Annotated in this window: 48 protein-coding genes and 2 rRNA genes (1 of these 50 running past the window's edge); 13 read left to right on the top strand and 37 right to left on the bottom strand. The window is 73.8% G+C overall.

Annotation, left to right across the window (positions count from 1 at the left end; translation table 11 throughout):
• From ABT160_RS19735 to ABT160_RS19720, 4 genes are all read left to right on the top strand, one after another.
• Positions 1-194: the end of an endonuclease/exonuclease/phosphatase family protein gene (locus tag ABT160_RS19735; protein WP_351648949.1), read on the top strand. 922 nt of this gene lie to the left of the window's left edge; the window shows 194 of its 1,116 coding nt (coding positions 923-1,116); its start codon lies beyond the left edge, outside the window; it ends in the stop codon at positions 192-194.
• Between the two features lie 18 nt (positions 195-212).
• Entirely contained in the window at positions 213-2,207 is a 1,995-nt protein-coding gene (locus ABT160_RS19730) for an FUSC family protein (protein WP_351648948.1), read from the top strand.
• Positions 2,208-2,490: 283 nt separating this feature from the next.
• Positions 2,491-3,963 carry an APC family permease gene (locus tag ABT160_RS19725; RefSeq protein WP_351648947.1) on the top strand — a complete coding sequence of 491 codons (1,473 nt, stop codon included), beginning with the start codon at positions 2,491-2,493 and terminating at the stop codon, positions 3,961-3,963.
• Between the two features lie 136 nt (positions 3,964-4,099).
• On the top strand, positions 4,100-5,122 hold the full coding sequence (locus ABT160_RS19720; RefSeq protein ID WP_351648946.1) for a hypothetical protein: 1,023 nt from the start codon (positions 4,100-4,102) through the stop codon (positions 5,120-5,122).
• A gap of 40 nt (positions 5,123-5,162) precedes the next feature.
• Here the strand turns inward: ABT160_RS19720 and ABT160_RS19715 are convergent, their stop codons facing one another.
• Entirely contained in the window at positions 5,163-7,226 is a 2,064-nt protein-coding gene (locus ABT160_RS19715) for a PhoX family protein (RefSeq protein WP_351648945.1), read from the bottom strand.
• Positions 7,227-7,452: 226 nt separating this feature from the next.
• Between ABT160_RS19715 and ABT160_RS19710 the strand changes: the two genes are divergently transcribed.
• The gene (locus tag ABT160_RS19710) at positions 7,453-8,868 is read left to right on the top strand and encodes a VWA domain-containing protein (protein ID WP_351648944.1); all 1,416 of its coding nucleotides are present in this window, start codon (positions 7,453-7,455) and stop codon (positions 8,866-8,868) included.
• Here ABT160_RS19710 and ABT160_RS19705 read toward each other — a convergent pair.
• Positions 8,865-9,986 carry a sensor histidine kinase gene (locus tag ABT160_RS19705; RefSeq protein ID WP_351648984.1) on the bottom strand — a complete coding sequence of 374 codons (1,122 nt, stop codon included), beginning with the start codon at positions 9,984-9,986 and terminating at the stop codon, positions 8,865-8,867. The two genes, ABT160_RS19710 and ABT160_RS19705, sit on opposite strands and share 4 nt — an antisense overlap.
• Before the next feature lie 101 nt (positions 9,987-10,087).
• A complete protein-coding gene (locus ABT160_RS19700; RefSeq protein WP_351648943.1) occupies positions 10,088-10,741 on the bottom strand; it encodes a response regulator transcription factor in 654 nt (217 codons plus the stop codon).
• 154 nt (positions 10,742-10,895) lie between these two features.
• Between ABT160_RS19700 and metG the strand changes: the two genes are divergently transcribed.
• The gene (gene metG / locus ABT160_RS19695; protein WP_351648942.1) at positions 10,896-12,500 is read left to right on the top strand and encodes a methionine--tRNA ligase; all 1,605 of its coding nucleotides are present in this window, start codon (positions 10,896-10,898) and stop codon (positions 12,498-12,500) included.
• Positions 12,501-12,586: 86 nt separating this feature from the next.
• Here the strand turns inward: metG and ABT160_RS19690 are convergent, their stop codons facing one another.
• Positions 12,587-13,348 (bottom strand): hypothetical protein, encoded by a 762-nt coding sequence (locus ABT160_RS19690; protein ID WP_351648941.1) that lies wholly within the window; start codon positions 13,346-13,348, stop codon positions 12,587-12,589.
• Positions 13,349-13,544: 196 nt separating this feature from the next.
• Positions 13,545-15,311, bottom strand: coding sequence for an aspartate--tRNA ligase (gene aspS, locus ABT160_RS19685; RefSeq protein WP_351648940.1), 1,767 nt, complete (start codon positions 15,309-15,311; stop codon positions 13,545-13,547).
• 123 nt (positions 15,312-15,434) lie between these two features.
• Here aspS and ABT160_RS19680 point away from each other — a divergent pair, with 123 nt between their 5' ends.
• Positions 15,435-17,513 (top strand): ATP-binding SpoIIE family protein phosphatase, encoded by a 2,079-nt coding sequence (locus tag ABT160_RS19680; protein ID WP_351648939.1) that lies wholly within the window; start codon positions 15,435-15,437, stop codon positions 17,511-17,513.
• 52 nt (positions 17,514-17,565) lie between these two features.
• Here the strand turns inward: ABT160_RS19680 and ABT160_RS19675 are convergent, their stop codons facing one another.
• The 6 genes from ABT160_RS19675 to ABT160_RS19650 all read right to left on the bottom strand — a co-directional run bounded on the left by ABT160_RS19675 (position 17,566) and on the right by ABT160_RS19650 (position 23,694).
• Entirely contained in the window at positions 17,566-18,639 is a 1,074-nt protein-coding gene (locus ABT160_RS19675) for an AI-2E family transporter (protein WP_351648938.1), read from the bottom strand.
• Between the two features lie 428 nt (positions 18,640-19,067).
• Positions 19,068-20,519, bottom strand: coding sequence for a ribosome biogenesis GTPase Der (gene der, locus ABT160_RS19670; protein WP_351648937.1), 1,452 nt, complete (start codon positions 20,517-20,519; stop codon positions 19,068-19,070).
• A 72-nt stretch (positions 20,520-20,591) separates the two neighbouring features.
• Positions 20,592-21,281: a lysophospholipid acyltransferase family protein gene (locus tag ABT160_RS19665; protein ID WP_351648936.1), complete on the bottom strand. Its 690-nt coding sequence runs from the start codon at positions 21,279-21,281 to the stop codon at positions 20,592-20,594.
• The gene (gene cmk, locus ABT160_RS19660) at positions 21,239-21,922 is read right to left on the bottom strand and encodes a (d)CMP kinase (protein ID WP_502984265.1); all 684 of its coding nucleotides are present in this window, start codon (positions 21,920-21,922) and stop codon (positions 21,239-21,241) included. Before cmk ends, ABT160_RS19665 begins: the two co-directional genes overlap by 43 nt.
• A 111-nt stretch (positions 21,923-22,033) precedes the next feature.
• Positions 22,034-23,122 carry a prephenate dehydrogenase gene (locus tag ABT160_RS19655; RefSeq protein WP_351648934.1) on the bottom strand — a complete coding sequence of 363 codons (1,089 nt, stop codon included), beginning with the start codon at positions 23,120-23,122 and terminating at the stop codon, positions 22,034-22,036.
• A gap of 125 nt (positions 23,123-23,247) precedes the next feature.
• The gene (locus ABT160_RS19650) at positions 23,248-23,694 is read right to left on the bottom strand and encodes a YidB family protein (RefSeq protein WP_351648933.1); all 447 of its coding nucleotides are present in this window, start codon (positions 23,692-23,694) and stop codon (positions 23,248-23,250) included.
• 88 nt (positions 23,695-23,782) lie between these two features.
• On the opposite strand from ABT160_RS19650, the gene ABT160_RS19645 reads away from it, so the two are divergent.
• Entirely contained in the window at positions 23,783-24,469 is a 687-nt protein-coding gene (locus ABT160_RS19645; RefSeq protein WP_351648932.1) for a nucleotidyltransferase domain-containing protein, read from the top strand.
• A gap of 47 nt (positions 24,470-24,516) precedes the next feature.
• On the opposite strand, the gene ABT160_RS19640 is transcribed toward ABT160_RS19645, so the two are convergent.
• From ABT160_RS19640 to pyrG, 13 genes are all read right to left on the bottom strand, one after another.
• Complete coding sequence (locus ABT160_RS19640) at positions 24,517-25,545, bottom strand: ADP-ribosylglycohydrolase family protein (protein WP_351648930.1); 1,029 nt, start codon at positions 25,543-25,545, stop codon at positions 24,517-24,519.
• On the bottom strand, positions 25,542-26,300 hold the full coding sequence (locus ABT160_RS19635) for an NUDIX hydrolase (RefSeq protein ID WP_351648929.1): 759 nt from the start codon (positions 26,298-26,300) through the stop codon (positions 25,542-25,544). The genes ABT160_RS19640 and ABT160_RS19635 overlap by 4 nt, the downstream gene beginning before the upstream one ends.
• Entirely contained in the window at positions 26,297-27,376 is a 1,080-nt protein-coding gene (locus ABT160_RS19630; protein WP_351648928.1) for an AAA family ATPase, read from the bottom strand. The genes ABT160_RS19635 and ABT160_RS19630 overlap by 4 nt, the downstream gene beginning before the upstream one ends.
• Positions 27,373-28,026, bottom strand: coding sequence for a nicotinamide riboside transporter PnuC (gene pnuC / locus ABT160_RS19625; RefSeq protein WP_351648926.1), 654 nt, complete (start codon positions 28,024-28,026; stop codon positions 27,373-27,375). Before pnuC ends, ABT160_RS19630 begins: the two co-directional genes overlap by 4 nt.
• 124 nt (positions 28,027-28,150) lie before the next feature.
• Positions 28,151-29,236, bottom strand: coding sequence for a pseudouridine synthase (locus ABT160_RS19620; protein ID WP_351648925.1), 1,086 nt, complete (start codon positions 29,234-29,236; stop codon positions 28,151-28,153).
• Between the two features lie 12 nt (positions 29,237-29,248).
• Positions 29,249-29,812, bottom strand: a complete 564-nt coding sequence (gene scpB / locus ABT160_RS19615; RefSeq protein WP_351648983.1) for an SMC-Scp complex subunit ScpB — start codon at positions 29,810-29,812, stop codon at positions 29,249-29,251.
• Between the two features lie 65 nt (positions 29,813-29,877).
• Positions 29,878-30,903 (bottom strand): segregation and condensation protein A, encoded by a 1,026-nt coding sequence (locus tag ABT160_RS19610; RefSeq protein WP_351648924.1) that lies wholly within the window; start codon positions 30,901-30,903, stop codon positions 29,878-29,880.
• 16 nt (positions 30,904-30,919) lie between these two features.
• On the bottom strand, positions 30,920-31,504 hold the full coding sequence (locus tag ABT160_RS19605) for a hypothetical protein (RefSeq protein ID WP_351648923.1): 585 nt from the start codon (positions 31,502-31,504) through the stop codon (positions 30,920-30,922).
• A complete protein-coding gene (locus tag ABT160_RS19600; protein ID WP_351648922.1) occupies positions 31,489-32,625 on the bottom strand; it encodes a ParA family protein in 1,137 nt (378 codons plus the stop codon). The genes ABT160_RS19605 and ABT160_RS19600 overlap by 16 nt, the downstream gene beginning before the upstream one ends.
• 379 nt (positions 32,626-33,004) lie before the next feature.
• The gene (gene ald / locus ABT160_RS19595) at positions 33,005-34,120 is read right to left on the bottom strand and encodes an alanine dehydrogenase (protein ID WP_351648982.1); all 1,116 of its coding nucleotides are present in this window, start codon (positions 34,118-34,120) and stop codon (positions 33,005-33,007) included.
• Positions 34,121-34,262: 142 nt separating this feature from the next.
• Positions 34,263-36,245 carry a tetratricopeptide repeat protein gene (locus tag ABT160_RS19590; RefSeq protein WP_351648921.1) on the bottom strand — a complete coding sequence of 661 codons (1,983 nt, stop codon included), beginning with the start codon at positions 36,243-36,245 and terminating at the stop codon, positions 34,263-34,265.
• Between the two features lie 171 nt (positions 36,246-36,416).
• Positions 36,417-37,043, bottom strand: a complete 627-nt coding sequence (locus ABT160_RS19585) for an NUDIX domain-containing protein (protein ID WP_351648920.1) — start codon at positions 37,041-37,043, stop codon at positions 36,417-36,419.
• Positions 37,044-37,138: 95 nt separating this feature from the next.
• On the bottom strand, positions 37,139-38,788 hold the full coding sequence (gene pyrG, locus ABT160_RS19580; protein ID WP_351648919.1) for a CTP synthase: 1,650 nt from the start codon (positions 38,786-38,788) through the stop codon (positions 37,139-37,141).
• Positions 38,789-39,435: 647 nt separating this feature from the next.
• On the opposite strand from pyrG, the gene ABT160_RS19575 reads away from it, so the two are divergent.
• On the top strand, positions 39,436-41,238 hold the full coding sequence (locus ABT160_RS19575) for a glycoside hydrolase family 15 protein (protein ID WP_351648981.1): 1,803 nt from the start codon (positions 39,436-39,438) through the stop codon (positions 41,236-41,238).
• An 85-nt stretch (positions 41,239-41,323) separates the two neighbouring features.
• Positions 41,324-42,937 (top strand): PucR family transcriptional regulator, encoded by a 1,614-nt coding sequence (locus ABT160_RS19570; RefSeq protein ID WP_351648918.1) that lies wholly within the window; start codon positions 41,324-41,326, stop codon positions 42,935-42,937.
• A gap of 22 nt (positions 42,938-42,959) precedes the next feature.
• Here the strand turns inward: ABT160_RS19570 and ABT160_RS19565 are convergent, their stop codons facing one another.
• The 6 genes from ABT160_RS19565 to ABT160_RS19540 form a co-directional block, all read right to left on the bottom strand.
• A complete protein-coding gene (locus tag ABT160_RS19565; protein WP_351648917.1) occupies positions 42,960-44,039 on the bottom strand; it encodes a glycosyltransferase family 4 protein in 1,080 nt (359 codons plus the stop codon).
• Between the two features lie 90 nt (positions 44,040-44,129).
• A complete protein-coding gene (locus ABT160_RS19560) occupies positions 44,130-44,867 on the bottom strand; it encodes a hypothetical protein (protein WP_351648916.1) in 738 nt (245 codons plus the stop codon).
• Positions 44,868-44,871: 4 nt separating this feature from the next.
• Positions 44,872-46,590: a DNA repair protein RecN gene (gene recN / locus ABT160_RS19555; protein WP_351648980.1), complete on the bottom strand. Its 1,719-nt coding sequence runs from the start codon at positions 46,588-46,590 to the stop codon at positions 44,872-44,874.
• Positions 46,591-46,746: 156 nt separating this feature from the next.
• Positions 46,747-47,661, bottom strand: a complete 915-nt coding sequence (locus ABT160_RS19550; protein ID WP_351648915.1) for an NAD kinase — start codon at positions 47,659-47,661, stop codon at positions 46,747-46,749.
• Complete coding sequence (locus ABT160_RS19545) at positions 47,658-48,473, bottom strand: TlyA family RNA methyltransferase (RefSeq protein WP_351648914.1); 816 nt, start codon at positions 48,471-48,473, stop codon at positions 47,658-47,660. Before ABT160_RS19545 ends, ABT160_RS19550 begins: the two co-directional genes overlap by 4 nt.
• A gap of 7 nt (positions 48,474-48,480) precedes the next feature.
• Positions 48,481-48,849, bottom strand: coding sequence for a hypothetical protein (locus ABT160_RS19540; protein ID WP_351648913.1), 369 nt, complete (start codon positions 48,847-48,849; stop codon positions 48,481-48,483).
• Between the two features lie 42 nt (positions 48,850-48,891).
• On the opposite strand from ABT160_RS19540, the gene ABT160_RS19535 reads away from it, so the two are divergent.
• Complete coding sequence (locus tag ABT160_RS19535; RefSeq protein ID WP_351648912.1) at positions 48,892-49,239, top strand: alkyl sulfatase C-terminal domain-containing protein; 348 nt, start codon at positions 48,892-48,894, stop codon at positions 49,237-49,239.
• 21 nt (positions 49,240-49,260) lie between these two features.
• Here the strand turns inward: ABT160_RS19535 and ABT160_RS19530 are convergent, their stop codons facing one another.
• From ABT160_RS19530 to ABT160_RS19515, 4 genes are all read right to left on the bottom strand, one after another.
• Positions 49,261-50,055, bottom strand: a complete 795-nt coding sequence (locus tag ABT160_RS19530) for an ABC transporter ATP-binding protein (RefSeq protein WP_351648911.1) — start codon at positions 50,053-50,055, stop codon at positions 49,261-49,263.
• A 131-nt stretch (positions 50,056-50,186) separates the two neighbouring features.
• Positions 50,187-51,266, bottom strand: coding sequence for a FecCD family ABC transporter permease (locus ABT160_RS19525; protein ID WP_351648910.1), 1,080 nt, complete (start codon positions 51,264-51,266; stop codon positions 50,187-50,189).
• Positions 51,263-52,243: a FecCD family ABC transporter permease gene (locus ABT160_RS19520; RefSeq protein ID WP_351648909.1), complete on the bottom strand. Its 981-nt coding sequence runs from the start codon at positions 52,241-52,243 to the stop codon at positions 51,263-51,265. Before ABT160_RS19520 ends, ABT160_RS19525 begins: the two co-directional genes overlap by 4 nt.
• 290 nt (positions 52,244-52,533) lie before the next feature.
• Complete coding sequence (locus tag ABT160_RS19515; RefSeq protein WP_351648908.1) at positions 52,534-53,562, bottom strand: HAD-IIA family hydrolase; 1,029 nt, start codon at positions 53,560-53,562, stop codon at positions 52,534-52,536.
• Positions 53,563-53,634: 72 nt separating this feature from the next.
• Here ABT160_RS19515 and ABT160_RS19510 point away from each other — a divergent pair, with 72 nt between their 5' ends.
• Positions 53,635-54,915 carry a DUF1015 domain-containing protein gene (locus ABT160_RS19510; protein WP_351648907.1) on the top strand — a complete coding sequence of 427 codons (1,281 nt, stop codon included), beginning with the start codon at positions 53,635-53,637 and terminating at the stop codon, positions 54,913-54,915.
• 64 nt (positions 54,916-54,979) lie between these two features.
• Here ABT160_RS19510 and ABT160_RS19505 read toward each other — a convergent pair whose 3' ends face one another.
• Positions 54,980-55,831, bottom strand: a complete 852-nt coding sequence (locus ABT160_RS19505) for a tetratricopeptide repeat protein (protein ID WP_351648906.1) — start codon at positions 55,829-55,831, stop codon at positions 54,980-54,982.
• Between the two features lie 9 nt (positions 55,832-55,840).
• Here ABT160_RS19505 and ABT160_RS19500 point away from each other — a divergent pair, with 9 nt between their 5' ends.
• Positions 55,841-57,319 (top strand): hypothetical protein, encoded by a 1,479-nt coding sequence (locus ABT160_RS19500; protein ID WP_351648905.1) that lies wholly within the window; start codon positions 55,841-55,843, stop codon positions 57,317-57,319.
• Positions 57,320-57,348: 29 nt separating this feature from the next.
• On the opposite strand, the gene rrf is transcribed toward ABT160_RS19500, so the two are convergent.
• Positions 57,349-57,465, bottom strand: a 5S ribosomal RNA gene (rrf, locus tag ABT160_RS19495).
• Between the two features lie 112 nt (positions 57,466-57,577).
• Positions 57,578-57,671: ribosomal RNA gene (locus ABT160_RS19490) — 23S ribosomal RNA — on the bottom strand; the annotation flags it as partial.

Genomic DNA, 57,671 nt, shown 5'->3' with positions numbered 1-57,671 from the left:
ACGACAGCGCTCGGCTGGCGGGGGCCTCGCGCACGCCGTCGTGGCCGAACGAGGGCGTGCTCCCGGCGTACGTGCAGATCGACCACGTGCTCGTCAGCGACCACTTCTCGGTGCGCTCGGCCCGCTTCCTGGACCTGGCGCACACCGACCACCGCGCCCTGCTGGTCGAGCTCGACCTGCACGAGCGCGCCTGATCCCGCACGCTGGGTGCCATGGCGCAGCGATCGAGGGCCGTGTCCCCGCCCCCGTGGCTCGTGCGGGCGCTGCGTCCGCAGCCGGCGCCGGTGCCGTGGGCGGCGGTAGCGCGCGCGGCCGTGGCGATGGCGGCGCCGCTGGCGGTGGGCTTCGCGGTGGACCAGCCGGTGTACGGGGCGCTGGTGTCGATGGGCGCGCTGTCCGGGGTGATCGGTGACACGGCGGACGCGTACCGGATGCGGGTGTTCAACATCGCGGTGCCGCAGCTGTTCGGCGCGCTGGGGGTGACCCTGGGGACGCTGGTGCACGGGGACGGGTGGCTGACGGTCGCCGTGCTCACCCTGGTGGCGCTGGTGTCGGGGATGATCTCGTCGATCGGCGCGGTGGCGTCGGTGTCGGGGCTGCTCCTGCTGCTGAACGCGGTGGTGGGCGCGGGACTGCCGATGCCCGAGCCGTGGTGGAAGGCGCCGCTGCTGCTGACGCTGGGCGGGGCGGTGGTGCTGGTCCTGAGCCTGCTGGCGTGGCCGCTGCGCGGCGGGGTGCCGGAGCGGGGCGCGGTGGCGGGCACCTACCGGGCCGTGGCGGACCTGCTGGAGGCGGCGGGCACCGACGGGTACGACGAGCGCCGCCAGGCCGTCACGCGGGCCCTGGACACGGCGTACGACCTGGTGCTGGCCCGGCGCACCCGCGACCACGGGCGCAACCCGTCGCTGGTGCGGCTGCTCGCGCAGCTGAACGTGGTGATCCCGCTGGTCGAGGCGGCCCCCGCGGCCCACCGCCCGGGCCGTCCGATGCCGCCGCAGGTGCCCGCGGCGGTGCGGGAGCTGGCGGACGCGGTCGAGGAGGGCCGCACCGGCGGGGCGCTGCCGGTGCTGCCGGAGCCGGGGACGCCGTCGGAGCGGGCGGTGGACCACGCGCTGCGGCACGCGGCGGGGGTGGTGCACGAGGCGGAGCCGGACCCGTTCAACGTGGACGACCGGCTCGGGCGGCCCGCGGCGCTGCGCGTCCGGGCGCGCCGGGCGACCCGGGCGGTGCTGCTGTCGGGGGCGTCCTGGCGGTACGGGCTGCGCCTCGCCCTGTGCATCGGCCTGGCGCAGGCCCTGGTGTCGCTGGTGGAGGTGCCGCGCTCGTACTGGGTGGCGCTGACGGTGACGTTCGTGCTGAAGCCGGACTTCGGGTCGGTGTTCTCGCGCGCGGTGACGCGCGCGCTGGGCACGGCGTTCGGGCTGCTCGTCGCGGCGGCGGTGCTGTCGGAGGTGCCCCGGGGGTGGTGGGACGTGCCGGTGATGATGGTGCTCGCGGCGCTGATCCCGGCGATGTCGGTGAAGGGGTACGCGTTCCAGACGGCGGCCATCACGCCGGTGATCCTGCTGCTGTCGGACCTGCTGAACCGGCAGGGCTTCGACCTGGTGATGCCGCGGCTGTACGACTCGCTGATCGGCTGCGCGATCTCGCTGGTCGCCGGGTACCTGTTGTGGCCGGAGAGCTGGCGCACCCGGATCGGGGACCGGCTGGCGGACGCGGTGGAGGACGCGGCGGACTACCTGGCCCTGGCGTTCGGGCCGGCCGCGGACGGGGAGCAGGCACGGCGGGTGCGGGCGCGGCGGGCCCTGTTCCGGGACCTGTCGTCGGTGCGGTCGGAGTTCCAGCGGGCGCTGACCGAGCCGCCGCCGACGGGGGCGCGGGCGGCGGCGTGGTGGCCGCTGGTGGTGGCGGTGGAGCGGATCGTGGACGCGACGACGGCGGCGCGGGTGCGGGTGAACCACGGGGCGGGGGCGCCGGGGGCGGGCGAAGTGGGGGAGGTGGAGCGGGAGTTGCGGGGGTTGGCGGAGGGGTTGAGGAGGAGTGAGGACCTGGTGGGGGTGGGGGTGGTGTGGGGGGCGGTGGAAGGGGGTGTGGGTGAGGCGGGTGAGGGTGCGGGTGCGGGTGTGGGGGGCGGTGAGCCCGGGGTACTGGAGGCGGTGCGGCAGGAGGTGTGGGCGGCGCGGGCGATTGCGTCGCCGGGGCGGTAGCGGGGGCGGGGGGCGGTGCGCCGTTGGTGCGGGGGCCTTGGGGTGCGGGGCCCTGGGGTGCGGGTCTTGGGGCCTCCGGAGCCGGCGGCTCGTTGTGCGTTGTGCCCACCCGTTCCGCCCTGCGGAACGATTGCCCACAACGCAGCAGGTGGAAAATCAATCGTCCCCACCCCCCGTCTCACCGTGCGCACGGGCGGCTACGATGCGCAGCATCTGGTCCTGGTCGGCCGCAGGACGAGGAGTCTGACACTTCGCCACATCTCGTCCCACCCAAGGACATTCGATGCGCAACCATCCCGGAAGAGGGCTGCAACCGGGCGTTCTCGGCACGTTCGACACGATCGTGATGGCGGTGGCGGGCAGCGCGCCCGCGTACTCCCTGGCGGCCACCACCGCCGTACTCGTCGCCGCCGTCGGACTCGCCGCCCCCGCCGCCCTGCTGTACTGCGCGATACCCATGCTCGGGATCGTGCTCGCCTTCGGCAGGCTCGGCCGGATCGACGTGAATGCGGGCGCCGCCTACTCCTGGGTGGGCCGCACCCTCCATCCGTTCCTGGGTTTCCTGTCGGGGTGGGCGCTGGTGGTGGCCGCCACGCTGTTCATGGTGGCCGGGTCGCTGCCCGCGGGCTCGCTCACGCTGGCCCTGTTCGACCCCGCGCTCGCGGAGAACACGGCACTGTCGGCGGCGGTGGGCGCGGGCTGGTTCCTGATGATGCTGCTCGTGGTGCTGGGCGGCGCCCGGCTCACCGTACGGGCGCAGTTGCTGATGTCGGGCCTGGAGCTGCTGGTCCTGCTGCTGTTCGTGCTGGCGGCGGTGGCGCACAAGGGCTACGCGGTGGCCTTCGACTGGTCGTGGCTGGGCTTCGGGCACTTCGACGGGGTGTCGGGCTTCGCGTCGGGGGCGCTGATCGCGGCGTTCTACTACTGGGGCTGGGACGTGACGAGCAACCTCAGCGAGGAGACGCGGGACAGCCGGCGGACGGCGGGGATCGCCTCGCTGGTCGGGGTGGGGATCGTGTTCCTGCTCTTCGAGGCGTTCACGGTGATGGTGAACACCCTGCTGCCCGCGGGCCGGGTCAGGGCGGGCGGGCCGAACGTGCTGGGTGAGCTGGGCGACGTGCTGTGGCCGGGGGTGGGCGGCAAGCTGATGGTCCTGGCGGTGATGCTGTCGACGGTGGCGACGCTGGAGACGACGCTGATCCAGGTGACGCGCTCGCTGTTCGCGATGGGCCGCGACCGTACGATGCCGGCGGCGCTCGGCCGGGTGCACCGGCGCTGGAACACCCCCTGGGTGGCGATCGCGGTGGTGGGCGTGGTGGCGCTGGTGCTGCTGGCCGCGTCGACGGCGCTGGGTTCGGTGGGGGACGTGATGGCGGCGGCGGTGAGCGCGATGGGGCTGCAGATCGCGTTCTACTACGGGCTCGCGGGCATCGCGGCGGTGGTGGCCTACCGGCACCTGCTGCTGGGCTCGGTGCGGGACTTCCTGCTCGGCGGGGCGTGGCCGCTGCTCGGCTCCGCGTTCATGTTCTGGATCTTCGTGGAGTCGCTGGGCGACCTGTCGCGGGCGGCGGTGGTGATCGGGCTCGGCGGGCTCGCGGCGGGACTGGTTCCGCTGTTCCTGTACTGGCGCGGGGGCAGTTCGTACTACCGTCCCGCCAAGCTCGACGCGCTGCGCGCGCGGGAGGCCGCCGAGCCGTACGCCGTCACGCCTCGGCGCCACCCCAGCTCCGAGGAGACGCTCGCCACGGACTTCTGAGGGTGCCATGCACACCCTCGGAGCCGGAACCGGAACCGGAGCGGGAGCCGGAACCGGAACCAGCACCGGACGGGCAGGACGCTGACGCGGGCACGGACGCGGGCACGGGCACGACCAGGAGAGGGGAGGGCAGGAGATGGCACCGGACCGTCGCTCCCGCCGCCACGACCGGGGCTCGCACCGCCGCACGGCGGGCCGGCGCCCGGAGGTCTTCACCCCGGAGTTCGACCCGGACCACGGGGACCGGGCGCTGACCACGGCGCGCCAGGACATGGTGATCGGCCGCTGGCAGGGGGTGCGGGACCTGCTGCGCGAGACCGGGGAGGACTGGCCGCTGCGCACCCACCGCGTCCGGCTGCTGTCGCACGCGGCGGCCGGTTCGACGACGGTGGAGGCGTGGCGGGCGGCGGAGCCCGACGCCCCGGACGCGCTGGTGCTGCGGGCGGCGACGGAGGTCGTACGGGTCTTCAACGAGGCGATCGCGGCGGGCCGCGGCGGCGGCGTGGACCGGGCCCGGCTGGACGTGACGGTGATGGCGTGCCTGGGCGCGGCCGACGCGCACCCGGCGGACCCGCTGCCGTGGGTGTCGCTGCTGACGGTGGCGCGGCTGTACGAGGGCGGGGTGGGGCGGGCCGAACTGCGGCGCTGGTGGGACGAGTTGCGGCGGCGCGACCCGTACAACACGGAGGCGCACGTGCAGGTGCTGCGCTACTGGTCGGCCCGCTGGCACGGCACGCACGGCTCGATGTACGACTTCGCGCGGGACGCGGCGGGCATGGCGCCGCCCGGGTCGGCGCTGCCGGTGCTGGTGCAGGTGGCCCGGGTGGAGGAGTACCGCTACGTCGCGGAGGGCGCGCGCGGCCGGGCCCCGGTGCGCGGCTTCGACCAGCACTGGAAGCACGAGCTCGCGGTGCTGGAGGTGCGGCGCACCTGGGAGCGCTGGATCTGGGGGCGCACCTACGGGCCGGTGCGGCCCGAGGAGGTGGTGGAGCTGAACTACCTTGCGCACGCGGCGTGTTACGCGGGCGAGTACGACACGGCCCGGCAGCTCTTCACGCTGCTGGGCCGGCGGGCGTCGTGGGTGCCGTGGGTGTACACGGGCGACCCGGAGGAGCAGTACGTCAGATGGCGTGCGGTGACGGTTCCGGACGCCGTCTGACGTACGTGCTCGCGCTCCGGGGCGGCCGAGGGGCTACGGGTCAGACGCCGACGTCCTCGCCGTCCTTGCGCCACACCGCGACCACGGCCGGGCGGACGATCTTCCCCGGGCCGTCGGGCCAGACCGAGGCGGGCTTCTCGACGGACGCGCCGTCGACCTCGCCCGGGTGCTGCACGGCGACCAGGACGCGGCGGTCCTGCACCAGCGGGCCGCAGGTCTCGGCGCCCTTGGGGACGGTGAGGAACTGCTTCAGCTCACCGCGCCGCTCGCCCTGCACCGCGACGCCGAACAGGCCGTCGTGCGAGCCGAGCTGGTTGCCGTCCGTGGAGATCCACAGGTTGCCGTGCGGGTCGAAGGCCACGTTGTCGGGGCAGGAGATCGGCGAGACGCGGTCCTTGGGGAAGCCCGCGAAGTACGTCGCCGGGTCGTTCGGGTCGCCCGCGACCAGGAAGAGGCGCCAGGCGAAACCGTCCGCGGCCGGGTCGTCCCAGTGCTCGGCGAGCTCCAGGATCTGGCCGTGCTTGTTGAGGTTGCGCGGGTTGGCCTCGTCGGCGGGGGCCTTGCCGGGCTTGCCGCGGTCGGTGTTGTTGGTCAGCGCGACGTAGACGCGGCCGGTGCGCGGGCTGGGCTCGACGTCCTCGGGGCGGTCCATCTTGGTGGCGCCCACCTTGTCGGCGGCGAGCCGCGTGAAGACGTACACCTCCTCGGCGGTCATGCCGGGCACGTGCGAGACGTCGCCGGTCGCCAGCGGGATCCACTGGCCGCTGCCGTCGAACTGCCCGTCGGACGGGAGCTTGCCGGTGCCGTCGACCTCGGCGGCCGGAGAGTCGCCGGTGAGCCGGGCGACGTACAGGGTGCCCTCGTCGAGCAGCGTGAGGTTGTGCTCGCGGGCGGCCCGCGAACTCCCCTTCTTCATCCGCTTGCTGGAGACGAACTTGTAGAAGTAGTCGAAGCGCTCGTCGTCGCCCATGTAGACGACCGGGCGGCCGTCGGCGGTCAGGCGCGGCTGGGCGGCCTCGTGCTTGAAGCGGCCCAGCGCGGTGCGCTTGCGGGGCGTGGAGTCCGGGTCGTACGGGTCGAGTTCGACGACCCAGCCGAAGCGGTGGACCTCGTTGGGCTCCTGCTTGAGGTCGAAGCGCTTGTCGAAGCGCTCCCACTTGCGCTCGGTGGCACCGGTGCCGACGCCGTAGCGCTTGTCGGTGGCGGAGGAGCCGTTGGCGAAGTACTGGTTGAAGTTCTCCTCGCCGTGCAGCGTGGTGCCCCACGGGGTGGTGCCGCCGGCGCAGTTGTTGAGCGTGCCGAGGACCGTGCGGCCGGCGGGGTCGGCGGAGGTGCGCAGCAGCTTCGACCCGGCGGCCGGGCCGGTCACCCGGAACTCGCTGGTGGTGTGCAGACGGCGGTTGAGGTGGTGGCGGCCGACCGCGGTGAGCTTGCCGGTGCGGTGCTCCTCCTGCACCACGACGACCGAGAGGCCGTGCGCGGCCCAGGCGGTCTCGACCTGCTCGCGGGTCGGGTTCGCCGGGTCGTACGCCCTGAACATCAGGTTCTCGTCGGTGTACTCGTGATTGGCGACGAGGACCTGGCGGCCGCGCTCGCCGGGGAGCGGCAGCAGCGACAGGAAGTCGTTGTTGTAACCGAACTGGCCCGCCTGGGACTTGGCGCTCTGCCGGTCGGCGTCGAAGGCCGGGGCGCCGCGCAGGATCGGGTCGCCCCACTTGACGACCACGTTCTGCGCGTAGCCCGCGGGGACCGTCACGCGGTCCTCGGTGTTGGGCGCGACCGGGGTGAACCGCAGGCCGCGGGCGCCGTCGGGGCGCGGCGCGTGGCCGCCGTGGCCGCTTCCGTGAACGGTCGCGGCGGCCTGGGCTGCGGGTGCCCCGTCCAACACGGCGGCGCCGCCCACGGCACCGGCGACGGTGACCACGGCGGCGGCGCGCATCATCGAACGGCGGGACAGGACACCGGCGATGACGTCGCCGACGTACTCGTTGTCGCTGGTGTTGGGCACCTCGTGGAAGCAGGCGTCACCGCAGCGGTAGCGGCACGTGAGGGCCGAACGGCCGCCGTGCGAGTGGTTGGTCAGGAGCGGCAGCAGTTTGCGCACGTTCGTGGTCCTCCCCGGCGCGACCTGCGCCGACACTGTGTCGGAATCTCTACCGGCGGTGACAGTAGGTGCGCATGTGAGCACTGCGGCGGCGTGCGGATGAACGCGCGGTGAATCCGTGACGACCGGGCCGGGAGGGCCCGCGCGGGGGGCCGCTAACCTTACGTGTCCGCTGTGGCCAGTGATGCTGGGCGGACCCGACCCGACTACGCGAAAGGGCTCGCCGATGGGCATTCGGAGCATGCTGCGCAAGGTGTTTGGACGCGACCGCGCGGAGCGCAACGAGCCGGCGGCGCGGGAGGCGGCAGCGGCCCCGGCCCCCTCGGTCCCGCCCCAGACCCCGCGCGAGGAGACCACTCCCGCACCCGCACCGACGGCCGCCGCCGGGGACCCGGTGCGCTCCCCGGTGGAGCGCGCGGCCGAGGACCTGGTGGCCGCCGCGTTCGACAACCCGGCCCCCCGCAGGGACAAGCCGGTGATCCCGTCCCAGCAGGAGACGGAACGTGAGGTCCCCGCGCCCTCCCGTGGTGGGCAGGCGTTCCGCGGGGCGGAACGGGTGGGCACCACCCCGGAGACCGCTGCCGTGGTGGAGCCGCCCACCCCGGAGACCCCCAAGGCCGAGGAGCCCGAAGCCCCAGTGGCCGAGGCCCCCGAGAAGGCCGAGGACCCGGTCGTGGCCGACGAACCCGTGGTGACGGAAACCCCGGCCCCGGAGCCCGAGCCGGCAAAGGCCGAAGAGCCGGTCGCCGCCGAGGACCCGGTCGTGGCCGAGGCCCCCGAGCCGGAGCCGCAGCCCGAGCCGGAAGCGGCAACCCCGGACCCCGAGCCGGAAGCCGAGGCCCCCGAGCCGGAGGCCGAGGCCCCCGAGCCGGAGCCGGAGCCGCAGCCCGAGCCGGAAGCGGCAACCCCGGCCCCCGAGCCGGAGGCCGAGCCCCCCGTGGCAACGGACACCCCCACCGCTCCCCCGGCGAAGCCGGCCACCCCGGCCACCCCCCTCGCCGCCCTCAAGCGCACCGCCCCCCTCCTCGCCGACCCCTACAAGGCCGCCACCGCCGCCCTGAAGAAGTACGGGCTGACCGGCGCCCGCGCCACGGTCTACCTGGTGCTCGACCGTTCCGGCTCCATGCGCCCGTACTTCAAGGACGGCAGCGCCCAGCGCCTGGGCGAGCAGGCCCTCGCGCTCGCCGCGCACCTGGGCGAGGACCCCGTGGTCCAGGTGGTCTTCTTCTCCACCGAGGTCGACGGCACCGGCGAGCTGGCCCTGGACGCGGTCGAGGGCCGGATCGACGAACTGCACGCCTCGCTGGGCCGGATGGGCCGTACGAATTACCACCTGGCGATCGAGGCGGTCCTGGCGCAGCGCGAGAAGCAGGACGACCGGGGCCCGGCCCTGGTGCTGTTCCAGACGGACGGCGCCCCGGAGTCGAGGACGGCCGCGGCGCAGGCGCTCGCGGCGGCGGCCGACGAGCCGGTGTTCTGGCAGTTCGTGACGTTCGGCGACCCGGACTCCAAGGCGTTCGACTTCGTCAACCGGCTGGCGCAGGAGAGCCCCAACGCGGGCGTGACGCACGCGGGTACGGCCCCGGCCGACACCGCGCACCCGGCGTTCTTCCGCGCCCTGCTCGCCGACTGGCGCCCCTAGGTCGGCAGCCGCACGGTGACGGCCAGTCCGCCCTCGGGGCCGGGCTCGGCCGTCGCCGTGCCGCCGTGCGCGACCGCGACGGAGCGCACGATGGACAGGCCGAGCCCGGCGCCGGGCCCCATCCGGTCCCGCCCGGCGCCCCGGCGGAACGGCTCGAAGAGCCCCTCCACCTCCGAAGCGGGCACCGCCTCACCGGAGTTGACGACGCTCAGCACCACCGCACCACCCGCTCCACCCGCTCCACCCCCTCCGCCCGCTCCCCCGTCGTCGCCCGTGACCCGCACCCGTACGCTCCCGCCCGGCACGTTGTAGGCGACCGCGTTCGCCAGCAGGTTCCCCGCCAACTGGCCCAGCAGCACCCGGTTCCCGCGTACGACACAGGGGTCGGCGGCCGGCCCCGGCACCCCGTAACGGGCGCACTCCTGGGCGACCACGGCCGCCAGGTCCACGTCCTCGGCCGCGTCCAGGCCCCGCTCGCCGCGGGCCAGGGTCAGCAGTCCGTCGATGAGCCGCTCGCTGCGCCGGTTGCTGTCGAGCAGGACGCGCTTGACCGCCACGTCGTCGTCCAGTCCGATCTGGATGGCGGCCCGCTGGGTGGCCAGCGGGGTGCGCAGCTCGTGCGAGGCGTTGGCGATGAACCGCCGCTGGCTGTCGAAGGCCGCCTCCAGGCGGGCGAGCAGCGCGTCGATGGTGTCGCCGAGCTGCTTGAGCTCGTCGTCGGGCCCGGACGCGGCGATGCGCTCGTGCAGGGTGCGCTCGGAGAGCCGCCGGGCCCGGGCGGTCATGTCGTGCACCGGCCGCAGCGCCCGCCCGGCGCTCCACCAGCCGGCCACGACGGCGCACAGGGCCATCGCGAACAGCGCGAAGCCGGACCACATCAGCGACTCCTGCCAGGCCGCGTCGCGCACCTGGGCGAGCAGCCCGTGCGCCCCGCCACCGCCCTCCCACCCGCCGGTGTCGCCCCAGGGCCCGGCCCCGCGGGCGATGTCGTCGACGCGGGAGGCGGCGGAGGCGCGCGAGAGCAGGGCGGTGACGCCGAGCAGCAGGGCGCCCAGGACCAGGAAGGCGGCGCCCGAGGAGAGGGCGACGCGCATCCGGATGTGGGACCCGGCGCCCATCGACCCGGCGCCCGTCCGGACGCCCCCGCCCCCACCCGTACCGCCGTCCACGCCCCCGTCCGCCCGCACGTCGTCCGCCCGCACGTCGTCCGGCCCGGCGCTCACAGCGCGTACCCCACGCCCTGCACGGTCCGGATGGGCCCGGGTGCGCCGAGCTTGGCGCGCAGCTTGCTCATGCAGACGCGGACCGCGCCGGTGAAGGGGTCGGCGTGCGCGTCCCAGGCGCGCTCCAGGAGCTCCTCGGCGGAGACGGTCACGCCGTCGGCCTCCAAGAGGATCTGCAGCACGGTGAACTCCTTGGGCGACAGGCCCAGGTCGCGGCCGTCGCGCTCGGCGGTGCGCCGGGCGGTGTCCAGGCGCAGGCCCGCGCGGGTCAGGACGGGCGGTACGGGGCGTTCGGCGCGGCGGCGCAGGGCGCGCACCCGGGAGACCAGCTCGGGGAACTCGAAGGGCTTGGCCAGGTAGTCGTCGGCGCCCAGGTCGAGCCCGGCGACGCGGTCCTCGGTGGCGGCGGCCGCGGTGAGCATCAGGATCCGGGTGCGGGCGGCGCGGGCGACCAGGGCGCGGGCGACGTCGTCGCCGTGCACGCCGGGCAGGTCGCGGTCGAGCACGACGACGTCGTAGTCGTACAGGCCGAGCCGGTCCAGGGCGGTGTCGCCGCGGTGCACGGCGTCGACGGCGAACCCGGCCCCGCGCAGGCCGGTGGCGAGGAGTTCCGCGAGGTCCCGCTCGTCCTCGGCGACCAGTACCCGCACGCGTCCTCCCCTGCCCGTGTTCCCGTGCCGTCCCCTTTTGTACGGCACGGGGTGCGCGGCGGTCCGGCGCGGGGTCCCCACCGGCGCCCGGCACCGCCCTGCCCTGGGTTTATGCGTGTGAAGCGATCTCCATCCGCCCAGTAGGATTTCGACCATGGCGGCCACTGGATCCGAGAAGCAGGGGGCGAAGGCGTACTACGTCACGACCCCCATCTACTACGTCAACGACGCTCCTCACCTGGGCCACGCCTACACGACCGTCGCAGGCGACGTGCTCACGCGCTGGCACCGTCAGCGCGGCGAGAAGGTGTGGTACCTCACCGGCACGGACGAGCACGGTCAGAAGATCATGCGCACGGCCGAGACGAACGGGGTCACGCCCCAGGAGTGGTGCGACAAGCTCGTCGAGGAGGCCTGGCGGCCCCTGTGGGAGCACCTGGACATCGCGAACGACGACTTCATCCGCACCACGGAGAAGCGCCACACGGACCGGGTCGCGGAGTTCGTGCAGGACCTGTACGACAAGGGCGAGATCTACAAGGGCGGCTACGAGGGCCCGTACTGCGTGGGCTGTGAGGAGTACAAGCTCCCCGGCGACCTCATCGAGGCGGAGGACGGCACCAAGCTGTGCCCGGTCCACAAGAAGCCGGTGGAGATCCTCAAGGAGGAGAACTACTTCTTCAAGCTCAGCGAGTACGGTCCGAAGCTGCTCGACTTCTACGCCGCGAACCCGGACTTCATCCAGCCCGAGTCGGCGCGCAACGAGGTCGTGAACTTCGTCAGGCAGGGCCTGCAGGACCTCTCCATCTCGCGGTCGACGTTCGACTGGGGCGTCCCGGTCCCGTGGGACGACAAGCACGTCATCTACGTGTGGGTGGACGCGCTGCTGAACTACGCGACGGCCGTGGGCTACGGCTCCAACCAGGAGAAGTTCGACGAGACGTTCCCGGCCAACGTGCACCTGGTCGGCAAGGACATCCTGCGCTTCCACGCGGTGATCTGGCCCGCGATGCTGATGGCGCAGGGCCTGCCGGTGCCGGGGAAGGTCGCGGCCAACGGCTGGCTGATGGTCGGCGGCGAGAAGATGTCGAAGTCGAACCTGACGGGCATCAAGCCGCAGGACCTGACCTCGCACTTCGGCGTGGACGCGTACCGCTGGTACTTCCTGCGCGCGATCGCGTTCGGCAGCGACGGCTCGTTCTCCTGGGAGGACTTCACCGCCCGCTACACCTCGGAGCTGGCCAACGACTACGGCAACCTCGCCTCGCGCGTGGCGGCGATGGTCGGCAAGTACTTCGACGGCGCCCTGCCGGCCGCGACGGCGGACGGCGAGGCCGAGGCGGCCGTGCACGCGGGCCTGGCGAAGGCGGTCGCGGAGGCGGACCGGAAGATCGGCGACGAGCTGGACTTCCAGGCCGGCATCCTCGCGGTGTTCGACTTCGTGAAGCAGGTCAACGGCTACATCACGGAGCAGGAGCCGTGGAAGGTGGCCAAGGACGACTCCCCGGAGGGCCGGGCCCGCCTGGCGACGATCCTCTACACGGCCGCCGAGTCGCTGCGCGGCGTCGCGGTCCTGCTGAACCCGGTCATGCCGCGCACCTCGGCGGCGCTGTGGGAGTCCCTGGGCGCGGAGGAGTCCCTGGGCGCCCTGTCCGCGCAGGACGTGACGGAGGCCGGCACCTGGGGCCGCCTCCCGGCGGGCACCACGGTCACCAAGGGCGCGGTGCTCTTCCCCCGCCTGGAGGAGAAGCCGGCGTAGCGCCGGAGCGCAAGCGTACGAAGAGGGGCCCCGCACCGGTCGACGGTGCGGGGCCCCTCCGCGTGCGTACGGGCGTACGGCTCCGGTCAGCGGCCCAGGGCCGAGGCGTCGCCCATGACCACGACCGGGTGCCGGGCCGGGTCGAGCCAGCGCAGCAGCTCGGCCATGTGGGGCTTCTCCAGGGAGACGCAGGCCTGGGTGGGGCCCTGGTGGTCGACGTGGAACCAGATGCCGCCGCCGCGCTTGGCGCCCAGCGGGCGGGTCCAGTCCAGCGGGGTGGTGCCGGGCTTGCGGTTGTAGTTGATGGCGACCACGTAGTCGAAGGCCCCGGCGAGCGGCTCGCCCTGGGAGCCGGTGCCGCTGGCGACGAAGTGCGGGTTGTGGTCGTAGGGCAGCTTGCCGCCCGGGTCGGCGAGGCGGCCGCCCGCGTCGGTGAGGGCGAAGACGCCGATCGGGGAGCGCAGGTCGCCCTGGACGTGGTGGTCGGTCCAGCCCTTGAGCGCGTTGTGGCCCTGCCAGGGGTTGCCGACGGGCTTCCAGCCGCCGCCGGGGTCGCGCTGGTAGCGCTGGACGGTGTTGCGGGCGGAGTCGGGGGCCTCGCCGGTGACCACGACGGCCTGCTGGGCGGTGGCCGGGACCTGGGCGGCGGTGCGGGCGCCGAGGGCCGGCAGGGAGCCGGAGGGGCGCGGGGCGGAGCGGCCCGCGCTGCCGCCCTTGGTGTCCTGGGTGGCCGACGCCGCGGGCGCCGGGCCCTCGCTGCGCAGGCCGGTGCCGAGCTGGGAGCAGCCGGCCAGGGCGGCCGCGGCCAGGGCGGTGGCGAGGACACTGCGCACGGCGCGCACGGTCATGGGGAGGGCCTTTCGGACGTGCGGAAGCGGGGTGGCCGGGGCGCGGGACGCCCACGGGACGCGTGTACCCCATGGGAAGAAGAAGCCCCCGGGACCGATTCGGTTCCGGGGGCGGGGCGCTTGTGGGTCAGGCCACGTGCGTCCCTGCTTCCTCCTGCTCGTGGCCACCCCCGCGGGCGCGGGGGCGGTGCCGGTCCTACTTCTTCTCGACCGGCTTGCGCAGCTGGATGTTCAGCTCGCGCAGGCGGGACTCGTCGAGCTCGGTCGGGGCGCCCATCATCAGGTCCTGGGCGTTGCCGTTGAGCGGGAAGGCGATCGTCTCGCGGATGTTGGGCTCGTCGGCGAGCAGCATGACGATGCGGTCCACGCCGGGGGCGATCCCGCCGTGCGGCGGGGCGCCGAAGCGGAAGGCGCGCAGCATGCCGGCGAACTCGGCCTCGACGGTGTCGCGGTCGTAGCCGGCGATCTCGAAGGCCTTGAGCATGATGTCGGGCTCGTGGTTGCGGATGGCGCCGGAGGACAGCTCCACGCCGTTGCAGACGATGTCGTACTGCCAGGCCAGGATATCCAGCGGGTCCTTCTCCTCCAGGTCCCGCATGCCGCCCTGCGGCATGGAGAACGGGTTGTGGGAGAAGTCGATCTTGCCGGTCTCCTCGTCCTTCTCGTACATCGGGAAGTCGACGATCCAGCAGAAGCGGAAGACGCCGTCCTCGAACTGGCCGGCGCGCTTGGCGGCCTCGACCCGGACCGCGCCCATGATCTTGGAGACCTCGTCGAAGGCGCCCGCGCCGAAGAACACCGCGTGGCCGGGCTCCAGGCCCAGGCGCTTGGTGAGCTCCGCGACGTTCTCCTCGGTGAGGAACTTGGCGATCGGGCCGGAGAGCGCGCCGTCCTCGCCCACGCGCACCCAGGCCAGGCCCTTGGCACCCTGCTCGACGGCGAAGTCGCCCAGGCCGTCGAAGAACTTGCGGGGCTGGTCCTTGACGTCCGGCACGGCCAGCGCGCGCACGTGCTTGCCGGCGAACGCCTTGAACTCCGAGCCCTCGAAGACGTCGGTGATGTCGACGAGCTCCAGCTTGACCCGCAGGTCGGGCTTGTCGGAGCCGTACTTCAGCATCGACTCGCGGAACGGGATCCGCGGGAAGGGGCTGGTGACCTCGCGGCCGCCGCCGAACTCGGTGAAGAGCTCGGTCATCAGCCGCTCGATCGGCTGGAAGACGTCCTCCTGCTCGACGAAGCTCATCTCGACGTCGAGCTGGTAGAACTCGCCCGGCGAACGGTCGGCGCGGGCGTCCTCGTCGCGGAAGCAGGGCGCGATCTGGAAGTACCGGTCGAAGCCGGAGATCATCAGCAGCTGCTTGAACTGCTGCGGGGCCTGCGGCAGCGCGTAGAACTTGCCGGGGTTCAGCCGGGAGGGGACGACGAAGTCGCGCGCGCCCTCGGGGGAGGTGGCGGTGAGGATCGGCGTCGCCATCTCGTTGAAGCCGAGGGCGACCATCTTGGAGCGGATCGCGGCGATGACCGCGGAGCGCAGCATGATGTTCTTGTGCATGCGCTCGCGGCGCAGGTCGAGGAAGCGGTACTCCAGGCGCCGCTCCTCGTTGACGCCGTCGTCGGCGTTGATGGTGAAGGGGATCTGCTGGGCGGCGCCCAGGACCTCGACCTCGGCGGCCTCGATCTCGATCTCGCCGGTGGGCAGCTCCGGGTTGACGTTGTCGGCGCCGCGGGAGACGACCTTGCCGTCGACGCGGACGACGGTCTCCTTGGTCAGCTTGTCCAGGACCTCGGCGGCCGGGGTGCCGGGACGGGCCACCAGCTGCGTGATGCCGTAGTGGTCGCGCAGATCGATGAAGAGGATGCCGCCCAGGTCTCGGCGATTGTGCAGCCAGCCGCTCAGCCGGACGTCGGTGCCGACGTCAGAGGCGCGGAGCTCGCCGCAGGTGTGGGACCTGTACCGATGCATCGTCGTTCATCCACTCTTCGCGGTTGGTGTGTGGGCAGACCCACCAAGGTTACCGCCCGGCTCAAGATCAGCTTTCGATACGCTCAGTGGCGGCCGCCCGCCACCTCTCCATAAAGTGGGGCAATGCGCACCGAGGACGTCCTGGCGGCGATCGCGACCGGCCTGTGGCGCTGGGACAACGCGTCCGGGATCGTCACGCTCGACGCCGAGGCGGCCCGGCTGCTCGGGCTGCCCGCCCGTCCCGTCTCGCTGACCGAGGCCGCGGTGCGCTCCCGCTTCCACCCGGTGGACTGGAACGAGATCGACGGCGTCGTGAACCTCGCGGTGGCCGAGGGGACGCTCGCGGAGTCCCGGCTGCGGATCATGGACGGCAGCGGCCGGGTGCTGCGTACGGTACGCAGCCGTTCCAAGCCGCTGCTCGACGGCGAGGACTACCAGCTGGTCGGCACCATCCAGGAGGTCGCCGAGCCGGAGCCGGGCACCGCCGCGCGCACCCCGATCACCGGGGACTGGCGGCGCTCGCGGGAGGCCTTCCTGCTCGACGCCGGGCGGGCGCTGGCGGAGGCGCGCTCGACGGCGGAGGTGCTGCGGGTGGCGGCGTCGCTGTCGATGCCGGGGTTCTCGCCGGACGGGCTCGCGGTCTTCGGGGTGGCGGGCGACCGGCTGACGATCATCGGGCACCACGGGCACGACCCGGGGGACGAGGGCCCGTTCTCGGACATGTCGCTGGAGACGGACTACCCGGCGGCGGAGGTGGCGCGCACCGGCCGGGCGATCTACCTGCCCACGCCGCAGGACTACCGCCGGCGCTTCCCGTCGGCCTGGCCCCTGGCGAAACGGTTCGGCAGGCAGTCCTGGGCGTTCCTGCCGCTGATCGTGGCGGGCCGCACCATGGGCGCCTGGATGGCCGCCTTCAAGCACCCGGTCGCCTTCACCCCCGACGAGCGCTCGGTCCTGACGACCGTGGCCCGGATGCTGGCGCAGGCCCTGGCCAGGGCCGGGGTCGCCGAGTCCGAGCGGGAGCTGTCGCTGGGCCTGCAGCGCTCGATGATGCCCTCGCTCGGCCCGCGCATCCCGGGCATGACGGTGGCCGCCCGCTACGTGCCCACCGGCGGCGGGCTCCAGGTCGGCGGCGACTGGTACGACATGATCCAGCTGCCCGGCGGCCGGGTCGCCCTGGTCATCGGCGACGTCCAGGGCCACGACGTGCGGGCCGCCGGACTGATGGGCCAGCTGCGCATCGCCCTGCGCGCGTACGCCTCCGAGGGGCACCGCCCCGACGCGGTGCTGTCGCGGGCCTCGCGCTTCCTGGCCGGGATCACCGAGGCGTACGAGGGCGACGACCAGACCAGCCCGCGCTTCGCGACCTGCCTCTACATCGAGGTCGACCCGGCCACCGGGACCCTCGACGCGGCCCGGGCCGGCCACCCCGACCCGGCGGTGCGCACCGGCGACGGCACCGTGCTGCTGCGCCCCACCGCGGGCGGCCTGCCGCTCGGCATCGACCCGGACACCGACTACCCCACGACCCGGCTCACCCTGGAGCCCGGCGAGACCCTGATGATCTGCACCGACGGGCTCCTGGAGACCGGCGGCCACGACCTGGACACCGGCTGGGCCCGGATCCGGGCCACCCTGGAGGAGCACGACGGGGAGTCCCTGGAGGAGCTGGCGGACGCGCTGGTGCAGGCGGTGCACGGGCCCGGCTCGCACCACACGACGGGCCCGCTGGCCGACCGCCGCGAGGACGACATCGCGGTGCTGCTGCTGTCCCGGGACAGCGGGGTCGCCCGTCAGGCACCCCGGCGGACCGCGATGACCGTGGCGCAGGCCGAGCCCGAGCGGATCGCCGCCGCCCGCCAGCAGCTGCGCCAGCTGCTGCACGACTGGACGGACGAGGAGCAGGTGGACTCGGCGGTCCTGATGGTCTCCGAGATGGTCACCAACGTCCTGGTGCACACCGACGGCGACGCGCTCCTGGTGGCCGAGGTGACCTGTTCCCCGGCGGGCCGCCGGGTGCGGGTGGAGGTCGCCGACGGCAGCGACGAGCTGCCGCACCGGCGCCAGCCGGGCGAGATGGCGTCCTCGGGGCGGGGCCTAGTGCTGATGGAGATGCTGGCGCACGCCTGGGGGGTGGACCCGCGCGGGGCGGGCAAATCGATCTGGTTCGAGCTGTTCGAGGACGTGCCGTCGCCGCTGTAGGGATGGTGGAGGCGCGCTCAGTCCCGGGACTGGTGGGACCGGGCTGCGGGCCTCAGGGGCTCTCCCGGCCCGGGGCGTCCGACCCCGCCCGGCGGCGCAGCTCGCCGATCACCCCGAAGGCCGCCGCCGTGACCGGCACCGCGAGCAGCATCCCCAGGATCCCGGCCACGCTGGCCCCCGCGGTGATGGCCAGCATCACGACCGCCGGGTGCATCTGGACCGTACGGCTCTGGATCATCGGCTGGAGCACGTGGCCCTCAAGGACCTGCACCGCGAGCACCACGCCCAGCGCCCACAGGCCGATCACCCAGCCCCGGTCGGCCAGCGCGACGAGCACGGCGACGGCGCCCGAGATGAAGGCGCCCAGGTACGGGATGTAGGCGCCGACGAAGACCAGCGCGCCCAGGCCCACCGCGCCGGGGACCCGCAGCACCAGCAGGCCCACGGTGATGCAGAGCGCGTCGATCAGGGCAATGAAGGTGGTGCCCCGCATGAAGCCCTCGACCGCCTCGAAGGCGCGGCGCGCCATCGCCTCCACGGTGTCGGCGGTGCGGTGCGGGGCGAGCGAGCGCAGGGTGCCGGCGGCCCGGTCGGAGTCGCGCAGGAAGAAGAAGACCAGCAGCAGGGCGAGCACGGCCATGGCGATCATCTCGCCGACCACGCTGATGCCGGTGATCACCCCGGACGCGGCGGTGCCGCCGAACTTGCCCAGCAGGTCGCGGGCGTTCTTCGCCAGGTCGTCCAGCGAGGTGCCGACGCCACCGAAGTGCTTGGACAGCTCGTCGGCGGCGGTGCGCAGGGAGGCGACGATCTGGTCGCCGGTCTCGATCAGGGCGCTCACCACGACGTACATCGCCCCGCCGACGACGGCGACCACGGCCACGCAGGTCAGGGCGGCGGCCAGCGAGCGGTTGAGCCTCATCGCGGTGAGGCGGCGGTGCAGCGGGCCGAGCAGCGCGGTGCCGAGGATGGCGAGCAGCACGGGGGTGACGGCGGTCTTGAAGGTGACGCAGAGCCACACCCCGACGGCCCCGACCCCGGTCAGGAGCAGTACGACGGCGCACCAGGCGGCGGTGCGGCGCACGGGGAGCGGGAGGAGGGCGCTGGTGTGCTGGTCCTGGTCCACGTCCCCAGGCGACCACGCCTCCCGGCCCCCGTCCTGCGGGCGGGGGCCGGGCGGGTGACGGTACGTCAGCGTGGCGGACCGTCAGGCGGGGTGCGGGGAGCGGGGGTACGGGACGCGGCGGACCGGACTGCGCGGCGCGGCCCGGCCCCGGGGTGCGTCAGTCCCGGGAATGCGGCGGGCACCCGGAGACGCGGCGGGCCTGCGGGAACGCGGCAGGCACCCGGGAATGCGGCGGGCCCCCGGAATGCGGCGGGGCCCCCCCCCCGGGGGCGAGAGGGGGGGGGGGCGCGGGGGACGGCGCCCCCCCCGCCGGGGGGGGGCCCCCCGCCGGGGGGAGGACCAGCCGGGGGCCCCCCCCCCCCTGTTTTGGGGGGGGGGGGCGGGGCGCCCCCCCCCCGGCCCCCGGCCGCTTCACCGTCCCGTACGGACTACTTCTTCTTGCCGCGCTTCTCGCGCACCCGCACCGAGATGTGGATCGGGGTGCCCTCGAAGCCGAACTCCTCGCGCAGCCTGCGCTCCACGAAGCGGCGGTAGCCGTGCTCCAGGAAGCCCGAGGCGAACAGCACGAACCGGGGCGGCTTGGTGCCCGCCTGGGTGCCGAAGAGGATGCGGGGCTGCTTGCCGCCGCGGATCGGGTGCGGGTGGGCCGCCACCAGCTCGCCGAGGAAGGCGTTGAGCCGGCCGGTCGGCACGCGCGTCTCCCAGCCCGCCAGGGCCGTCTCGATCGCCGGGACCAGCTTCTCCATGTGGCGGCCGGTCAGCGCCGAGACGTTGACCCGGGGCGCCCACGCGACCTGCTGCATCTCGGTCTCGATCTCGCGCTCCAGGTAGTAGCGCCGCTCCTCGTCGAGGGTGTCCCACTTGTTGTACGCGATGACCACCGCGCGGCCCGCCTCCACGGCCATCGTGATGATGCGCTGGTCCTGCACCGAGATGGACTCGCTGGTGTCGATCAGGATGACCGCCACCTCGGCCTTCTCCACGGCGGCGGCGGTGCGCAGCGACGCGTAGTAGTCGGCGCCCTGCTGGAGGTGGACGCGCTTGCGGATGCCCGCGGTGTCCACGAACTTCCAGACGGTGCCGCCCAGCTCGATCAGCTCGTCGACCGGGTCGCGGGTGGTGCCCGCCAGCTCGTTGACGACGACGCGCTCCTCCCTGGCCACCTGGTTCAGGAGCGAGGACTTGCCGACGTTGGGGCGGCCGATCAGGGCGATGCGGCGCGGGCCGCCGAGAGCGGCCCCGCCGAAGGTCTGCTCGGGGGCCTCGGGCAGCGCCTTCAGGATCTCGTCGAGCAGGTCGCCGGTGCCGCGGCCGTGCAGCGCGGAGACCGGGAACGGCTCGCCCAGGCCCAGCGACCACAGGGCGGTCGCGTCGGACTCGCCGGACTGGCCGTCGACCTTGTTGGCGGCGAGCACCACGGGCTTGCCCGCGCGGCGCAGCAGCTTGACGACGGCCTCGTCGGTGTCGGTGGCGCCGACGGTGGCGTCCACCACGAAGACGACCGCGTCGGCCGCCTCGATGGCGTACTCCGCCTGGGCGGCGACCGAGGCGTCGATGCCCAGGACGTCCTGCTCCCAGCCGCCGGTGTCGACGACCTTGAAGCGGCGGCCGGCCCACTCGGCCTCGTAGGTGACGCGGTCGCGGGTGACGCCGGGCTTGTCCTCGACGACCGCCTCGCGGCGGCCGATGATGCGGTTCACCAGGGTCGACTTGCCCACGTTGGGACGGCCGACGACGGCGAGGCGGGGAAGCGGGCCGTGCCCGGCCTCCTCGATCGCGCCCTCGACGTCCGAGGCGTCGAAGCCCTCTTCGGCGGCGAGCTCCATGAACTCCGCGTACTCGGCGTCGCCGAGCGCTCCGTGGTCGTGCTGGTCGTTCATGAAGTCCGTTCCTCGTCCGTTCATCGTGGTCGGTGAGCCCCGATGTCCCGCGGCTCACTACTCAAGTCTCGCCTAGCGCCCGGTGAGGCGCCTGGCGTTTTCCAGGTGGGCGGTCAGCCGCTCCTGGATGCGTACGGTGGCGTCGTCCAGCGCCGTGCGGGTGCGCCGCCCCGAGCCGTCGCCCGCCTCGAAGGCGTCGCCGAAGACGACGTCCACCCGGCCGCGCAGCGGCGGCAGGGCCTTCACCAGGCGGCCGGCGCGGTCGGTGCTGCCCAGCACCGCGACCGGGACGATCGGCGCCCCGGAGCGCACCGCGAAGTACGCGAGTCCGGCGCGCAGCGACGCGAAGTCGCCGTCGCCCCGGGTGCCCTCGGGGAATATCCCGAGGACTCCCCCGTGGGTGAGCACCGAGAGGGCGTCGGTGACCGCGTTCCGGTCGGTGCCGGAGCGGTCCACCTGCACCTGCCCGATGCCCTTGAGGAAGGGGCCCAGGGGGCCGACGAAGGCCTCCTTCTTGATCAGGAAGTGGGCGGGGCGGGGGGCCACGCCCATGACCATGGGCCCGTCGATGTTGTGGGAGTGGTTGACCGCGAGGATCACCGGGCCGCTCGCGGGGACCTTCCAGCCGCCCAGGACGCGCGGCTTCCACAGCCCGTACATCAGCCCGACGCCGATGCGCCGGCCGATCTCGGCACCGCGCTCGGTGGGTGCCGTGGTCGTCACTTCGCGGCCCGCTTCTCCTCGACGAGGGTGACGACGCACTCGATGACCTGCTGCAGCGTGAGGTCGGTGGTGTCCACCTCGACCGCGTCGGCCGCCTTGGCCAGCGGGGACGTCTTGCGGCTGGAGTCGGCCGCGTCCCGCTTGACCAGGGCCTCCTTGGTGGCCTGGACGTCGGCGCCCTTGAGCTCGCCGGAGCGGCGGGCCGCGCGGGCCTCGGGGGACGCGGTCAGGAAGACCTTGAGGTCGGCGCCCGGCAGGACCGTGGTGCCGATGTCGCGGCCCTCGACGACGATGCCCTTCTCGGCGCCGGCGGCGATGGAGCGCTGCAGCTCGGTGATGCGGGCGCGCACCTCGGGGACGGCGCTGACGGCGCTGACCCTGGAGGTGACGTCCTGGGTGCGGATCGGTCCGGAGACGTCCGTGCCGTCGACGGTGATCGTCGGGTCGGACGGGTCGGTGCCGGAGACGATGACGGGCTTGTCGGCGGCGGCGGCGATCGCGTCGGCGTCGGCCGGGTCGACCCCGTTGGTGACCATCCACCAGGTGATCGCGCGGTACTGCGCGCCGGTGTCCAGGTAGTCGAGCCCCAGCTCGGCGGCGACGGCCTTGGACGTGCTCGACTTGCCCGTGCCGGAGGGCCCGTCGATGGCGACGATCACGGATTCCACGGTGACGGACACCTTCCCTGTGCTCAGATGTGGACCCCCCAAGGTTACCGGCCCCGCCGGGGCCCCCGGTCCGCGCGGGGGGCGGGGCCCTTCCGGCCCCTCGTCAGGCCCTTCCGGCCCCCGTCAGGGCCGCAGCGCCCAGCCCCGCTCGCGCAGCGCCTCGCTCAGTCCCGCGGCCGCGGACGGCTCCACGTACAGCTGCACCAGGCCCGCCTGCTGCCCGGTGGCGTGCTCGATGCGGACGTCCTCGACGTTGACCCCGGCCCGCTCGGCGTCGGCGAAGATCCGGGCCAGCTCGCCGGGGCGGTCGCTGATCAGGACGCCCACGACCTCGTAGGCGGTGGGGACGCCCGCGCCGTGCTTGCCCGGCACCCGCTCGCGGCCCGCGTTGCCCCGGCGCAGCACGTCCTCGATGCCCGAGGCGCCCTCGGCGCGCTTGGCCTCGTCGGCGGAGTCCAGGGCGCGCAGGGCCCGCACCGTGCCGTCCAGGTCGGCGGCGACCCCGGCGAGCACGTCGGCCACCGGGCCCGGGTTCGCCGACAGGATCTCGACCCACATGCGCGGGTCGGACGCGGCGATGCGGGTGACGTCGCGGATGCCCTGGCCGCACAGCCGTACCGCCGTCTCGTCGGCCTCCCGCAGCCGGGCGGCGACCATGGAGGAGATCAGCTGCGGGGTGTGCGAGACGAGGGCCACGGCGCGGTCGTGGGCGTCGGCGTCCATGACGACGGGGACCGCGCGGCACAGGGCGACGAGCTCCAGGGCCAGGTTGAGGACCTCGGTGTCGGTGTCGCGGGTGGGGGTGAGCACCCAGGGCCGCCCCTCGAAGAGGTCCCCGCTGGCGGCGAACGGGCCGCTGCGCTCCTTGCCGGACATGGGGTGGGTGCCGATGTACGCGGTGAGGTCCAGGCCCAGCTGGGTCAGCTCGCGGCGCGGCCCGCCCTTGACGCTGGCCACGTCGACGTAGGCCCGGGCGGCCCCGGCCCGCATCGCGGCGGCGACGGAGGCGGCCACGTGGGCGGGCGGCACGGCGACGACGGCCAGGTCCACCCGCCCCTCGGGCGGGGCGTCGGTCCCGGCGCCCAGGGCGGCGGCGGTGGCGGCCCGGTCGGGGTCGTGGTCGACGAGGTGCACGGCGACGCCGCGGGCCTTGAGCGCGAGGGCGGCCGAGGTGCCGATCAGGCCGGTTCCGATGACGAGGGCGGTTCTCACGGGCGGTGTCCTTGGGTACGGCGGTCGGCGGCGTGGTGCACCGGTCAGCCTAAGGGCCCCGCGGGCAGGGACGACGAGGGCGACCGCCCTCCGGGACGGGAGGGCGGTCGCCACGGACCGTCACGTCAGAGGGACTGCTGCCGGATCAGGTCCTCCAGGGAGGTGCTCTGCGGCACCTCGCCGCCCGGGGTGAGCTTGTCGACGGCCTGGGGCAGGGACTGGGCGATCTGCTCGGCCGCCTGTTCGGTGGAGACCCCGGCCTCCTGGGCGACCTGCTGGAGGGTGTCGTCGGGGAGGGCCTGGGTGATCTGCTCGGCGCTGACGCCCTTGTTGTCGCCGGTGCCGACCCAGGACTGGGCCTGGTCGACCAGGCCGGACTTGGTGAGCATGTCGAGCAGCCCGCCGAGCGGGTTGCCGCCGGCGGCGGCGCCCGCCGCCTGACCGCCGCCCGCGCCGCCGAGGGCGCCCAGGAGGGCGCCGAGGATGTTCCCGGCCCCTCCGGAGGAGTTCCCGCCCTGACCGCCTCCGCCGAGGAGGCCGCCGAGCAGGCTGCCGAGGTCGTTACCCGCCATGGTTCTGCCTTTCGTCCGGGAAGGAACACCGCCAATGTCACCCGAACCGGGCGGCTGCGCCACTTGGAGTACGCCGTAGCCTGTCCGCATGCTGCCCGAGGACCTGGTGCGCGAGCACACGATCTACTCCTGCGTCATGGGGTCGCGCGCCTTCGGCCTGGCCACGGAGGGCAGCGACACGGACCGGCGGGGCGTCTTCCTCGCCCCCACCCCGCTCTTCTGGCGCTTCGAGAAGCCCCCCACGCACGTCGAGGGACCGGCCGAGGAACAGTTCAGCTGGGAGCTGGAACGCTTCTGCGAGCTGGCGCTGCGGGCCAACCCGAACGTGCTGGAGTGCCTGCACTCCCCGCTGGTCGAGCGGATCGACGACACCGGCCGCGAACTGCTCTCGCTGCGCGGCGCGTTCCTGTCGCTGGAGGTGCACGGGACGTTCGTGCGGTACGCGGCCGGGCAGCGCAGGAAGCTGGAGGCGGACGTGCGGCAGCACGGGGCGCCGCGCTGGAAGCACGCGATGCACCTGCTGCGGCTGCTGGCCTCCTGCCGCGACCTGCTGCGCACCGGGGAGCTGGTGATCGAGGCGGGGGCGGACCGGGAGGACCTGCTGGCGGTCAAGCGGGGGGAGCTGCCGTGGGCGGAGGTGGACGCCCGGATGGGGCGGCTGGTGGCCGAGGCGGAGGACGCGGCGGGGTCCTCCCCGCTCCCCCCGCACCCGGACAGGGCCCGCGTGGAAGCCTTCCTCTCCCGCACCCGCAGGACCTCGGCACTCCACGCCTGACCCGGCCCGACAGGACGGACACCCCGGGCCCCGGGGTCAGGCGGCTCCTACGCGTCCCACAGGGCCCCCAGCGTGAGCAGCTCGCTGCGGTACTCGACCCGCTCCGCCCACTCCTTGGGCCACGCCCCCGCCCCCAGGTGCGCCCCCGCGAACGCCCCCGCCAGGCACGCGATCGAGTCCGAGTCCCCGCTGGTGCACGCCGCCCGGCGCAGCGCGGTCACCGGTTCGCCGGGGAACTGCAGGAAGCACAGCAGCGCCGTCGCCAGCGCCTCCTCCGCCACCCAGCCCTCGCCGGTGAGCAGGCACGGGTCCATCTCGGGGTTGGCGGTGCGCAGCGCCGAGGCCAGGATGTCCAGGGTGCTCAGGCACTCGTCCCAGCCGCGCCGGATGAAGTGCTCGGGCGTGGGGTCGTGGGAGTAGGTCCACAGGTTCCCCAGCCACTTGTGGTGGTAGCGGCTCCGGTTCTCGTACGCGTACGAGCGCAGCTGCCCGACCAGTCCCATGGGCTCGGCGCCCTGCGAGAGCAGCCGCACGGCGCGCGCGGTGAGGTCGGAGGCGGCCAGCGCGGTGGGGTGGCCGTGGGTGAGCGCGGACTGGAGCTGCGCGGCCCCGGCGCGCTGCTCGTCGTCGAGCCCGGGGGCGAGCCCGACGGGCGCCACCCGCATGTTGGCCCCGCAGCCCTTGGAGTTGAGGTCGCTGGACTCCTGCCAGGCCCGGTCGGGGTGGTCGGAGTGCTTGCGGCAGGAGACCATGCAGGTGCGGCCGGGGGCGCGGTTGTTCTCCGGCGAGTGGTACCAGTCGACGAACTCCTCCCGCACCGGCCGGACCATCCGCAGCGGCGCGAGGACGCCCCGGTCCATGGCGGTGCGGATGCCGCGCGCCAGGGCGAGGGTCATCTGGGTGTCGTCGGTGACGTACGCGGGGCTGGGCAGCGCCATCCGCTGCCACGGCCCGAACTTGGCGACGATCTGCTCGACGGTGTTGAACTCGGTGGGGAAGCCCAGGGCGTCCCCGAGCGCGAGCCCGATCAGGCTGCCGGTGGCGGCCTGCTTGGTGATGGTGCGTGCGGCGATCATGGGGTGCGTCCTTCCGGTCGCAGGAGCGGCGGGTGCAGCGCGGTGGCCGCGCCCGCCCGGTAGAGAGCGGCCGGTTTCCCCCGTCCGCCGGTCAGGCGCGGCGGTCCTTCCACGGCCTGGACGAAGCCGGGCGTGGCGAGGACCTTGCGCCGGAAGTTGGGGCGGTCGAGGTCGACGCCCCAGACCGTCTCGTACACCTGCCGCAGCTCGCCGAGGGTGAACTCGGGCGTGCAGAAGGCGGTGGCGAGACAGGAGTATTCGAGCTTGGCGCCGACGCGCTCGTGGGCGTCGGCCAGGATGCGGTCGTGGTCGAAGGCGAGCGGCCCGTACAGGCCGTGGGGCACCCACTGGGCGCGGACCGCGTCCCCGCCGCCGCGCGGCTCGGGCAGGTCCGGCACGAGCGCGGTGTAGGCGACGGAGACGACCCGCATCCTGGGGTCGCGGTCCGGGTCGCTGTAGGTGCGCAGCTGCTCCAGGTGCAGGGAGGCCGCGGTGTCCTCGGAGAGGCCGGTCTCCTCGGCCAGTTCGCGCCGGGCGGCCTGTTCGGAGGACTCGCGCGGCAGCACGAACCCGCCGGGCAGCGCCCACGCGCCCCGGTAGGGCTCCTGGCCGCGCTCGACGAGGAGCACGTGCAGCCGCTCGTCGCGGACGGTGAAGACGGCGAGGTCGACGGTGACGGCGAACGGCTCGAAGGCGTACGGGTCGTAGCCCTCGGGCGCCCGTTCCCGCGGGGTGCTCCCCCGCGCGGCGCTCACCGCTTCTCCGGCAGCGGGTCGGCCAGGCCCAGGCCCGCGCCGACGAGCGCGTCCACGGCCTCGACGGCGGTGCGCAGCCGCTCCTCGTGGCTGCCGGTGAGCAGCACGGTGCGCCGCCCGGTGCGGGCCAGCTGGGCCCGGAAGCGGGCGGTCATCCAGGGCCGCAGGTGCTCGCCGTCGCGCAGTCCGTCGTCCTCGAAGGGCACGCCCCGGTGGTCGGTGAGCAGCCACAGGTGGCCGCGTCCGGCGGCGGCGATCCTGGCCACGTCCTCGTTGGGCCCGCCGAGGTAGCGCTCGTGCCAGATGGTGGTGGCGAAGGCGTCGGTGTCGCAGACCAGCACGGGCGAGCCGGTGCGGGCGGCGGCGTCCTCCAGGGCGGTCTGCCGCTCGGCGATGAGCGGGAACTCGTCGGAGCGGAACTCCACGTCGGACCAGTCGGCCCCGGGCCGCTCGGCGCGCAGCGCGGCCAGCTTGAGGGCGCTGAACTCGCGTCCGTACTCGGGGACGCACGCGGTGCGCGCCCAGACGCCGCCGCGGTGGCGGTAGTGCTCGGCCAGGGCGCGGGCCATGGTGGTGGTGCCGGTGGACTCGGCGCCGAGCACGACGACGCGGCGGGCCAGCGCGGCCCGTACCGGCGGTTCCAGGAAGTCCCAGCAGCCGACCGGGTCCTTGCGCACGGCGGTGGCGGAGACCGGGAAGACGGTCCGGTCGGGGTCGACGCAGACGGAGTCCGCGCCGAAGCGCCGCCCGAGCTCCTCGCCGTACGCCTCGGAGGTGAAGACGGCGTCGACGCGCTCGGGCACGGCCGCGCGGAAGACCGCCATGTGCGCGTCCCACACGGCCGGGTCGGTGGTGTCGACGGGGGTGTCGTCGACGGTGCCGACCACCCAGGCGTCGGGGTGGGTCTCGCGCATCCAGGCGACCCGGTCCGCCAGCGGGATGGACTCCACGGAGGAGGCGCACACCAGGACGGTCAGCCGTTCGCAGCGGTCCAGCGCGGTGCGCACCAGGTGGTGGTGGCCGGCGTGCGGCGGATAGAACTTGCCGAGGACGAGTCCGTGCCCGTAGCGCTTCACGCGGTCACCTCCGCCAGGCGCGGCCGCCGCCCGGCCAGGTCGCGGCTCCAGCCGCGCAGCCCGGCGACGCAGAGCGCCATGAATCCGATGTAGAGCAGTGAGGTCAGGTACAGCCCCTTGTGGGCGTAGAGCGGTACGTAGACCACGTCGGCGGCGATCCACAGCCACCAGGACTCCAGGAGCTTGCGGCACTGGCCGTAGGTGGCCGTCAGGGACAGCGTGGTGGTCAGCGCGTCCCAGAAGGGGACGGTCGAGTCGGTGAGCCGGCCGAGCAGCAGCGTGAGCGCGGCGGTCCCCATCACCCCCGCCGTGAGCAGCCCGGCCCACTCGGCGCGCGTGGTGCGCCGCACCGGCAGCCCTTCGGGGCCTGGTCCACCCCCGTGGGTCCAGGTCCACCAGCCGTACGCGGCGAGGGTGATGAAGACGATCTGGAGGCCGGCGTCGGCGTAGAGGCCGGCCTGGGTGAACAGCAGCACGAAGAACAGGTTGTTGGCGATGCCGACGGGCCAGTTGGCGAGGTGCTGCCGGGCGACCAGCCAGACGCACAGCGCGCCGCTGCCGAAGCCGAGCACCTCGGTGGCGCTCACCGACGTCCCCAGCAGGGTGAACAGCGGTCGCTGCAACGGTTCCAGCACGGTGGCCAGGCTCATGGACGCCCCCCTTAAGAGTCATGTTGACTATAAAGGCGGCGGGAAGCCCCCACAAGGCCCCGGTACGACGGAAGGCGCCCCGTGACCGAGGTCACGGGGCGCCTTCGCGGCGGGGCCGGTCCGGTTACAGACCGACCTCCTTCATCAGCATGCCGACCTCGGTGTTGGTCAGGCGGCGCAGCCAGCCGGACTTCTGGTCGCCCAGCTGGATCGGCCCGAAGGCCGTACGCACCAGCTTGTCGACCGGGAAGCCCGCCTCGGACAGCATCCGGCGCACGATGTGCTTGCGGCCCTCGTGCAGCACGACCTCGACCAGGTAGTTCTTGCCGGTCTGCTCCACGACCCGGAAGTGGTCCGCGCGCGCGTAGCCGTCCTCCAGCTGGATGCCGTTCTTCAGCAGCCGGCCGACCTCGCGCGGCAGCGGGCCCTGGATGGCGGCCAGGTAGGTCTTCTGCACGCCGTACTTCGGGTGGGTCAGCCGGTGGGCCAGCTCGCCGTGGTTGGTGAGCAGGATGATGCCCTCGGTCTCGGTGTCCAGGCGGCCCACGTGGAACAGCCGCGTCTCGCGGTTGGTCACGTAGTCGCCCAGGCACTGGCGGCCGTCGGGGTCCTCCATGGTGGAGACGACGCCGGCCGGCTTGTTCAGGGCGAAGAAGAGGTGCGACTGGGTGGCGACGGTCAGGCCGTCCACCTTGATCTCGTCCTTCTCCGGGTCCACCCGGACGCCCTGCTCGATCACGACCTTGCCGTTGACCTCGACCCGGCCCGCGTCGATCAGCTCCTCGCAGGCGCGGCGCGAGCCCATGCCCGCGCGGGCCAGCACCTTCTGGAGCCGCTCGCCCTCCTGGTCGCCGAAGGTCTTGGGCGTCTTGATCACCGGCTTGTCGGCGTACCGCTCCCGGTTGCGCTCCTCGGTGCGGGCGTCGTACTCCCGCGAGCGCGCCGGGGCCGTACGTCCGCCGCCCCGGACGGGCGACTGCCTGGGGCCGCCCTTGGCCCCGCCGCGGGCCGCCGTCCCCCGGCCCTTGCGGGGGCCCTGGGAGTCGTCGCCCACGTCGTAGGAGCGCTCCTCGGGGCGCGGACGGCGCGGGTTCGACCCGCGGTCGTCGCGGTTGTTCCCGGCGCCCCGGTTGTTGCCGCGGCCCGCGCTGTTGCCACCACGGCTCCCGCCGTTGTTTCCGCTGCTGTTCCTGCCGCTGCTGCTTCGCATCAAATTTCCGTCTTAGTCGTCGTCATCCCGGTCCGGTGCGTCCGGCGCATCCGGATCGAACGACGGCACTCCCTCCAGCGTGTCCCCCTCGATGGCGTCCGCCTCGGGGAGGAAGGGTGCGAGCTCGGGGAGCTCGTCCAGGCCGCGCAGGCCCATCCGCTCCAGGAAGTAGTTCGTCGTCCTGTACAGGATCGCACCTGTTTCGGGTTCCGCGCCCGCCTCCTCGACGAGACCGCGCTGGAGCAGGGTCCTCATGACCCCGTCACAGTTGACCCCGCGCACCGCGGAGACCCTCGAACGACTGACCGGCTGGCGGTACGCGACCACCGCGAGCGTCTCCAGGGCCGCCTGCGTCAGCCGGGCCTGCTGGCCGTCCAGGACGAAGGACTCCACGGCCGCGGCGTACTCCGGACGGGTGTAGTAGCGCCAGCCCCCGGCCACCAGCCGCAGCTCGAAGCCGCGCCGCTGGACCGCGTACTCGTCCTGCAGCTCCCGCAGCGCGTCCGCGACCTCCCCGCGGGTCCGGCCGAGCACCTTGGCCAGGTGCTCCTCGGTGGCCGGCTCGTCCACGACCATCAGGACGGCCTCCAGGGCGGGCCGCAGCGCGAGCCGCTCCGTCGCCTGCCCGGTCGCCTGCTCGGTCACTGGTCCTCCTGGTCGGACTGGTCGAACTCGTCGGTCACCCGGGCGTCCTCCGCCCCGGTCCAGCGCACGGTCAGCTCGCCGAGCGCGGTGTCCTGCTCCAGGCCGACCGCCTTCTCCCGGTAGAGCTCCAGGAGGGCCAGGAAGCGGGCCACCACGGTGAGGGTGTCCGGCGCGTCCGCGGCCAGCTCCCGGAAGCTCGCCTCGCCGCGCTCGCGCAGCAGGGCCAGCACCAGGGCGGCCTGCTCGCGCACGCTGACCAGGGGGGCGTGGATGTGCTCGACGTACACCTGGGGCCTGGCCCGGGGCTGCATGGCCTTCACGGCGAGCCTGGCGAAGCCCTCGGCGCCGATGCTGATGACCACCTCGGGCAGCAGCTCGGCGTGGTGCTCCTCCAGCCCGACGGTGCGCGGGTAGCGCCGCCCCTCGGCGTCGAGGCGCTCCTGGAGGATGTCGGCGACCTGCTTGTACGCGCGGTACTGGAGCAACCGCGCGAAGAGCAGGTCGCGGGCCTCCAGGAGCGCGAGGTCGGCCTCGTCCTCCACCTCGGCGGCAGGCAGCAGCCGGGCGGCCTTGAGGTCGAGCAGGGTGGCGGCGACGACGAGGAACTCGGTGGTCTGGTCGAGGTCCCAGTCGGGTCCCATGGCCCGGATGTGGGCCATGAACTCGTCGGTCACCTTGGAGAGCGCGACCTCGGTGACGTCCATCTTGTGCTTGGAGATCAGCTGGAGGAGGAGGTCGAAGGGGCCCTCGAAGTTCGCGAGCCGGACGGTGAAGCGGCCGTCACCGGCGCCCTCGGCGTCCGGGGCGCGCTGTTCGGCGTCGGGCCCGGGGTCAGGGTCGGGCTCGGGGTCCGGGTGCGGCTCCTCGGTGGGAGCCTCCACCGGGAGCGGCTCCTCGGGAAGGACTTCCGGGGCTTCCCGGGCTTCGGGGGCTTCCGGGGCCTCCGCCGGGACGGCCCCGCCGCCCCGGCCCAGCGCACGGCGCGGCGCGGGACGGGAGGACGCTGTGTCGGAGGGGGCCATCGCCCCGAGGCTACCGTCAGCGCCCACGCAGACGGCGCACCAGGATGCTCGCGTCCCCGCGCGACTCCAGGTCGGCGAGGACCACGGCGACCGCCTCGCGCACGATCCGGCCGCGGTCCACCGCGAGCCCGTGCTCGCCGCGCAGGACCAGGCGCGCGTGCTCCAGGTCCATCAGCTCCTCGGCGGAGACGTACACGGTGATCTTCTCGTCGTGCCGCTCGCGGCCGGAGGGGCGGCGGTTGGCCGCCCGGCCGCCGCCGCGGCGCCGGGCCGGACCGGCCGGTTCGGCGGAGCGCCGGGGCTTGCCGGGGCCGCCGGACGCGGCGTCGCCGTCCCGGCTGCGCGGTTCCTCCGGGTCGGCGGCGGAGTGCTCGTCGGGGTCGGCCTCCGCGGAGGCGCCGCCCGCCGGGTCGCCGTCGGCCGCCGGGCCCGGGCCGCCGGGTCCGGCGGGCGTCGCGGCACCGGGGGGCGCCGCGGGTGCGGGCACCCGGGGCTCCCCGTTGGCCGTGGCGCCCCGCCGGGGCGAGGACGACTGCAGCGCCATGCCCCCGGTCGTACGGAACAGCTCGTCGGCACCGGGCAGACTCACTCGGCGTGACACCGGGCGAGCACCTCCCTGGCGAGCTGGCGATAGGCGGCCGCACCGACCGAGTTGGAGGCGTACGTCGTGATCGGCTCGCCGGCGACCGTGGTCTCCGGGAAGCGCACGGTCCGGCCGATCACCGTGTGGTACACGTGGTCGTCGAAGGCCTCGACCACGCGCGCGAGCACCTCGCGGCTGTGCACGGTCCGCGAGTCGTACATGGTGGCGAGGATGCCGTCCAGCTCCAGCTCGGGGTTGAGACGTTCCTGCACCTTCTCGATGGTCTCCGTGAGCAGCGCGACGCCGCGCAGCGCGAAGAACTCGCACTCGAGGGGGACTATCACCTTGTGGGCGGCCGTCAGGGCGTTCACGGTGAGCAGGCCGAGCGAGGGCTGGCAGTCGATCACGATGTAGTCGTAGTCGTTCATCAGCGGCTTCAGGGCGCGCTGCAGCGTGGACTCGCGCGCGACCTCGCTGACCAGCTGGACCTCGGCGGCCGAGAGGTCGATGTTGCTCGGCAGCAGGTCCATGTTGGGCACGGCGGTCTTGAGCAGCACCTCGTCCGCCGACATGCCCCGCTCCATGAGCAGGTTGTAGACGGTGAGGTCGAGCTCCATCGGGTTCACGCCGAGGCCGACCGACAGGGCGCCCTGCGGGTCGAAGTCGACGAGCAGCACCCGTCGTCCGTACTCCGCGAGCGCGGCGCCCAGGTTGATGGTCGACGTGGTCTTGCCGACGCCGCCCTTCTGGTTGCACATCGCGATGATCTTCGCGGGGCCGTGGTCGGTGAGCGGGCCCGGGATCGGGAAGTACGGCAGGGGCCGCCCCGTGGGGCCGATCCGCTCGCGGCGCTGGCGCGCGGCGTCCGGGGCCAGGGTGGCCGCGTACTCCGGGTCGGGCTCGTACTCGGCGTCGGGGTCGTAGAACTGCCCCTCGGGCAGCTCGTCGTAGTCGGCGAAGTGGGTGGACTCTCGGCCACTCTCGTTGCCGGCCATGGCGTTCACGTGTTGGCCGTCCATCATCTTCATCGTGTGGGTCGTCGTCATGTGCTGGTGGGTCGCGAAGGTACGGACAGCGACCGAGCCGACCGCCTCACGGACGTCGTGCCCGGTCCGTCCGCCCGACGGGACACCGCCCATCTCTGGCGCTCCTGCACGACCACCCCCGGGAGTAAATGTCGACTCATTCACAAGTCGTCTTACCTCCTTGGATGTGACCAGGAACATTTATCGATAGGTCAGCGTGGCACCATGCCGACGGTTGGCGACTCTATGGCGTGTCACCGCTCCGCAGCAACACAATCGGCCGGACGCGGCCCGATGTGTCGGCAACCGAACACCTCTCTGTCAAGGGTGCGCGGCGATCCGTCGACACGTTTCACGAGCGTGCGAAACGGTTAAAGGGTTACGTTCGAGGCGAGTTGAGCGCGTCGCGCGCGGTGGCCTGACGCACGTCCGGCCGGACCCCGCTGCGCAAGGTCCGGCCGAAGGCGTGATGTTGACGACTCGTATTGACGGGTCAGCCGAGCAGGGTCTCCAGCTCGACGTGCTCCAGGCCGTGGGCCTCGGCGACCTCCTTGTAAACGACCTTGCCGTCATGGGTGTTGAGGCCCTTGGCGAGGGCCTGGTCCCGGCGCAGCGCCTCGACCCAGCCGCGGTTCGCCAGCTCGACGATGTACGGCAGCGTGGCGTTGGTCAGCGCGTACGTGGAGGTGTTCGGGACCGCGCCGGGCATGTTGGCGACGCAGTAGAAGACCGACTGGTGGACCGTGAAGGTCGGCTCGGCGTGGGTGGTCGGGTGCGAGTCCTCGAAGCAGCCGCCCTGGTCGATCGCGATGTCGACAAGGACACTTCCGGGCTTCATCTTGGCGACGAGCTCGTTGGTGACCAGCTTCGGCGCCTTGGCACCCGGGATGAGGACCGCGCCGATGACGAGGTCGGCCTCGGTGACGGCCTTCTCCAGCTCGTAGGCGTTGGAGACGACCGTCTGCACCTTGGTGCCGAAGATCTTGTCGGCCTCGCGGAGCTTGTTGATGTCGCGGTCGAGCAGGGTCACGTGGAAGCCCATGCCGACGGCGATCTGGGTGGCGTTCCAGCCGGAGACGCCGCCGCCGATGACGACCGCGCGGCCCGCGTGGGTGCCGGGGACGCCGCCGGGGAGCACGCCGCGGCCGCCGACCGAGCGCATCAGGTGGTAGGCGCCGACCTGCGGGGCCAGCCGGCCCGCGACCTCGGACATCGGGGCGAGCAGCGGCAGGGCGCGGTTCGCGGTCTCGACGGTCTCGTACGCGATGGCGGTGGTGCCGGACTCCAGGAGGGCGTCCGTGCACTCCTTGGAGGCCGCCAGGTGCAGGTACGTGAACAGGGTCTGGTCCTTGCGGAGGCGGTGGTACTCCTCCGCGATGGGCTCCTTGACCTTGAGCAGCAGGTCGGAGGTGGCCCAGACCTCGTCGGCGGTGGGCAGGATCTGCGCACCGGCGGCGACGAACTCGGCGTCCGTGATCGAGGAGCCGAGGCCGGCGTCCTTCTCGATGACGACCTGGTGACCGTGGCGCACGAGCTCGTGCACTCCGGCGGGGGTGATGGCCACCCGGAACTCGTTGTTCTTGACCTCGCGGGGGATGCCGACCTTCACGTCGATCACGGTCCTTGGCTCAGGGGAAAACGGGCAAAGCAATACATACCCGGATGCACTGCGGTACACCGGGAGACACCGCAGGAAGGTGCGGCGGAGCCAGTCTAATGAAGGATTTCTCGCTGTCTAGCCTTACAAAGCATTATTCCTTGGCTGAACCGCTACGGATTTCGTAGGCGGACTCGTCCGTTCCAAGCAGTCGCTCAGCCGCGGCGCGGTGCAGCCGGGCCGCGGCGGGGTCGCCGAGCCGTTCGAGCGTGTCGGCGAGCCGGAGCTGGAGCGCGGCCTGAAGCCGCACGTCCTTGGCGTGCCGGGCCCACTCCACCGCCTCCTCGCAGGTGCGCAGCGACTCCTCGGGCCTCCCCGCGTACTCCTGCACCCGGGCCGCCTCGCTCAACGCCCTTGCGTGGCCCGGGAGATCACCCAAACGTCGATATCCGGACGCGGCGGCACGCCAGCTGCGCAGCGCCTCGCCGTACCGGCCCGCGTAGGTGAGGACGGCGCCGAGCCGCCCGTACAGCCGGGCCTGGTCCTCGCGCTCGCCCCGGGTCAGCCGCTGGGCCAGCGCCCTGCCGTACCAGTCGGCGGCCCGCAGCCAGTCCCCCAGCTCCTGGTAGGAACCGCCTACGGATTCCATCGCGCGGCCGGTCGCGTACGGGTCGTCGGCGGCCCGGCCCGCGTCCAGCGCCGCCCGGTAGCGCTCCAGCGCCTCCCGGGTGCGGCCGGTCCCGGCGTCCAGGTCCCCCAGGTTCAGCAGCGCGGCGGCCCGCTCGCGGTGCAGCCCGCGCCGCTCGGCCACGTCCAGCACCAGGCCGTGCAGCCCGTACAGCTCGGGCGCGGCCGCCTCGGCGCCCCGGTGCGCGGTCAGCGCGCGCACCAGCGCGGCCACCAACCGCCGCGCCAGGGTGTCCAGTTCACCGTCGGCGACGGCCAGCCGCGCGCAGCCGAGCAGCGCGGGCAGCCGGGAGTCGAGCCAGCCGGCGGCGGCCTCGGCGGTCGGGAAGCGCAGGGCGCGGGGCAGCCCGGCGAGCCGCTTGCGGGCGGCCGATCCCTCGGGCTCGGTGACCGCGCGGCAGGACTGCAGCAGGCGCACGGTCCGCTCCAGCATCCGGGCACGGGCCAGCTGCACCTCGGCCGGGCGGTCGTGGACCTCCGACATGCCCCGCATCAGCGGCACCAGCGCCCCGGGGACCTCGAACCAGGCACCCCGGTCCCGCACCAGGCCGAGCGCGGCGAAGTCCTCCAGCGTCGACTGGGCCGCCGAGACCGAGCAGCCCGCGAGCGCGGACGCGGTGTGGGCGTCGGCCAGCCGCGCCGGGGCCAGGGCGAGCAGTCGCAGTATCCGGGCGGCGGGCTGCGGCAGCGAGTCGTACGCGACCTGGAAGGCGCGGGCCAGCGGGTCGCCGGACTGGGCCCGCAGCCGCTTGGCCAGGTCCGCGACGGAGGCCTTGGGGCGGGCCGCCAGCCAGCCGCCGGCCAGCACCAGGGCGGCGGGCAGCCCGCCGCACTCCTCGGCCAGCGACTCGGCGGCCTGCGGGTCCACGGTGATGCGGACCGAGCCGGTGTGCGCGGTCAGCAGCTCGATGGCGGACTTGGAGTCCAGGCCGCCCAGGGTGCACGGGCGGACGTCGGGGATGCCGGTGAGCGGCCCGCTCGCGACCGCCACGACCAGCCGGTCGGGCAGGTCCGGCAGCAGCGGCTCGACCTCCTCGGCGCTGCTCGCGTCGTCGAGCAGCAGGATGACGCGGCGCACCGCGAGGGCCTCCCGGACCATCTCGGCGACCTCGTCCTCGTCCGCGCCGGGCGGCACGGCGATGCCGAGCGAGCGCAACAGGCCGCGGGCGGCGCCCTCCTGGTCCATCCGCACCCGGAGCACCCCGTCGGGGTAGCGCTCGCCGAGGCCCTGGACGAGTTCCTCGGCCAGCGCGGTGCGCCCGGTCCCGGGCTTGCCCGCGATGAGCAGCACCCGGGCCCTGGGCGCCTTGGCCTTGCGGCCGGAGAGGGTGTCCAGGCCGGTGCGCTCGATGTCGGCCCGCAGGGCCTTCAACTCCCGCTGCCGGCCGACGAACTGGCCCTTCACGGCAGCCCGGACGCCGCCGATCGGTTCCACCGCCTGATCCGCCACGGGCCACGCTCCCGTCCACCTGCGCACGAGCCGATCCCGCCGCGGTTGTGGACGGGCGCTACCGAGCGTAGTTCAGTGCACGGGGGGTTCCCGGCGGAGCACGACGAACAGATCCCCCGATCGGATCAGCCGATCGTAGGCCCGGACCGTCCTCGGCCCGTACGGGAAGGGCTACGCGTCGAAGGGACGGGCGGGCCAGGGCGCGTCGGCGGGGCGCAGGGCGTCCAGGCCGTCGCCCGCGCGCGCCGCCACCAGCGACAGCACGCCGACCACCAGGCAGTTGTTGTGCAGCTCGCCCGCCAGGACGCCGCGCACCAGGTCCTCCAGCGGCACCCGGTCCAGCTCCATGTCGGCCTCCTCCTCGGAGACCTCGAAGCGCTCGCCGTCGGCCTCGGACAGGTCCCGCGCCAGGAAGATCCGTACCGCCTCGTCGCAGCCACCGGGGGTGGTGTAGACGTCGGTCAGCACCCGCCAGTCCTCGGCCTTGACGTGCGCCTCCTCGTACAGCTCCCGCTGCGCGGCGTGCAGCGGGTTCTCACCGGGCACGTCGAGCAGCCCGGCCGGGATCTCCCACAGCTTGTGGCGGACCGGGTGGCGGTACTGGTTCAGGACCAGGACCCGTCCCGAGTCGTCCAGGGCGAGGACCGCGACGGAGCCGGGGTGGACCTGGTAGTCGCGGCGCGCCACGGTCCCGTCCGGCATGACCACGTCATCGGTGCGGACACTGGTCTTGTTGCCCTGGAAGGGGGTGGTGGTCGCGACGACCCGCCACTCCTGAGGGGTGTCCTTCAGCTCCATCTGCTGCGTCCTCCCACTTGCACACGCCTGTACGTACGAAAACCGGGGCACGCGCCCGTGAGGACGCGTACCCCGGCAACGTTAACGCCAGGTGCTCACTTGCCCGTCTTGCGCTCCACCGCGGCCTTCACCAGGCCCGCGAAGAGCGGGTGCGGGCGGGTCGGGCGGGAGCGGAGCTCCGGGTGGGCCTGGGTGGCCACCAGGTAGGGGTGCACCTCGCGCGGGTACTCGACGTACTCCACGAGCTTGTTGTCGGGCGAGGTGCCCGAGAAGACCAGGCCGGCCTTCTTCTCCAGCTCGGCGCGGTAGGAGTTGTTCACCTCGTAGCGGTGGCGGTGGCGCTCCTCCACGTACGGCTCGTCCGCGTAGACCTCGCGCACGATGGAGCCCTCGGCCAGCTTGGCCGGGTACAGGCCCAGGCGCATGGTGCCGCCGAGGTCGCCCGCGCCCTCCACGTAGGCCAGCTGCTCCTCCATGGTGGAGATCACCGGGTGCGCGGTGGCCGCGTCGAACTCGGTGGAGTTGGCCTCGGGGATGCCGGCCAGGTTGCGCGCGGCCTCGATCACGATGCACTGCAGGCCCAGGCAGATGCCGAGCAGCGGCACCTTGTTCTCGCGGGCGTACTGGATCGCGCCGATCTTGCCGTTGACACCGCGGTCGCCGAAGCCGCCGGGGATCAGGATCGCGTCGGCGTCGCCGAGGTGCTTCTTGGCGCCCGCGGCGGTCTTGCAGTCGTCCGAGGTGACCCACTTCACCTTCACGCGGGCCTTGTTGGCGAAGCCGCCGGCGCGCATGGCCTCGGTGATCGAGAGGTAGGCGTCGGGCAGGTCGATGTACTTGCCGACCAGCGCGACGGTGACCTCGTGGTCCGGGTTGTGGACGCGGTCGAGCAGGTCGTCCCAGGTGGACCAGTCCACGTCGCGGAACGGCAGGTCGAGCTTGCGCACCACGTAGGCGTCCAGGCCCTCGGTGTGCACGACCTTCGGGATGTCGTAGATCGAGCGGGCGTCCGGGCAGGCCACGACCGCGGCCTCGTCCACGTCGCACATCAGGCTGATCTTGCGCTTGATGGCGGTGGGGACCTCGCGGTCGCAGCGCAGCACGATCGCGTCGGGCTGGATGCCGATGTTGCGCAGCGCGGCGACGGAGTGCTGGGTCGGCTTGGTCTTCAGCTCGCCGGACGGGCCGATGTAGGGCAGCAGCGAGATGTGCACGACGAAGACGTTGTCCCGGCCGACCTCGTGGCGGACCTGGCGGACGGTCTCCAGGAACGGCAGCGACTCGATGTCGCCGACCGTGCCGCCGACCTCGGTGATCACGACGTCGACCTCGTCCGTCGCCATGCGGCGGATCCGGTGCTTGATCTCGTTGGTGATGTGCGGGATCACCTGGACGGTGTCACCCAGGTACTCGCCGCGCCGCTCCTTGGCGATGACCTGCGAGTACACCTGGCCGGTGGTGACGTTGGCCGAGCCGTCCAAGTCGACGTCGAGGAAGCGCTCGTAGTGTCCGATGTCGAGGTCGGTCTCGGCACCGTCGTTGGTGACGAACACCTCACCGTGCTGGAAGGGGTTCATCGTGCCGGGGTCGACGTTCAGGTACGGGTCGAGCTTCTGCATGACCACGCGCAGGCCCCGGGCCTTCAGCAGCATCCCGAGGCTGGAGGCGGTGAGGCCCTTGCCGAGCGAGGAGGCGACACCCCCGGTGACGAAGATGTGCTTGGTCGTCGTGGATTTGGGCGTCATGGCCAAGAGGGGGCTCCCGTGGTCGCGGTCTGGAGGTGCGTGCCGGCGTCCTTCCCGGACTTCTCCGGGGGTGCCGTCGCTGCGGTTCGGGGGTCCGAGTTTCTTCGGGACAACCACCGGTCCACGGGCTACCAGGGTATCAGCGACCGCGGGGGACCGCTTCCGGCCACGCACCCCGACGGGTCCCGGCCACGTCGGGGATCTTCTTCGAAGACACGTCCGAGACACCCCCGGGCCACGTCCGGGACACGTGCGCGACCGGCCGTCCCGGCGTCCCCGGCACGCCCCCCGCGCCCCCTGCGCGGGGCCCGCTCGCCAGCTCCCGCAAGGGCTCCGCGGGCCCGCCCGGCGAGCGCCCCGGGACGCGCCGGAGGTGCGCCCGCGACCACGCCGGGCACATGCGCGCACACCCCCCGCGACCAGCTCACCCGTTCGGCGGATCGGCTTTGCCGAAGGGGCCGCGCGGATCACCAGGGTGCGTCGTATCCTGCTCGGACGCTCGCTGCCGAGCCAGTCCGGCACCACGGCACCACCCCCGCCCGTCGATCCGGTAACAAGAGCTCGTCAACGATCACTTGACCGCTTGAACCTCTCTTGACCAGTAAGCGCCCTGCGGGGCGGACGTGGCCGTTCGACTGGAGATGCACGTGGCCGGGCGCATCGAGGATTACGCACTCATCGGAGACATGCAGACCGCAGCGCTGGTCTGCCGGGACGGCACGGCCGACTGGCTGTGCCTGCCCCGCTTCGACTCGCACGCCGTCTTCGCGGGACTGCTGGGGACGGACGAACACGGCTTCTGGCGCGTGGGCCCGGCACACCCCGCCGACAGCGCCCCGCCGGCCGCCGACCGGCGCCGCTACCGCGGCGACTCCCTGATCCTGGAGTCCGAGTGGGACACCCCGCGCGGCACGGTCCGCGTGACGGACTTCATGCCGCCGCGCGACGGCGCCCCCCAGCTGATCCGCATCGTCGAGGGCGTCAGCGGCCGGGTGCCGATGCGCTCCGCGCTGCGCATGCGCTTCAGCTACGGGCGCGTGGTGCCCTGGGTCCACAAGGTCGACGGCCGCACGGTCGCCGTCGCCGGACCGGACTCGGTGTGGCTGGACACCCGGGCGGAGACGTACGGCAAGGACCTGACGACGTACTCCGACTTCACCGTCGCCCCCGGCGACCGGATCGCCTTCACCATCAGCTGGCAGCCCTCGCACCACCAGCCGCCGGCCCTGCCGGACCCGGAGGGCGCGCTCACCGCGACCGCCGACTTCTGGCGCGACTGGGTCGAGCACTGTACGTACCACGGCCCCTACCGCGAGGCCGTCGTCCGCTCGCTGATCACCCTCAAGGCGCTCACCTACGCGCCCACCGGCGGCATCGTCGCCGCCCCCACCACCTCGCTGCCCGAGGACATCGGCGGCAGCCGCAACTGGGACTACCGCTACACCTGGCTGCGCGACGCCGCGATCACGCTCTCCTCGCTGCTGCGCACCGGCTACCGCGAGGAGGCCCGGGCCTGGCGCGAGTGGCTGCTGCGCGCGGTGGCCGGCGACCCGGAGAACCTGCAGATCATGTACGGCATCGCGGGCGAGCGCGAGCTCGGCGAGGCGGAGCTGGACTGGCTGCCGGGGTACGAGAACTCCGGCCCGGTGCGCGTCGGCAACGGCGCCGCCCACCAGCTCCAGCTCGACGTGTACGGCGAGGTCACCGAGGCGCTGCACCTGGCGCACATGACGGGCCTGGCCCGCAACGACTACGCCTCGCTGCTCCAGCTGAAGCTGATCCGCTACCTGGAGGGCCACTGGAACCAGCCGGACGAGGGCATCTGGGAGGTGCGCGGCCCGCGCCGCCACTTCGTGCACTCCAAGGTGATGGCCTGGGTCGCGGTGGACCGCACGATCAAGCTGATCGAGTCCGGGGACGCGGACGGCCCGCTGGAGCGCTGGCGCGAGCTGCGCGACGAGATCCACCGGGACGTCTGCGAGAAGGGGTACGACAAGGAGCGCAACACCTTCACGCAGTCCTACGGCTCCAAGGAGCTGGACGCCTCGCTGCTGCTGATCCCGCAGATGGGCTTCCTGCCGCCGGACGACAAGCGCGTGATCGGCACGATCGAGGCGATCCAGCGGGAGCTGTCCACCGAGGACGGCTTCGTGCTGCGCTACCCGACGGCCGGCGACGAGGCGGGCGTGGACGGCCTGGAGGGCGACGAGGGCGCGTTCCTCGCCTGCTCGTTCTGGCTCGCCGATGACCTGGCGATGATCGGGCGCGTGGACGAGGCCCGCAAGCTCTTCGAGAAGCTCCTCGCCCTGCGCAACGACCTCGGGCTGCTGGCCGAGGAGTGGGACCCGCGCCTGCAGCGCCAGGTGGGCAACTTCCCGCAGGCCTTCAGCCACGTCCCGCTGATCGACACCGCGCTGCGGCTCACCGCGTCGGGCGCCTACGGGGGCTGAGGACCCCCGTGACCTGCGGTCCCGGCCGGTGGTGTGGCGCACGCCACAGCCGGCCGGGGCCGGGACGCGGGTAGCGTCCGACCGCATGGACAACCAGGGCGGGATCACCGTACAGCGGGCCCTCGAACTTCCCGGGCTGCGCGGCGGGCTCCCCGAAGTCGTCGCCGGCGCGGACCGGCTGCACCGCACCGTGCGCTGGGTGCACGCGGGCGAGGTGCCCAACATCGCCTCGCTGCTCAAGGGCGGCGAGCTCCTGCTCACCACCGGCCTCGGCCTGGGCACCCGCCCCGCCGAGCAGCGGGCCTTCGTGCGCCGCCTCGCCGACCGCGGCATCGCCGCCCTCGTCGTGGAGCTCGGGCCGCGCTTCTCCCGGCTGCCCGCCACGCTCGTGGAGACCGCCCGCGCGGCCGGCCTGCCGCTGGTGCAGCTGCACCGCGAGGTGCCCTTCGTCTCGGTGACCGAGGAGGTCCACACCGAGATCGTCAACGGCCACTACGCCCTGCTGCAGCAGGCCGAGGAGGTGCACCGCCGCTGCACGGGTGCGCTGCTCGGCGGCGGCGGCGTGCCCCAGGTCCTGCGCATCCTGGCCGACTTCGCGGCCAACCCGGTGTTCCTGGAGACCGCCGAGGGCCAGCTGCTGTACGCCGCGGCCACCGGGTCCGGCACCGTCTGCGCCGACCCGCTGCAGGTCTGGGAGGGCCTGCGCGGGCAGCGCGAGGCCCGCGAGTCGCCGCCCGCCGGGACGGTCCTGGTCGACGTGCCCGGCGACGGACCCGGTACGGGCACGGTGCGCGCCCGGCTCGTGCTGCTCGCCGTGTCCGGGCCGCTGGCCCCGGTGCACCGGATGGCCGCCGAGCGGGCCGCGGGCATCCTGGCGGTCGTGCTGATGCAGGCCCGCCAGGAGGAGGAGCTCGCGGCGCGCGGCCGGGGCGACTTCCTGACCGACCTGGCCCAGGGCCGGATCACCGCCGAGGACGCCCCGGCGCAGGCCCGGGTGCTGGGCTTCCGGCCGGGATCGGGCCCGCTCCTGCCGGTCGTGATGCGGCTGGCCTCGGAGCTGTCGGGCAACTGGGCGCTGCTGGCCCGCGCGGTCTCCGAGGAGCTGGCCGCGGTCGGGGTGCCGGTCCTGCTGGGCGTACGTCCCGTGGAGGGCCGGGTCCCGCTGCTGCTCGGCCTGCGGGCGGAGGCGGAGCGCACCGCGGTCGCGGACCGGGTCGCGGCGGCCCTGCGGGCGGGCGTGGAGCGGGCGGGCCTGTCGCGGGCCGGCGCCCCGGTGGTCGTGGTGGGCGTGGCCGGGAGCTGGGCGGCCGCCTCGGCGGGGCTGCGGCACGCGGCGGAGACGGCGACCGCGGCGCACGGGCTGCCGGAGCGGCCCTGGTACGACGCCCGGCGCCTGGACATCGACCTGCTGCTGTGGCGGCTGCGCGGGCACCCGGACCTGGCGGCGTTCGTGGACCGGGCGATCGGCCCGCTGCGGGCGCACGACGCGCAGTCCAGGCCGCCGCTGCTGCCGACCCTGGAGACCTATCTGGCGCACGCCGGGCGCAAGGCGGAGACCGCGCGTGAGCTGCACCTGAACCGCCAGACGCTCTACAACCGGCTGGCCCGCATAGGCGAGTTGCTGGGCACCGACCTGGACGACCCGCAGACGGTCCTGGCGCTGTCCCTGGCCCTGCGGGCGCGCCGGCACGCGGAGTAGCCCGCCGCCGCTGCCCGGCGGGTCAGGAGCGCCCGGTCAACTCGTCGTAGACGCTGAGCACTTGGGCGATCGTCTCGTCCTCGGTGGGCCAGGTCCCGGCCTGCGCCCGGCCCGCCGCCACCAGGCGGGTGCGCCGCCCGGTGTCGCCGAGCAGCTCCGACACCGCCGTCGCCAGCGCGGCCGGGTCGCCGTAGGGCACCAGCTCGGCGCCCTCGCCGACCAGTTCGGGCACCCCGCCGACCCCGGTGGCCACCAGCGGCACGCCGAGCCGCAGCGCCTCCTGGGCCAGCAGCGAGCGGCCCTCCCAGCGGCTGGGCAGCACCGCGACGTCGGCGGCGGCCAGCAGGTCGGTGATGTCGTCGCGGCGGCCGATCAGCCGCACCGGCAGCTCCTCCGCCTCGATGCGCCGCTGCAGGGCGCCCCGCTCCCGGCCCTCCCCCGCGACCACCACCAGCGGCACCGGGTCGAGCTCCCGCCAGAGTCCGGCCGCGTCCAGCAGCACGTCGTACCCCCGGTGCGGGTCGAGGCTGCCCACCGCCATGACCAACGGGCGCTCCACCGCGCCCAGTTCGGCCCTGGCCTTGCCCTCGGCGGCCTCCAGCGGCAGGCGCGGCCCGGGCACCGCCACCGGGGCGAGCCGGGCGTCCCTGGCGCCGCGCAGACGCGCCCGGTCCACCAGGTCGGAGGAGCCGGCGAGGACGACGGCCGCCGTCCGCAGGGCCTTTCGCTCCATCATCCGCAGCAGCCGCCCGCGCGCGCCTTCGGCGGGCGCACGCGTGTGCCAGGTGACGACGAAGGGGGCGGGCCGGCCGCGCAGCGCGAGCGAGGTGCGCACCGCGGCGTGCAGACCGTGCGCGTGCACCACGTCCGCGCCCGCGCACGCCGCCCGCAGCGCGCCGACGGCGGCCGGGTCGCTGCGGCGCGGCACGGGCAGGAAGTGCGCCCCGGCGCCGAGGAAGTCGTAGTCGCGGTCGAGGCCGGCCGGGGCGCAGACGGTCACCCGCACCCCTCTCGCCACCAGCCCCGCGGCCAGTGACCGCACGTGAGCGCTGCTGCCCGCGCTGCCGCCGCCCAGCACCTGGACCGTACGCAGCTGTGTCACGCGCCCAAGGATGCCAGCCCGTACGCACGTTCCGGGACCGCACGGACGGTGAGGCCGTGTCCTCGCCCGGCAACTCCCGTCAGGGATCACTCACATGGGTGAGCGGGCGAGCCGACTGACCTCGTCCCCGTACACCGTGGCGGCCACCAGGGCGGCCGCGTGCGCGGCGAGGCCGAGCCTGCCGTTGCCCGCGGCGATGGCCGCGCCCAGGCTCGCGCCGAGCGCGTGGGCGCCCAGGTCCCCCAGCATCGCCCGCTCGCCGAGGTCGTCCACGACGACGGCCGCGGCGGCCCCCAGGGGCGCGGCGGCGAGCCGGCCGCGCAGCAGCCCGGGGGCGCCCAGGGCCAGTACGGCCAGCGGGGCGCGGCCCGGGGCGACGTCCACCAGGTTGACGAAGTGGGCGGTGCCCGCGATGACGACGCCCGCCAGGAGCCGGTCCAGCGGCCGGTCCTTGAGCAGCGCCCCGGCGGCCAGGCCCGCGGCGCCGATCCCGAACAGCTTGACCGCCCCGCTGGTCACCTCGCCGTGCCGCAGTGCCCCCAAGTGGGCCCTGAAACCCCGGCGTTCGTCGCCCCGCACGTCGTCATAGGCGCCGCAGGCGGCCGCCGCGAGCGTCGCCAGGGCGGCCGGGGCGCTCGCCCCGGCCAGCGCGGCACCGGCCGCGACGGCGGGCCCGGCGGCCAGGTGCACGGTGCGGCCGGTGCGGTTGGCGCGCTCCCAGCGGGCCGGGCCGCCGGGCGAGCGGCGCCTGAACTCCCCGTACACCGCACGGGTGGTGGCGAAGGCGGCGGCGAACGCCGCGGCCCTGCCGTACCGTTCGGCGGCCACCGGTTCAGCCGTCCGAGCGGGCGGCCGCGAGGAGCTCCTCGGCGTGAGCGCGGGCCGTCTCGGAGTCCTCCTGGCCCGCGAGCATCCGGGACAGCTCGCGCACCCGGTCCTCGCCCTCCAGGACGGTCACGCCGGAGCGGGTGACCGTGCCGTCGTTGGTCTTCTCCACCAGCAGCTGGCGGTCGGCGAAGGCCGCCACCTGCGGCAGGTGCGTGACCACCACGACCTGCGCGGACCGGGCCAGCTTGGCCAGGCGCCGGCCGATCTCGACGGCCGCCTTGCCGCCCACGCCCGCGTCGACCTCGTCGAACAGGTACGTCGGTACGGGGTCGGTGCCCGCGAACACCACCTCCACGGCCAGCATCACGCGCGAGAGCTCGCCCCCCGAGGCACCCTTGGCGATCGGCCGCGGCGGCGCGCCCGGGTGCGGCGCGAGCAGCAGCTCCACCTCGTCGGCGCCCGAGGGGCCGTACGCGACCGTCCGGCCGCCCACCTCCACGCCCTCGGGGTCCTCGGACTGCCCGATGGCGAACGAGACCCGGGCGTGCGGCATGGCCAGCGAGGCCAGCTCGGCGGTGACGGCGTCGGCGAACCGGTCCGCCGCCTCCGTGCGCGCGTCCGTCAGCGCCTGCGCCAGCCCCGAGAGCTCCGCGCGCAGCCCGTCGTGCTCGGCGGCCAGCTCGCCGATCCGCTCGTCGTCGCCCTCCAGCTCGGTCAGCCGGGCCGCGCCCTCCTCGGCCCAGGCCAGGACCGCGGCGACGTCCTCGCCGTACTTGCGGGTCAGCGCGGTCAGCGCGGCCCGCCGCTCCTCCACGGCCGCCAGGCGCAGCGGATCGGCGTCCAGGTCGTCCGCGTACCCGGCCAGCTCGCCGGCCACGTCCGCGAGCAGGATCGAGATCTCGCCCATCCGCTCGGCCAGCGCCGCCAGCGCCGGATCGTGCGCGCGCACCGCCTCCACGGCCCGTCCGGCGCCCGCCACCAGGGTGGTGGCGTCCACCGCCTCCGGGTCCTCCGGGATGCCCGCCAGGGCCGCGTGGGCCTGCGCGGCGGCCGATGCCAGGGCCTCCGCGTGCCCGAGCCGCTCCGCCTCGGCGGCCAGCTCCACGTCCTCGCCCGGCAGCGGCGCGACCGCCTCGACCTCGCCGAGCCCGAAGCGCAGCAGGTCGGCCTCCTGGGCCCGCTCGCGCGCCCGGGTCGTCAGCTCCTCCAGCTCGGCGGCGACGGCCCGCAGCCTGCGGTAGGCCTCCGCGTACTTGGCCAGCGGCACCGCCACCGCGTCCCCGGCGTACCGGTCGAGCGCACCGCGCTGCCTGGCCGGCTTGAGCAGGCCCTGCTGGTCGGTCTGGCCGTGCACCGCCACCAGCTCGTCGGCCAGCTCCGCGAGCACGCCGACGGGCACCGAGCGACCGCCCAGGTGCGCCCGGGAGCGGCCCTCGGCGGAGACGGTGCGGCTGATCAGCAGCGCCCCGTCGTCGAGCTCGGCCCCGGCCTCCTCCGCGCGGACGGCCACCGGCGCGTCGGCGGACACGCTGATGCGCCCCTCGACGACGGCCGACTTGGCACCGATCCGTACGAGGGCGGGGTCGGCGCGCCCGCCGAGCAGCAGCCCCAGGCTCGTGACGACCATGGTCTTGCCCGCACCGGTCTCACCCGTCACCGCGGTGAATCCGGGCGAGAGCTCGACGACAGCGTCGTCGATGACACCGAGCGACCGTATCCGCATCTCCTCCAACACGGGACAAGACCTTACGAGGTCACGGGCCCGGTGTGCGACGGGCCCCGGCCCCCGGTGGCGAAGACGCAGGTGGAGGCGGCCCGCTGTCACCCGCCGGAGTGGGACGAAACGGACCGCGCCCGGACCGGGCTCCCGGGGCTCGACCTAGTGCGGCGCGCCCCGCCAGCCCGAGACCGGCAGCGCGAACTTGGCCACCAGGCGGTCGGTGAACGACGTCTGGTGCAGCCGCGCGAGCCGCACCGGCACCGCGCCGCGCCGCACCTCCACCCGGGCCCCGGCGGGCAGTTCGACGGTGCGCCGCCCGTCGCACCAGAGCACCCCGTCCGGGGTGTGCGGCTCGACCTCGACGGCGAGCACCGACTCGGGGGTCGTCACCAGCGGCTTGGCGAACAGCGCGTGCGCCCCGATCGGCACCATCAGCAGCGCCTCCACCTCGGGCCAGATCACCGGTCCGCCGGCCGAGAAGGCGTACGCGGTCGAGCCGGTCGGTGTCGCGCAGATCACCCCGTCGCAGCCGAAGCCGGTCACCGGCCGCCCGTCGACGGCGAGCACGACCTCCAGCATCCGCTCCGGGGACACCTTCTGCACGGCCGCCTCGTTCAGCGCCCAGTCGGTGTGCAGCACGTCCCCGTTCTCGTACACCACGACGTCGAGGGTCATCCGCTCCTCGACGTCGTAGGCGCGGGTGACGACGCGGTCCACGACCTTGTCCAGGTCGTCGCGCTCCGCCTCCGCCAGGAAGCCCACCCGCCCCAGGTTCACGCCGAGCATCGGCACCCCCGAGGCGCGGGCGAACTCGGCGCCCCGCAGCAGCGTCCCGTCACCGCCCAGCACGATCAGCAGCTCGCAGCCGTCCAGCGCGTCGGTGCAGGCCTCCGGCACCGTCTCCACCTCGGGCGGCAGCGTCAGGTCGGCGGCCTCGGCCGCGAGCACCCGCACCTTCAGGCCGCTGCGCAGCAGCCCGAGGACGACGTGCTCGGCGCTGCGCAGGGCCGCCTCGCGGCCGGTGTGCGCGACCAGGAAGACGGTGCGCGCGGGTGCTGCTGTCGTTCCGCTCAACGAGGTCCCTCCGCCACGGCGCGATCGACGTCCGCCGGATCCAGCGCGGGCGCCCCGGCCCGCAGCCACAGAAAGTACTCGACGTTGCCCGAGGGCCCGGGCAGCGGACTGGCCGTCACCCCGAGCACTCCCAGGCCGAGTCCGGCCGCCTGCGCGGCGACCGTCCTGACCGTCTCGGCGCGCAGCTCCGCGCTGCGCACCACACCGCCGCTGCCCAGGCGCTCCTTGCCCACCTCGAACTGCGGCTTCACCATCAGGACCAGGTCGGCGTCCGGCGCCGTGCAGCGCACCAGGGCGGGCAGCACCAGGCCCAGCGGGATGAAGGACAGGTCGCCGACGACCAGGTCGGCGGGGAGCCCGTCGAGGGCGTCGAGCGTGAGTTCGCGGACGTTCGTGCGGTCCTTCACGGTGACGCGCTCGTCGCTCTGCAGCGACCAGGCGAGCTGCCCGTAGCCGACGTCGACGGCCACCACGTGCCCGGCCCCGGCGCGCAGCAGCACGTCGGTGAAGCCGCCCGTGGAGGCGCCCGCGTCCAGCGCGCGCCGCCCCTCCACCTCCAGCCCGAGCGGGGTGAAGGCGGCCAGCGCGCCCGCCAGCTTGTGCCCGCCGCGCGAGACGTAGTCCGGGTCGGAGTCGTCCTGGACGACCACGATCGCGGCGGCCGTCTCGACCTGGGTGGCGGACTTGGTCGCGACGGTCTTGCCGACCGTGACCCGGCCCGCGGCGATCAGCTGGCCGGCGTGCTCGCGCGAACGCGCCAGCTTGCGGCGGACCAGCTCGGCGTCGAGGCGGCGGCGTGCCACTCCTGCCACGTTCGGTTCAGCTCCTGTTGTCGTGCGGATCGTCGTACTGCGGATCGTCGTACTGCGGATCGTCGTGCTGCGGGCCGTGCGGGCCCGGACCCGCGGGCCCGCGCGCGTCCAGCGCGGTCAGCGCGTCGCGCAGGCCCCGGTGTACATCCTCGTACACCTCCAGGTGCCCGTCGGCGGGCAGGTGGTCGACGTCGGCCAGGCGCTCCAGGCGGGCGTCGACCCCGGCGTGCCCGGTGGGCGGGCGCGGGACCCCCAGCGGGGCGGGCGCGCCCGGCTCCGCGGCCTCCCGCGGCGGGTCCTGCGGGGCCGGTCCGGCCGGGGCGGGGTGCTCCTGACGCGGCGGCCCGTCCGCCGTGCCCGGAATCGAGTCGTTCATGCCCCGACGCTACCGCGAAGCCCTGGGGTACGGTCGATCACGATGGCCACCACCGAGGAGTGCCGCAGCGCACTCGACAAGCTTTCGGACAGCCTCGCGCGCGCCGACGACGGCGTGCGCGGCGCCGCCGACCTGGACCGCACCGTCAGCTGCCACATCACCGACCTGGACACCACGTTCGCCGGCCGGCTCGCGGACGGCCGGATCACGGTCGAGCGGACCCTGCAGGGACCGCCGCGCGAGAAGGCCCAGATCAGACTGGCGATGACCGGCGACGACCTGGTCGCGCTGGTCGGCGGCGAGCTGAACTTCGCGAAGGCCTGGGCCTCGGGCCGGGTCCGGCTGGAGGCGGGCCTGCGCGACCTGCTGCGGCTGCGCTCGCTGCTCTGAGGCCCCGGGGCGCTGCGGGGCTCAGGCCGCGCGCGCCTTGCGCCCGGCCGGCACCACCAGCGGGGTCCCCGTCTCCGGGTCCGCCACCACCGAGCACTTCACCCGGAAGACCTCCTCCACCAGCTCCGCGGTCACGACCTCGGACGGCGCGCCCTGCGCCACGACCTCGCCGTCGCGCAGCGCGATCAGGTGGCTGGCGTAGCGCGCCGCGTGGTTCAGGTCGTGCAGCACCGCGACCAGCGTGCGGCCCTGCTCCTCGTGCAGCTCGGCGCAGAGGTCCAGGACCTCCAGCTGGTGCTGGATGTCGAGGAACGTGGTCGGCTCGTCCAGGAGCAGCAGCGGCGTCTGCTGGGCGAGCGCCATCGCGATCCACACCCGCTGGCGCTGGCCGCCCGAGAGCTCGTCCACGTACCGCTCCCCCAGCGCGCCCACGCCGGTCGCCTCCATGGACTCGCGCACGATCCGCTCGTCCTCGGGCGACCACTGCCGCAGCAGCCCCTGGTGCGGGTAGCGGCCGCGCGCCACCAGGTCGGCGACGGTGATCCCGTCGGGCGCGACGGAGGACTGGGGCAGCAGCCCCAGGGTCCGCGCGACCTTCTTGGCGGGCATCGAGTGGATCGCCTGCCCGTCGAGCAGCACCCGCCCGGCGGTGGGCTTGAGCATCCGCGACAGGGCGCGCAGCAGCGTCGACTTGCCGCAGGCGTTGGGGCCGACGATCACCGTGAAGGAGTGGTCGGGGATCTCGACGGACAGGTCGCGGGCGATGACCCGCTGGTCGTAGCCGAGGGTGACCGACTCGGCGGCGAGGCGCTGCATGGTCGTACTCCTCCTGGGGTTCTTCGGATCGGTCGGACCGGCGCCGCCGTCGCGGGAACCGGGCGTACGGGGATCGGGCGTTCCGGCGTCGGACGTACGGGGATCGGGCTCGCGCGGCCCGGGGCGCCGGCTCACACCCGGCCCGCCCTGCGCTCCATGACCAGCAGCCACAGCAGGTAGCAGCCGCCCACCACGGAGGTGACCACGCCGACGGGCAGCTGGCGGTCGCCGAAGGCGTTCGTCGCGACCCAGTCGGCGACCAGCAGCAGCGCCGCGCCCATCAGCGCCGAGGCGCCCAGGTTGGGGCCGGGCGAGCGGGTCAGCCGGCGCGCCAGCTGCGGGGCGCTCAGCGCCAGGAAGGTGATCGGCCCGGCCGCCGCCGTGGCGACGGAGACCAGCAGCACGGCGGCGGCCAGCGAGGCGAGCCGGGTGCGCTCCACCCGGACGCCCAGCGCGTACGCCGCGTCGTCGCCCATCTCCAGCATCCGCAGCGGCCGCGCGAAGACCAGTGCCGTCGGCACCAGCACCGCGCACACCACGAGCAGCGGCCAGAACGCGTCCCAGTCGAGCCCGTCCAGCGAACCGGTCAGCCACATCACGGCCCGGGTCGCCTCGAACAGCCGCGCCTTGGTGATCAGGTAGTTGATGACGGCCGTCAGGATCGCCGCCGTGCCGATGCCGACCAGGACGAGCCGGTAGCCGTGCACCCCGCGCTTCCAGGCCAGCGTGTAGACCAGGACGCCGGTGACCAGGCCGCCGACCACGGCGCCCGCGGCCACCGCCGACGCGCCGCCGTGGAAGAGGACGATGACCGCGAGCGCGCCGACGGCCGCGCCCTGGCCGAAGCCGATCATGTCCGGGCTGCCCAGCGGGTTGCGCGAGACGGACTGGAAGACCGAGCCGCCGATGCCCAGGCAGGCGCCCACCAGCAGGCCCGTCAGGACCCGGGGCAGGCGCAGGTCGTTCACCACGAACTCCTGCGCCGTGGTGCCCTGCCCGAACAGGGTGCGCACCACGTCGCCCGGGGCGATCGGGTAGTCGCCGCTGCCGACGAGCACGACGGCGGCGGCCAGGGTGGCCACGAGCAGCCCGGCCAGGACGACGACGGCCCGCGGCTCGACCCGGAAGGACAGCCCGCCGGGCGTGCGGACCGCCTTCACCGTGCGGGTGGTGGTGCGGGGGGTGCCGGGCTTCTCGGCGGTCGCGCTCACAGCTGGGCCATCCTCTTGCGGCGTACGAGGTGGATGAAGACGGGCCCGCCGATCACCGCCGTGACGATGCCGACCTGGAGCTCGCCGGGCCGGGTCACGACCCGCCCGATCACGTCGGCGGCGAGCAGCAGGACCGGGGAGAGCACCATGGCGTACGGCAGGATCCACCGCATGTCGGGCCCGGTGAAGGAGCGCACCAGGTACGGGACCATCAGGCCGACGAACATGATCGGCCCGCAGGCCGCCGTGGCCGCCCCGCACAGCAGGGTGACCGCCAGCATGGCGAGGACCCGGGTGCGGTTGAGGTGGGTGCCGAGCGCGCGGGCGGTGTCGTCGCCCAGTTCCATCGCGTTCAGCGGGCGCGCGATCGCCAGCGCGAGCAGCACGCCCACCCCGATGAACGGCGCGACCTTCTCGATGGTGGCCGCGTCGGCCGAGGCCAGCGAGCCGACCGTCCAGAAGCGCAGCCGCTCCAGGGCCGCCGAGTCGAGCAGCTGCACGGCGTTGACGTACCCGAAGAGCGCCGCGGTGGCCGCCGTGCCAGCGAGCGCCAGGCGCACGGGCGTGGAGCTGCGGCTGCCGCCGAGCAGGTACACGACGACCGACACGACCGCCGCGCCGACGAAGGCGAACCACACGTACCCGGAGACCGAGGTGATGCCGAGGAAGCTGATCGCGGTGACCACGGCCGCCGAGGCGCCCGCGTTGATGCCCATCAGACCGGGCTCGGCCAGCGGATTGCGGGTCAGGCCCTGCATCACGGCCCCGGACAGCCCGAGCGCGGCGCCCGCGAGCAGCCCGAGCACGGTGCGGGGCACGCGCATGTCGTGGATGATCACGTCGTCGCCCCGGCCGGAACTGTGGAACAGCCCCTGCCAGACGTCGCCGAGCGGGATGGTCCGCGACCCGACGGCGATGCTCGCGACGCACACGACGAGCAACAGCGCGACGGCGACGACCAACCCGACGACCCGCACGGACGCACGCCCCCGTTTCCCGGGCGCACCCACAGCCTGAACACCACTCTCGACCAACACCCGGTTAGGTTAACCTAACCAACTTCGAGGGCCTCCGGCCCCCATCGCCCTAGCTGTGGGCAACTGTTCCGCCACCCCACCCCGCTGTGGGCAACTGTCCCTCCCCGCCCCTCCCACCCCGCTGTGGGCAACTGTTCCGCTGGGGCGGAACGGGTGGGCACAGCGGAACATAGCGCTCCGGGCGCCCCCGGCTCCCCAGGCCCGCACCACGCCCACCCGCACGCACGCACCTAGAACCCGATCACCGACAGCGCCTTCCCCGCATCCACCGAACACACCCCATCCCCCGCAGCACTCCAAGCCGCCCCACACAACGCCCTCAGCCCGTCCAACGCCTCCCCCTCCCCCTCGACCACAAACGCATCCCCCCGCAGGGATACCCGCCACCCCCCACAGACGAAGTCCTCCCCCTCCACCCCGACCTCCGGCTGCCCCCGCAGCAACCCCCGCAGGTCCCGGTCCACGTACGTCGGCCGGTACTTCGCCTCCGCCGCCACCAGCTGCGCCGCGTCCGTCACCCCGGTCAGCACCAGGATCGAGTCCACGCCCCCGTTGAAGGCCCCCTCGATGTCCGTGTCGAGCCGGTCCCCCACCACCAGCGGCCGCTTCGCCCCGGTGCGCAGCACCGTCTCGCGGTGCATCGGGGGCAGCGGCTTCCCCGCCACCTGAGGCTCCGCCCCGGTCGCGATGCGCACGACCTCCACGGCCGCCCCGTTCCCCGGCGCGATCCCGCGCCCGCTGGGAATGGTCAGGTCGGTGTTGGACGCGAACCACGGCACCCCGCGCGCGATCGCGTACGACGCCTCGGCGAACCGCGACCACGGCAGGTCGGGCCCGCCGTACCCCTGCGCCACCGCCGCCGGGTCGTCGTCCGCCGAGTCCACCGGCTCCAGGCCCCGCTCGCGCAGCGCCACCCGCAGGCCCTCGCCGCCGATGACGAGCACCCGCGACCCGGCCGGCACCTGGTCGGCGATCAGCCGGGACACCGCCTGCGCGGAGGTGATCACGTCGGCCGGCTCGGCGGGCACGCCCAGCTCGGTCAGGTGCGCGGCCACCGCGTCCGGCGTGCGCAGCGCGTTGTTGGTGACGTACGCCAGGTGCATCCCGCCCTCGCGCGCGGCGGCGAGCGCCTCGACCGCGTGCGGGATGGCCTCGCCGCCCGCGTACACCACGCCGTCGAGGTCGAGCAGCGCCGTGTCGTACGCCTCGCTCAGCGCCTCGGCACTCCCGCTCGGCGTCTTCCTGCCCCACTGACCCATTCTCGACCTCTCCTCTTCCGGCGTTCCTCCCCCGATCATCGCGCACCACGGCCGCGCACATACGATGCGGCCATGAACACCACAGGTCGCGCGGCCGATGAGGGTCTGCGCCTGGCCCCCTTCCGGGGGCTTCGCTACGTGCCCGAGAGGGTCGGCAGCCTCGCCGCCGTGACCTCCCCGCCGTACGACGTCGTCGTCCGGCCGGACGGACTGCTGCACCTGGAGTCCGCGGACCCGTACAACATCGTCCGGCTGATCCTGCCGCAGGCCGCCACCCCGGCCGCCCGCCACCGCAAGGCCGCGGAGACGCTGGAGCAGTGGCTCGCCGAAGGCGTCCTGGCCCCGGACGCCGAGCCTTCGCTGTACGTGTACGAGCAGCGCGGCGACGGGATACTCCAGCGCGGTCTCATCGGCGCCCTGGAACTCTCCGCGCCCGCCGAGGGCGTCGTACTGCCCCACGAGGACGTCATGCCGCACGTCGTCGAGGACCGGGCCGCCCTGATGCGCACCACGGGCGCCAACCTGGAGCCGCTGCTCCTCACCTACCGGGGCGACGACGAGGAGCCCGGCGCCGCCGCCGTCATCGAGCGCGCCATCGCGCGGGAACCCCTGCTCGCCACGACCACCGAGGACGGCTTCGGCCACCGCCTGTGGGCGGTCACGGACCCGGCGGAACTGGCCGAGGCGTCCGCCGGGCTCGCCCGCCACCAGGCGCTGATCGCCGACGGGCACCACCGCTGGGCGACGTACCTGCGGCTGCGCGAGGAGCACCCCGGGTCCGGCCCCTGGAGCCGCGGCCTGGTCCTGCTGATCGACACCGCCCGGTACCCGCTGCGGGTCCGCGCCATCCACCGGCTGCTCAACCGGCTGCCGGTGGCGGACGCGCTGGCCGCCCTGGGCGACTCCTTCCGGGTGCGTCCGGTCCAGGGCCCGCTGCCCGCGGCCCTGGCGGCGCTGGAGGAGGCGTCGGCGGAGGGCAACGCGTTCCTGCTCACCGGTGACGGGACCTTCCACCTGGTGGACCGCCCGGACCCGGAGCTCCTGGCCCGCCACGTCCGCGCGGACCGGCCGGAGGCCTGGCGCACGCTGGACGCGACGGTGCTGCACTCGGTGCTGCTCGACCACCTCTGGCGGATCCCGGACGACCCCGAGCACATCACGTACATCCACGCCACGGACGCGGCGGTCGAGCAGGCCGAGAAGCGCGGCGGCACGGCGGTGCTGATGCACCCGGTACGGGAGGAGGTCGTCCGGGACCTCGCGCGCCAGGGCGTCACCATGCCCCGCAAGTCGACGTCGTTCGGCCCGAAGCCGGCGACGGGCCTGGTGCTGCGCAGCCTGGAGCTGGACTGACGCGCCGGAACACGACGAAGGGCGGCCCCGGGGAACCGGGACCGCCCTTCGTCACATCAGCGGGTCACTCCTTGTCGGAGCCCTCCTTGGAGTCGGAGGCCTTCTCGGACTCCTTCTCCTCCTCGGAGGCCGCGACCACGTCGTCGTCCTCGCCAGCCTCGTCGTCCTCGTCCTCGTCGTCATCCTCGTCGAGGTCCAGGTCCGCGACGACCTCGTCGGTGAGGTCGTCCTCCTCCGGCGCCACGACGGGCTCGGGAGCGGCCTCGGCGGCGGCTTCGGCCTGCGGGGCCTCGTCCTCGACCATGGCGTCCACGAACTCGACGCCGTCCAGCTCGGCGAGGCGGTCGGAGGCGTCGGTCACGCCGTCCTTGTCGGACTCGGCGGCCTTGGCGAACCAGCTGCGCGCCTCGTCGTCGCGCCCGGCGGCGAGCAGGGCGTCGGCGTACGCGTACCGCAGACGGGCGGTCCACGGCTGTACGGAGCTGGAGGCCAGCTCAGGGCTCTGCAGGGTCACGATCGCGGCGTCGAGCTGGTCCATGTCGCGACGGGCACCCGCGGCGACGAGGCGCATCTCGACCTGACCGGCCTTGTCGAGCTTCTGCACCTCGGGCTCGCCGGCCATGGCCAGCGCGCGCTCGGGGCGCCCCAGACCGCGCTCGCAGTCGGCCATGACGGGCCACAGCTCCACGCTGCCGGTCATGCGCCGGGCGGCACGGAACTCGGCCAGGGCCTCCGAGTACTTCTGGGTGGCGTACGCGGCGAAGCCGGCGGCCTCGCGGACGGCGGCGACACGGGAGGCGAGCCGCAGCGCGACGCGCGAGTAGCCGTACGCCTTCTCCGGGTCCTCGTCGATCAGCTGCGCGACCATGACGAGGTTGCGGGCCACGTCGATGGCGAGCGTGCGCGGCAGGCTCATGAGCTCCTGGTGGACGTCGGCGTCGATCTCCTCGCCGGTGACGTCGTCCGGGATCGGCAGGCGCTTGACGGGCTCGCGGTCGTGGCCGCGGTCGCGGTCGTCACGGCGGCCGTAGCCACCACGGTCGTCACGGCCGCCGCGGTAACCCCCACGGTCGTCATCACGACGCGGGCCACGGTCATCGCGACCACCACGGTAGCCACCACGGTCGTCATCACGACGCGGGCCACGGTCGTCACGGCCGCCGCGGAAACCGCCACGGTCGTCATCACGGCGGAAGCCACCACCGGAGGGACGGCCACCACGGTCGTCGCGGCCACCGCGGTAACCGCCGCGGTCGTCATCGCGGCGCGGGCCACGGTCATCGCGACCGCCGCGGAAACCACCGCGGTCGTCGTCACGACGGAAGGGAGGACGGTCGCCGCCACGGTTGTCGTCACGACGGTCATCGCGACGGAACCCACCGCCGGACGGACGACCGCCACGGTCGTCATCGCGACGGAAGGAGGGACGGTCGCCGCCGCCACGGTTGTCGTCGCGACGGAAGCCGCCACCGGAGGGACGGCCACCACGGTCGTCATCACGACGGAACGACGGACGGTCATCACGGCGATCGTCACGGCGGAAGCCACCGCCGCCACGGTTGTCGTCACGACGGAAGCCGCCACGGTCGTCATCGCGGCGCGGACCACGGTCGTCACGGCCGCCGCGGAAACCACCGCGGTTGTCGTCACGACGGTCATCGCGACGGAACCCACCGCCGGAGGGACGACCGCCACGGTCGTCATCACGACGGAAGGAGGGACGGTCGCCGCCACGGTTGTCGTCGCGACGGAAGCCACCGCCGGAGGGACGGCCACCACGGTCGTCATCACGACGGAAGGAGGGACGGTCGCCGCCACGGTTGTCGTCGCGGCGGAAGCCACCGCCGGAGGGACGACCACCACGGTCGTCATCACGGCGCGGGCCACGGTCGTCACGGCGGAACCCGCCACCGGAGGGACGGCCGCCACGGTCGTCGTCACGGCGGAACGAGGGACGCTCGTCGCGACCGCCGCGGAAACCACCGCGGTCGTCGTCACGACGGAAGGGAGGACGGTCGCCACCGCGGTTGTCGTCACGACGGTCATCGCGCCGGAAGCCACCACCGGACGGACGACCACCACGGTCGTCATCACGACGGGGACCACGGTCGTCACGGCGGAACCCGCCGCCGCCGCGGTTGTCGCCGCCACGGTTGTCGTCGCGGCGGAAGGAGGGACGGTCGTCACGCCGCGGCCCGCGGTCATCGCGACCGCCACGGTAGCCGCCCCTGTCACCGCCGTCTCGGCCGCGCGACCCGCGCTCCGGACGATCCTCGGGGGAGTTGGTGGACATCGGCATGACTCCTGTCTTCGGGTACCGCAGTCATTCTCGCGCAGCCGGCCTGCCGACGCGCTTCGGCGAAAAGATCGAGCAAAACAAAAAGGACCCGTGGTCCCAGCGTGAACGCTGGGACCACGGGTCCTTGAAAGATTGTTCGGCGGCGTCCTACTCTCCCACAGGGTCCCCCCTGCAGTACCATCGGCGCTGAAAGGCTTAGCTTCCGGGTTCGAAATGTAACCGGGCGTTTCCCTAACGCTATGGCCACCGAAACCCTATCGGGTTCTAGCGAACAAGCACACTTTTTAATTAAGTCAAGTGAAACTTGGTTCAACCGGTGCGACTGTTCGCAACCCGGGAACCACACAGTGGACGCGAGCAAATGAGGACAAGCCCTCGGCCTATTAGTACCAGTCAGCTCCACCCCTTACAGGGCTTCCACATCTGGCCTATCAACCCAGTCGTCTACTGGGAGCCT

This window comes from Streptomyces sp. NPDC001941 (genome assembly GCF_040296945.1).
GTDB lineage: Bacteria > Actinomycetota > Actinomycetes > Streptomycetales > Streptomycetaceae > Streptomyces.
Note: the sequence above shows the minus strand (reverse complement) of the source record. Positions and strands in the feature narration are given on the sequence as shown.

What these genes read in the sequence shown, in the direction of transcription:
- ABT160_RS19610 (WP_351648924.1), bottom strand. Translation starts at nt 30,903, where the DNA reads ATGGCCCCCTCCGACACAGCGTCCTCCCGTCCCGCGCCGCGCCGTGCG.
- recN (WP_351648980.1), bottom strand. Translation starts at nt 46,590, where the DNA reads ATGCGGATACGGTCGCTCGGTGTCATCGACGACGCTGTCGTCGAGCTC.
- scpB (WP_351648983.1), bottom strand. Translation starts at nt 29,812, where the DNA reads ATGGTCGTGGACGAGCCGGCCACCGAGGAGCACCTGGCCAAGGTGCTC.
- ABT160_RS19585 (WP_351648920.1), bottom strand. Translation starts at nt 37,043, where the DNA reads ATGGAGCTGAAGGACACCCCTCAGGAGTGGCGGGTCGTCGCGACCACC.
- ABT160_RS19505 (WP_351648906.1), bottom strand. Translation starts at nt 55,831, where the DNA reads ATGAGCCTGCCGCGCACGCTCGCCATCGACGTGGCCCGCAACCTCGTC.
- ABT160_RS19710 (WP_351648944.1), top strand. Translation starts at nt 7,453, where the DNA reads ATGGGCATTCGGAGCATGCTGCGCAAGGTGTTTGGACGCGACCGCGCG.
- ABT160_RS19650 (WP_351648933.1), bottom strand. Translation starts at nt 23,694, where the DNA reads ATGGCGGGTAACGACCTCGGCAGCCTGCTCGGCGGCCTCCTCGGCGGA.
- ABT160_RS19725 (WP_351648947.1), top strand. Translation starts at nt 2,491, where the DNA reads ATGCGCAACCATCCCGGAAGAGGGCTGCAACCGGGCGTTCTCGGCACG.
- ABT160_RS19640 (WP_351648930.1), bottom strand. Translation starts at nt 25,545, where the DNA reads ATGATCGCCGCACGCACCATCACCAAGCAGGCCGCCACCGGCAGCCTG.
- ABT160_RS19515 (WP_351648908.1), bottom strand. Translation starts at nt 53,562, where the DNA reads ATGGGTCAGTGGGGCAGGAAGACGCCGAGCGGGAGTGCCGAGGCGCTG.
- aspS (WP_351648940.1), bottom strand. Translation starts at nt 15,311, where the DNA reads ATGCATCGGTACAGGTCCCACACCTGCGGCGAGCTCCGCGCCTCTGAC.
- ABT160_RS19620 (WP_351648925.1), bottom strand. Translation starts at nt 29,236, where the DNA reads ATGCGAAGCAGCAGCGGCAGGAACAGCAGCGGAAACAACGGCGGGAGC.
- ABT160_RS19535 (WP_351648912.1), top strand. Translation starts at nt 48,892, where the DNA reads ATGGCCACCACCGAGGAGTGCCGCAGCGCACTCGACAAGCTTTCGGAC.
- ABT160_RS19690 (WP_351648941.1), bottom strand. Translation starts at nt 13,348, where the DNA reads ATGACCGTGCGCGCCGTGCGCAGTGTCCTCGCCACCGCCCTGGCCGCG.
- ABT160_RS19730 (WP_351648948.1), top strand. Translation starts at nt 213, where the DNA reads ATGGCGCAGCGATCGAGGGCCGTGTCCCCGCCCCCGTGGCTCGTGCGG.
- pyrG (WP_351648919.1), bottom strand. Translation starts at nt 38,788, where the DNA reads ATGACGCCCAAATCCACGACGACCAAGCACATCTTCGTCACCGGGGGT.
- ABT160_RS19720 (WP_351648946.1), top strand. Translation starts at nt 4,100, where the DNA reads ATGGCACCGGACCGTCGCTCCCGCCGCCACGACCGGGGCTCGCACCGC.
- ABT160_RS19530 (WP_351648911.1), bottom strand. Translation starts at nt 50,055, where the DNA reads ATGCAGCGCCTCGCCGCCGAGTCGGTCACCCTCGGCTACGACCAGCGG.
- ABT160_RS19645 (WP_351648932.1), top strand. Translation starts at nt 23,783, where the DNA reads ATGCTGCCCGAGGACCTGGTGCGCGAGCACACGATCTACTCCTGCGTC.
- der (WP_351648937.1), bottom strand. Translation starts at nt 20,519, where the DNA reads ATGAACGACCAGCACGACCACGGAGCGCTCGGCGACGCCGAGTACGCG.
- ABT160_RS19705 (WP_351648984.1), bottom strand. Translation starts at nt 9,986, where the DNA reads ATGGGCGCCGGGTCCCACATCCGGATGCGCGTCGCCCTCTCCTCGGGC.
- ABT160_RS19570 (WP_351648918.1), top strand. Translation starts at nt 41,324, where the DNA reads ATGGACAACCAGGGCGGGATCACCGTACAGCGGGCCCTCGAACTTCCC.
- ABT160_RS19600 (WP_351648922.1), bottom strand. Translation starts at nt 32,625, where the DNA reads ATGGGCGGTGTCCCGTCGGGCGGACGGACCGGGCACGACGTCCGTGAG.
- ABT160_RS19540 (WP_351648913.1), bottom strand. Translation starts at nt 48,849, where the DNA reads ATGAACGACTCGATTCCGGGCACGGCGGACGGGCCGCCGCGTCAGGAG.
- ABT160_RS19510 (WP_351648907.1), top strand. Translation starts at nt 53,635, where the DNA reads ATGAACACCACAGGTCGCGCGGCCGATGAGGGTCTGCGCCTGGCCCCC.
- pnuC (WP_351648926.1), bottom strand. Translation starts at nt 28,026, where the DNA reads ATGAGCCTGGCCACCGTGCTGGAACCGTTGCAGCGACCGCTGTTCACC.
- metG (WP_351648942.1), top strand. Translation starts at nt 10,896, where the DNA reads ATGGCGGCCACTGGATCCGAGAAGCAGGGGGCGAAGGCGTACTACGTC.
- ABT160_RS19680 (WP_351648939.1), top strand. Translation starts at nt 15,435, where the DNA reads ATGCGCACCGAGGACGTCCTGGCGGCGATCGCGACCGGCCTGTGGCGC.